General features: G+C 65.4%; 37 protein-coding genes. 17 read left to right on the top strand and 20 right to left on the bottom strand.

Going from position 1 to position 41,133, the window contains the following annotated elements; translation table 11 throughout:
- Window positions 1-383: 383 nt before the first annotated feature.
- From pdxJ to rpoE, 11 genes are all read right to left on the bottom strand, one after another.
- Complete coding sequence (gene pdxJ, locus E8F11_RS17990) at window positions 384-1,130, bottom strand: pyridoxine 5'-phosphate synthase (RefSeq protein WP_280290193.1); 747 nt, start codon at window positions 1,128-1,130, stop codon at window positions 384-386.
- Entirely contained in the window at window positions 1,123-1,821 is a 699-nt protein-coding gene (gene recO / locus E8F11_RS17995; RefSeq protein WP_280290194.1) for a DNA repair protein RecO, read from the bottom strand. Before recO ends, pdxJ begins: the two co-directional genes overlap by 8 nt.
- An 8-nt stretch (window positions 1,822-1,829) precedes the next feature.
- Window positions 1,830-2,732, bottom strand: coding sequence for a GTPase Era (era, locus tag E8F11_RS18000; RefSeq protein ID WP_280290195.1), 903 nt, complete (start codon window positions 2,730-2,732; stop codon window positions 1,830-1,832).
- Window positions 2,725-3,414 (bottom strand): ribonuclease III, encoded by a 690-nt coding sequence (rnc, locus tag E8F11_RS18005; protein WP_280290196.1) that lies wholly within the window; start codon window positions 3,412-3,414, stop codon window positions 2,725-2,727. The genes era and rnc overlap by 8 nt, the downstream gene beginning before the upstream one ends.
- Entirely contained in the window at window positions 3,411-3,788 is a 378-nt protein-coding gene (locus E8F11_RS18010; RefSeq protein ID WP_280290197.1) for a DUF4845 domain-containing protein, read from the bottom strand. The genes rnc and E8F11_RS18010 overlap by 4 nt, the downstream gene beginning before the upstream one ends.
- Window positions 3,789-3,902: 114 nt before the next feature.
- Window positions 3,903-4,757: a signal peptidase I gene (lepB, locus tag E8F11_RS18015; protein ID WP_280290198.1), complete on the bottom strand. Its 855-nt coding sequence runs from the start codon at window positions 4,755-4,757 to the stop codon at window positions 3,903-3,905.
- A 5-nt stretch (window positions 4,758-4,762) separates the two neighbouring features.
- Window positions 4,763-6,562 carry a translation elongation factor 4 gene (gene lepA, locus E8F11_RS18020; RefSeq protein WP_280290199.1) on the bottom strand — a complete coding sequence of 600 codons (1,800 nt, stop codon included), beginning with the start codon at window positions 6,560-6,562 and terminating at the stop codon, window positions 4,763-4,765.
- A gap of 151 nt (window positions 6,563-6,713) precedes the next feature.
- Window positions 6,714-8,138 (bottom strand): DegQ family serine endoprotease, encoded by a 1,425-nt coding sequence (locus E8F11_RS18025; protein WP_280290200.1) that lies wholly within the window; start codon window positions 8,136-8,138, stop codon window positions 6,714-6,716.
- Between the two features lie 192 nt (window positions 8,139-8,330).
- Window positions 8,331-9,281 carry a MucB/RseB C-terminal domain-containing protein gene (locus E8F11_RS18030; RefSeq protein WP_280290201.1) on the bottom strand — a complete coding sequence of 317 codons (951 nt, stop codon included), beginning with the start codon at window positions 9,279-9,281 and terminating at the stop codon, window positions 8,331-8,333.
- A gap of 8 nt (window positions 9,282-9,289) precedes the next feature.
- Entirely contained in the window at window positions 9,290-9,880 is a 591-nt protein-coding gene (locus E8F11_RS18035; protein WP_280290202.1) for an RseA family anti-sigma factor, read from the bottom strand.
- A gap of 31 nt (window positions 9,881-9,911) precedes the next feature.
- On the bottom strand, window positions 9,912-10,493 hold the full coding sequence (gene rpoE, locus E8F11_RS18040) for an RNA polymerase sigma factor RpoE (protein ID WP_003455239.1): 582 nt from the start codon (window positions 10,491-10,493) through the stop codon (window positions 9,912-9,914).
- Between the two features lie 384 nt (window positions 10,494-10,877).
- Between rpoE and nadB the strand changes: the two genes are divergently transcribed.
- Window positions 10,878-12,494 carry an L-aspartate oxidase gene (gene nadB / locus E8F11_RS18045; RefSeq protein WP_280290203.1) on the top strand — a complete coding sequence of 539 codons (1,617 nt, stop codon included), beginning with the start codon at window positions 10,878-10,880 and terminating at the stop codon, window positions 12,492-12,494.
- On the opposite strand, the gene E8F11_RS18050 is transcribed toward nadB, so the two are convergent.
- On the bottom strand, window positions 12,463-12,915 hold the full coding sequence (locus E8F11_RS18050) for a protein YgfX (RefSeq protein WP_280290204.1): 453 nt from the start codon (window positions 12,913-12,915) through the stop codon (window positions 12,463-12,465). The genes nadB and E8F11_RS18050 overlap by 32 nt on opposite strands.
- Window positions 12,899-13,153, bottom strand: coding sequence for a succinate dehydrogenase assembly factor 2 (locus E8F11_RS18055; RefSeq protein WP_280290205.1), 255 nt, complete (start codon window positions 13,151-13,153; stop codon window positions 12,899-12,901). The genes E8F11_RS18050 and E8F11_RS18055 overlap by 17 nt, the downstream gene beginning before the upstream one ends.
- A gap of 119 nt (window positions 13,154-13,272) precedes the next feature.
- Between E8F11_RS18055 and E8F11_RS18060 the strand changes: the two genes are divergently transcribed.
- The 3 genes from E8F11_RS18060 to E8F11_RS18070 all read left to right on the top strand — a co-directional run bounded on the left by E8F11_RS18060 (window position 13,273) and on the right by E8F11_RS18070 (window position 15,911).
- Window positions 13,273-14,220 carry a folate-binding protein gene (locus E8F11_RS18060; RefSeq protein ID WP_280290206.1) on the top strand — a complete coding sequence of 316 codons (948 nt, stop codon included), beginning with the start codon at window positions 13,273-13,275 and terminating at the stop codon, window positions 14,218-14,220.
- Between the two features lie 31 nt (window positions 14,221-14,251).
- The gene (locus E8F11_RS18065) at window positions 14,252-15,088 is read left to right on the top strand and encodes an HDOD domain-containing protein (protein WP_280290207.1); all 837 of its coding nucleotides are present in this window, start codon (window positions 14,252-14,254) and stop codon (window positions 15,086-15,088) included.
- 67 nt (window positions 15,089-15,155) lie between these two features.
- Window positions 15,156-15,911, top strand: coding sequence for a transporter substrate-binding domain-containing protein (locus E8F11_RS18070; protein WP_280290208.1), 756 nt, complete (start codon window positions 15,156-15,158; stop codon window positions 15,909-15,911).
- 137 nt (window positions 15,912-16,048) lie between these two features.
- Here the strand turns inward: E8F11_RS18070 and E8F11_RS18075 are convergent, their stop codons facing one another.
- Window positions 16,049-17,434 carry a sensor histidine kinase gene (locus tag E8F11_RS18075; protein WP_280290209.1) on the bottom strand — a complete coding sequence of 462 codons (1,386 nt, stop codon included), beginning with the start codon at window positions 17,432-17,434 and terminating at the stop codon, window positions 16,049-16,051.
- Window positions 17,427-18,098, bottom strand: coding sequence for a response regulator (locus tag E8F11_RS18080; protein WP_280290210.1), 672 nt, complete (start codon window positions 18,096-18,098; stop codon window positions 17,427-17,429). The genes E8F11_RS18075 and E8F11_RS18080 overlap by 8 nt, the downstream gene beginning before the upstream one ends.
- Before the next feature lie 201 nt (window positions 18,099-18,299).
- Here E8F11_RS18080 and E8F11_RS18085 point away from each other — a divergent pair, with 201 nt between their 5' ends.
- The 6 genes from E8F11_RS18085 (at window position 18,300) to E8F11_RS18110 (ending at window position 24,652) form a co-directional block, all read left to right on the top strand.
- Window positions 18,300-19,565, top strand: coding sequence for an OprD family porin (locus tag E8F11_RS18085; RefSeq protein ID WP_280290212.1), 1,266 nt, complete (start codon window positions 18,300-18,302; stop codon window positions 19,563-19,565).
- Between the two features lie 38 nt (window positions 19,566-19,603).
- A complete protein-coding gene (locus tag E8F11_RS18090) occupies window positions 19,604-20,578 on the top strand; it encodes a tripartite tricarboxylate transporter substrate binding protein (protein WP_280290213.1) in 975 nt (324 codons plus the stop codon).
- Window positions 20,579-20,674: 96 nt separating this feature from the next.
- Window positions 20,675-21,118, top strand: a complete 444-nt coding sequence (locus tag E8F11_RS18095) for a tripartite tricarboxylate transporter TctB family protein (RefSeq protein WP_280290214.1) — start codon at window positions 20,675-20,677, stop codon at window positions 21,116-21,118.
- A 1-nt stretch (window position 21,119) separates the two neighbouring features.
- Window positions 21,120-22,631 carry a tripartite tricarboxylate transporter permease gene (locus tag E8F11_RS18100; protein WP_280290215.1) on the top strand — a complete coding sequence of 504 codons (1,512 nt, stop codon included), beginning with the start codon at window positions 21,120-21,122 and terminating at the stop codon, window positions 22,629-22,631.
- Window positions 22,624-23,646 carry an AbrB family transcriptional regulator gene (locus E8F11_RS18105; RefSeq protein ID WP_280290216.1) on the top strand — a complete coding sequence of 341 codons (1,023 nt, stop codon included), beginning with the start codon at window positions 22,624-22,626 and terminating at the stop codon, window positions 23,644-23,646. The genes E8F11_RS18100 and E8F11_RS18105 overlap by 8 nt, the downstream gene beginning before the upstream one ends.
- Before the next feature lie 142 nt (window positions 23,647-23,788).
- Window positions 23,789-24,652 (top strand): DUF6279 family lipoprotein, encoded by an 864-nt coding sequence (locus E8F11_RS18110; RefSeq protein ID WP_280290218.1) that lies wholly within the window; start codon window positions 23,789-23,791, stop codon window positions 24,650-24,652.
- Window positions 24,653-24,664: 12 nt separating this feature from the next.
- On the opposite strand, the gene ung is transcribed toward E8F11_RS18110, so the two are convergent.
- On the bottom strand, window positions 24,665-25,360 hold the full coding sequence (gene ung, locus E8F11_RS18115; RefSeq protein ID WP_280290219.1) for a uracil-DNA glycosylase: 696 nt from the start codon (window positions 25,358-25,360) through the stop codon (window positions 24,665-24,667).
- Window positions 25,361-25,469: 109 nt separating this feature from the next.
- On the opposite strand from ung, the gene E8F11_RS18120 reads away from it, so the two are divergent.
- Window positions 25,470-26,312 (top strand): HDOD domain-containing protein, encoded by an 843-nt coding sequence (locus E8F11_RS18120; RefSeq protein ID WP_280290220.1) that lies wholly within the window; start codon window positions 25,470-25,472, stop codon window positions 26,310-26,312.
- Between the two features lie 144 nt (window positions 26,313-26,456).
- Here the strand turns inward: E8F11_RS18120 and E8F11_RS18125 are convergent, their stop codons facing one another.
- Window positions 26,457-27,338 (bottom strand): AraC family transcriptional regulator, encoded by an 882-nt coding sequence (locus tag E8F11_RS18125; protein WP_280290221.1) that lies wholly within the window; start codon window positions 27,336-27,338, stop codon window positions 26,457-26,459.
- 131 nt (window positions 27,339-27,469) lie between these two features.
- Between E8F11_RS18125 and E8F11_RS18130 the strand changes: the two genes are divergently transcribed.
- From E8F11_RS18130 to mmsB, 5 genes are all read left to right on the top strand, one after another.
- A complete protein-coding gene (locus tag E8F11_RS18130) occupies window positions 27,470-28,963 on the top strand; it encodes a CoA-acylating methylmalonate-semialdehyde dehydrogenase (RefSeq protein WP_280290222.1) in 1,494 nt (497 codons plus the stop codon).
- A 73-nt stretch (window positions 28,964-29,036) separates the two neighbouring features.
- Window positions 29,037-30,200 carry an isobutyryl-CoA dehydrogenase gene (locus E8F11_RS18135; RefSeq protein ID WP_280290223.1) on the top strand — a complete coding sequence of 388 codons (1,164 nt, stop codon included), beginning with the start codon at window positions 29,037-29,039 and terminating at the stop codon, window positions 30,198-30,200.
- 10 nt (window positions 30,201-30,210) lie between these two features.
- On the top strand, window positions 30,211-31,029 hold the full coding sequence (locus E8F11_RS18140; RefSeq protein ID WP_280290224.1) for an enoyl-CoA hydratase: 819 nt from the start codon (window positions 30,211-30,213) through the stop codon (window positions 31,027-31,029).
- Between the two features lie 23 nt (window positions 31,030-31,052).
- Window positions 31,053-32,156, top strand: a complete 1,104-nt coding sequence (locus E8F11_RS18145; protein WP_280290225.1) for an enoyl-CoA hydratase/isomerase family protein — start codon at window positions 31,053-31,055, stop codon at window positions 32,154-32,156.
- 43 nt (window positions 32,157-32,199) lie between these two features.
- Window positions 32,200-33,084, top strand: a complete 885-nt coding sequence (mmsB, locus tag E8F11_RS18150; RefSeq protein ID WP_280290226.1) for a 3-hydroxyisobutyrate dehydrogenase — start codon at window positions 32,200-32,202, stop codon at window positions 33,082-33,084.
- Window positions 33,085-33,294: 210 nt separating this feature from the next.
- On the opposite strand, the gene E8F11_RS18155 is transcribed toward mmsB, so the two are convergent.
- The 3 genes from E8F11_RS18155 to E8F11_RS18165 all read right to left on the bottom strand — a co-directional run bounded on the left by E8F11_RS18155 (window position 33,295) and on the right by E8F11_RS18165 (window position 38,264).
- Window positions 33,295-34,653, bottom strand: coding sequence for an HlyD family type I secretion periplasmic adaptor subunit (locus E8F11_RS18155; protein ID WP_280290227.1), 1,359 nt, complete (start codon window positions 34,651-34,653; stop codon window positions 33,295-33,297).
- Window positions 34,643-36,799: a type I secretion system permease/ATPase gene (locus tag E8F11_RS18160; protein WP_280290228.1), complete on the bottom strand. Its 2,157-nt coding sequence runs from the start codon at window positions 36,797-36,799 to the stop codon at window positions 34,643-34,645. The genes E8F11_RS18155 and E8F11_RS18160 overlap by 11 nt, the downstream gene beginning before the upstream one ends.
- A 112-nt stretch (window positions 36,800-36,911) precedes the next feature.
- Window positions 36,912-38,264 (bottom strand): TolC family outer membrane protein, encoded by a 1,353-nt coding sequence (locus E8F11_RS18165; RefSeq protein WP_280290229.1) that lies wholly within the window; start codon window positions 38,262-38,264, stop codon window positions 36,912-36,914.
- A gap of 351 nt (window positions 38,265-38,615) precedes the next feature.
- Here E8F11_RS18165 and E8F11_RS18170 point away from each other — a divergent pair.
- Window positions 38,616-41,133: retention module-containing protein (locus tag E8F11_RS18170; RefSeq protein WP_280290230.1), on the top strand; the 2,518-nt coding region annotated here is incomplete at its 3' end.

Raw genomic sequence — 41,133 nt, forward strand, 5'->3', positions numbered from 1 at the left:
GAGCGGCATGGATGCCGCGAGAGGCGTGTGGGGCCATGGATGGCCCCTCACGCCGTGCCCCCGGAGCAACGATGGAGCGAGGGGACCCCGGCGAAGCCGGGGCCGGATGCAGGGGCAAGTTTTTTGGTTCCTTTTCAACGATTGGAAAAGGGACTCGCCTGGGAAGGCGAAACCGGGACTCGCAGGCCACTCGATAAGCAACTCAGCTCAGGACGTTCTAGCAACACTGAATGCAGACATAGCCAATTCATTCGCGAATCAGACGCGATCTCCGACCGCACCCTACAAGGGACCAGGCGACGAAGAAATGCCTCCGCCCGCCTCAGCGAGAATCAGCTTCAGCCACCCCTCCCCGAGGGAGAGGGGTGGTTCGAGCGCAGGAATCAGCCCCGCGCAGCCGCCCCGATGATCAGCTGCTTCATCTCCACCACCGCCTGCTTGAAGCCGACGAAGAGCGCATGGGCCACCAGGGCGTGGCCGATGTTCAGCTCGTTGATGCCCGGAATCGCAGCCACCGGCTCGACGTTGTGGTAGTGCAGGCCGTGGCCGGCGTTGACGATCAGGCCCAGCTTGAGACCAAGGGCGACGCCATCCTGGATGCGCTGCAGCTCGCGGGCCGCTTCTTCCGGTGTATGGGCATCGGCGTAGCGGCCGGTGTGCAGTTCGATGGCCGGAGCGCCGACGCGATGGGACGCCTCGATTTGCGCGGCATCGGCATCGATGAACAGCGAAACTTCGCTGCCCACCTTGGCCAGGCGTTCCACGGCCGCCCTGATACGGGCTTCCTGGCCGGCAACGTCGAGGCCGCCTTCAGTGGTCAGTTCCTGGCGGGTTTCCGGTACCAGGCAGACGTGCGCCGGACGGATTTCCTCGGCGAACGCCATCATCTCCTCGGTAACGCCCATCTCGAAGTTCATCCGCGTCTGCAGCACGTCCTTGAGCAGGCGCACGTCGCGTTCCTGGATGTGCCGGCGGTCTTCGCGCAGATGCACGGTGATGCCGTCGGCGCCGGCCTCTTCGGCGTCCAGGGCTGCCTTGACCGGGTCAGGGTAGCGGGTGCCGCGGGCCTGGCGGAGGGTGGCGACGTGGTCGATGTTGACGCCGAGAAGTACGCGGTTGGCTTCAGTCACGGGGAGGTTCCTTGATCGTCATGAATAGCTCGCGGCTGACCAGAGGCCGGCCGCCCAGGTGAGGTGCCAGGGCCTGGCGCATCAGCCGCTTGGCCGCGCCGAGGGCGCCGGGGGCGTCCCAGTCGGCTTCAGCCAGGGCGAGGAGTTCGCGGCCCCGGAACAGGCCGGGCTGCAGTTGGCCCACCGGCTCCAGCCCGGCATCGGGCAGCAGCCGGTAGATGCCATCGGCGGCGATGGGCTGCCCGGCCAGGTCCGTATCCAGGGCGAAACCATAGCCCAGCTCATCCAGCAGGCGCCATTCGAAGGCGCGCAGCAGGGGCTCCAGCGGACGATGGGCGGCCAGGGCCTGGAGGGTCGCGGCATAGTGCTCGAAGAGCGCGGGCTGCGGGTCTTCGGCCGGCAGCAGGCGGACCAGCAGTTCGTTGAGGTAGAGGCCGCTGAACAGGGCGTCGCCGGCCAGCAGGTTGGGGATGCCGGCGCTGTCCAGGCGGCCGACGTTCTTCAGCTCGCCGCGGCCGCGGAACTCGGCCTCCAGCGGCAGGAACGGCCGCGCCAGGGTGCCGGCCTTGCCGCGGGCACCGCGCAGCACGGCGCGCAGGCGGCCTTCAGGGGTGAAGAAGTCGACCAGCGCGCTGCTTTCCCGATAGGCCCTGCTGTGCAGGACGAAGGCCGGTAGCGCCGCGCTGTGCATGGAGAGGCTCAGAGGTCGTTGTAGCCCAGGGAACGCAGGGCACGCTCGTCATCGGACCAGCCGCCCTTCACTTTCACCCAGAGGTTGAGCATGACTTTGGAGTCGAACAGCACTTCCATGTCCTTGCGCGCGTCCTGGCCGATACGTTTGATGCGCTCGCCGCTGTCGCCGATGATGATTTTCTTCTGACCGTCGCGTTCCACCAGGATCAGCGCGTGGATATGCAGGACACGGCCTTCCTGCTTGAACTCTTCGATCTCCACGGTGATCTGGTACGGCAGTTCCGCGCCCAGCTGGCGCATGATCTTCTCGCGCACCAGCTCGGCGGCGAGGAAGCGGCTGCTGCGGTCGGTGATCTGATCTTCCGGGAAGAAATGGTCGCCTTCCGGCAGGCGCTCAGCCACCAGGCGCTCCAGGGTGTCCAGGTTGTGGCCCTGGAGGGCGGAGATCGGCACCAGCTCGGCGTTCGGCAGTTGTTCCTGAAGCCAGGACAGGTGCGGGATCAGGTCGCCCTTCTCGTCCATGCGGTCGGTCTTGTTCACCGCGAGCAGCACCGGACCCTGCACGTACTGCACACGCTCCAGCACCAGCTGGTCTTCCTCGGTCCAGCGGTCGCGGTCGACCACGAAGACCACCACATCCACGTCCTTCAGGGCCGCCGAGGCGCTGCGGTTCATGTAGCGGTTCAGCGCCTTGTCGCTCTTCTTGTGCAGGCCGGGGGTGTCGACGTAGATCGCCTGGACATTGCCCTCGGTCTTGATGCCGAGCATGTTGTGGCGGGTGGTCTGCGGCTTGCGCGAGGTGATCGCCAGCTTTTGCCCGAGGATGTGGTTGAGCAGCGTGGACTTGCCCACGTTGGGGCGGCCGACGATGGCGACGTAGCCGCAGCGGGGGGTATCGAAATCAGTCATTACCGTTCTCCACGCCGAGGGCAACCAGGGCGGCGGCCGCGGCCACCTGTTCGGCGATACGGCGGCTGGCGCCCTGGCCCTGGGTCTTGTCATTCAGCAGGGTGACCTGGCACTCGACGAAGAACGTACGGCAGTGCGGTTCACCCTGGATATCCACCACTTCATAGCGTGGCAGTTCACAGGCCCGGGACTGCAGGAACTCCTGCAGCCGGGTCTTCGGATCCTTGTTGGTATCCACCAGGGTCAGGCCTTCGAGCTCGTTGGCCAACCAGGCGAGGACGCGCTCGCGGGCAGCGTCCATGCCGGAATCCAGGTAGATGGCGCCAATCAACGCTTCCAGCGCGTCGGCGAGTATCGACTCGCGGCGGAAACCGCCGCTCTTCAGCTCGCCCGAGCCCAGGCGCAGGTACTCGCCCAACTCGAAACCACGGGCCAACAGGGCCAGGGTCTCGCCCTTCACCAGCCGCGCGCGCAGCCGTGACAGCTGGCCCTCGCGGGCCTGGGGAAAGCGTTCGAACAGCGCCTCGCCGGCGACGAAGTTGAGGATGGCATCGCCGAGGAATTCGAGACGCTCGTTGTTACGCCCCGCGTAACTGCGGTGGGTCAGGGCCAGGGTCATCAGACCCTGGTCCTTGAAGGTATAGCCGAGCTTACGCTCGAGACGGCTGAGAGATACGCTCACTGGGCTCGCACACGGAATTCTTTGTCGAAGCGCACCACCAGATCGAGGTTCTCGACCAGGGGTTCGCGTTTTTCATACTGGAGGTGGGCCAGGAACTCGTTGTTTTCCAGGGTCACCTTCAGCGCCTTGTCCAGGTCCAGGTCGCGGATACCGTTGACCTGCATGCCCTTGCTGACATGGCTGTAGAAGTCGGGAATGGTCCTGATCTCCAGGGCCTTCTCGGTTTCCACCGAACTGATGATCTTCTCCAGGGAGAAGAAGTCGAGGTAATGCGGGATGACCTTGAAGGCGGTGCTGGCCAGGAAAGCCACTACGGCCAGGACCAGCAGCCAGCCCAGAACCGACATACCCTTCTGCTTACGCGCGAACGTCATGATCGACCTCAATGTCTGTATTTTTTGGAGGCCGAATGGCCCGCAAGCAAGACTATATGGCGTCTGCGGCGCTGTCATGAACAACGCCGCAAAACCACGATGGCAAGCGGGCTATCAGTGAATGAGGCCCACTCGGGAGAAGTTCGGCATGTTGCGCAGCTTCGGATCGGGCCAGCTCATCCAGACGGCGAAGGCCTTACCGACGATATTGCGGTCCGGAACCATGCCCAGCAGGCCCTTCGGAATACGGGGGTCGTTCCAGTAGCGGCTGTCGTTGGAGTTGTCCCGGTTGTCGCCCATCATGAAGTAGTGCCCTTGCGGCACCACCCACTCGCGGCCCGGCTCCATGCGGTAACGCTTCATTTCCTTGCGGATCAGGTGTTCGGCTGCGCCCAGTTTCTCTTCGTAGAGCATGGCGCTGCCCAGGGTGCCCGGCTCCTCGCCCAGCAGCTTCTCCGCCACCGGCTGGCCGTTGATGGTCAGGTGCTTGCCGCTGCTGTAGGCGATGCGGTCGCCCGGCAGGCCGATCACACGCTTGATGTAGTTGATGTTCGGGTCGCTGGGGTAGCGGAACACCATGACATCGCCGCGTTGTGGGTCACCCACCTCGATTACCTTGTTGTCCAGCACGGGCAGGCGAATGCCGTAGGCGAACTTGTTGACCAGGATGAAATCGCCGACTTCCAGCGTGGGCTTCATCGAGCCGGACGGGATCTGGAAGGGCTCGACCAGGAAGGAACGCAGCACCAGGACGATGGCAAGCACCGGGAAGAAGGACTTCCCGTACTCAATCAGCAGCGGTTCCTTGTTCAGCCGGTCGACTACCTCCGGATCGGGCTCGCCGACCTGCCCCTCGTAGGTGGCGATCGCGGAACGCCGGCGCGGGGCCAGCAGAACCAGGTCGACGAGGGCGAGCACGCCGCAAACTGCCACGGCGATAACCAACAACAGCGGGAAATTGATCGACATAGACCCTAGCTATCCACTTTGAGCACAGCGAGGAAGGCTTCCTGCGGGATTTCCACGCTGCCGACCTGCTTCATCCTTTTCTTACCGGCCTTCTGCTTCTCCAGCAGTTTTTTCTTACGGCTGACGTCGCCGCCGTAGCACTTGGCCAGAACGTTCTTCCTGAGCGCTTTCACGGTAGTACGTGCAACGATCTGTCCACCGATCGCCGCCTGAATCGCCACGTCGAACATCTGCCGCGGGATCAGTTCCTTCATTTTCTCGGTCAACGCACGGCCCTTGTAGTGGGCCTGGTCGCGATGCACGATCAGCGCCAGGGCGTCAACCTTCTCGCCGTTGATCAGTACGTCCAGCTTCACCAGATTAGCCGGTTCGAAGCGGTCGAAGCTGTAGTCCAGCGACGCATAGCCACGACTTACCGACTTCAGGCGGTCGAAGAAGTCCAGCACCACCTCGTTCATCGGCAGGTCGTAGCAAACCTGAACCTGGCTGCTGAGGAACTGCATGTCGCGCTGGACGCCGCGTTTCTCGATGCACAGGGTGATGACGTTGCCCAGGTGCTCCTGGGGAACCAGGATATTGGCGCGCACGATGGGCTCGCGCATCTCGTCGATGGACGAGAGGTCGGGCAGCTTGGACGGGTTGTCGACGTATATCGTCTCACCATTCTTCTGCACGATCTCGAAGACCACGGTCGGGGCGGTGGTGATCAGGTCCAGGTCGTACTCGCGCTCCAGGCGCTCCTGGATGATTTCCATGTGCAGCATGCCGAGGAAGCCGATACGGAAGCCGAAGCCCAAGGCCTCGGAGCTCTCCGGTTCATACTGCAGGGCGGCGTCGTTCAGGGTCAGCTTCTGCAGGGCTTCGCGGAAGTCCTCGAAGTCATCGGAGCTGACCGGGAACAGCCCGGCGTAAACCTGCGGCTTGATGCGCTGGAAGCCCGGCAGCACGTCGACGTCAGGGGTGTTGGACAGAGTCAGGGTATCGCCCACGGGGGCGCCGTGGATGTCCTTGATGCCGGCGATGATGAAACCCACTTCGCCGGCCTTGAGGTCGGCCATCTCGGTGTGCTTCGGGGTGAACACGCCGACGCTGTCCACCTGGTGCAGCTTGCCGGTGGATTTGACCAGGATCTTGTCGCCCTTCTTCACCCGGCCGTGCTTCACGCGCACCAGCGAGACCACGCCCAGGTAGTTGTCGAACCAGGAGTCGATGATCAGCGCCTGCAGCGGCGCCTCGATCTCGCCTTCCGGCGGCGGGATGACCTTGACCAGTTGCTCCAGCACGTCGATCACACCCATGCCGCTCTTGGCGCTGCAGGGTACGGCGTCGGTGGCGTCGATGCCGATGATGTGCTCGATTTCGTCCTTGACCCGCTCCGGCTCGGCCTGGGGCAAGTCCATCTTGTTCAGCACCGGCATGACTTCCAGGCCCTGCTCGATGGCGGTGTAGCAGTTGGCCACGGACTGGGCTTCCACGCCCTGGCCGGCGTCCACCACCAGCAGCGCGCCTTCGCAGGCCGCCAGGGAGCGGCTGACTTCGTAGGTGAAGTCCACGTGGCCGGGGGTGTCGATGAAGTTCAACTGGTAGGTCTTACCGTCCTGCGACTTGTAGTGCAGGGTGACGCTGTGGGCCTTGATGGTGATGCCACGCTCGCGCTCCAGGTCCATGGAGTCCAGTACCTGGGCCTCCATCTCGCGGTCGGACAGGCCACCGCACATCTGAATGAAGCGGTCTGCCAGCGTCGACTTGCCATGGTCGATGTGGGCGATGATGGAGAAATTGCGGATATGACTCAGGTCACTCACGGATCAACACTCAAGAAAGCCGCGAGCAGGCTTGCTCGCCGAAAAATAGCGGGGGAGTTTACCTGATCGGCAGTGGACCCGTCACGTCCATGCAGCGGACGGCGGAAATGAAAAAGGGCGGCACCTGGCCGCCCTTTTCCCTGGAACCGCTTTATTCGGCCAGCTTGAAGGTAATGAAGCTGGCGCGCCCCTGACGCAGTACGCGCATGGATACCGAACGATTCTTCGGCAGGTCCTTGGCGATCTGGGTGAAGGTCTTGGCGGAACTGATGGCCTGGTTGTTCAGGTGGGTGATCACGTCACCCGGGCGAAGGCCCATCATGGCAGCCGGACCTTCCAGCACGTCCTTGATCACCACGCCGCCCTGGATATCCAGGCCCTTTTTCTGCTCGTCGGTCAGCTCGACCACGCTCACGCCGAGGCGATTGCTGCTGCGCTCGACGCCTGCGGCACCGGCTGCGGCCATTTCCTCGCCTTCCTCAGGCAGCGCGCCGATGGCCATGGTGAGAGTCTTGCGGGTTCCGCCGCGCACCACGTCCAGATCGATCTTGCTGCCCGGCTTGAGCGCGCCCACCAGGTGCGGCAGGTCGGCGGAAAGGACGATCGGCTGGCCGTTCATGCTGAGAATGACGTCGCCTACCTGCAGGCCGCCCTTGGCCGCCGGGCCGCCTTCCAGGACCTGGGCCACCAGGGCGCCGGCCGGCTTGTCCAGACCGAAGGATTCGGCCAGGTCCTTGTTCACTTCCTGAATCACCACGCCCAGCCAGCCGCGGCTGACCTTGCCTTCGGCCTTGAGCTGATCGGCAACGCTCATGGCGACGTCGATCGGGATGGCGAAGGACAGGCCCATGAAGCCGCCGGAACGGGTGAAGATCTGCGAATTGATGCCGATCACCTCGCCGTCCAGGTTGAACAGCGGGCCGCCGGAGTTACCCGGGTTGATCGCCACGTCCGTCTGGATGAACGGTACATAGTTCTCGTTCGGCAGGCTGCGGCCCTTGGCGCTGACGATACCGGCCGTCACCGAATGGTCGAAGCCGAAGGGCGAACCGATGGCCAGCACCCAGCTACCCACCTTGAGTTCGTCGGACTTGCCGATCTTCACGATCGGCAGATCCTTGCCCTCGACCTTGAGCAGGGCGACGTCGGTGCGCGGATCGGCGCCGATCAGCTTGGCTTCGAGCTCGCTGCGGTCGGACAGGCGCACGATGATTTCATCGGCATCGGCCACCACGTGGTTGTTGGTCAGGACGTAGCCATCCTTGGAGATGATGAAGCCGGACCCGAGGGACTGGGCCTCGCGCTGGCGGCCGCCCTGGGGATTGCGCGGCACCGGCGGCATGTTGCGCTCGAAGAACTCGCGCAGCATGGGCGGCAGTCCTTCCAGGTCTGGCATCACCTGGGCACCGCCCGCACCACGCTGCGGCAGCTTCTGCCGGGTGCTGATATTGACCACCGCCGGGGACGCCTCTTCGACCAGGGGCGTGAAGTCCGGCAGATCGGCACGGGCCACAAGGGTTTGACCGAGCAGCAGCAAGGCTGCCACAGCGGTCATGCAGGATTTGAGGTTAAGCATCGACATACAGCTCCCGTCGCATAACGAGTGGTATGAACTCGCCGAGCCGCCCGGCCCGGCGAGCAAAACTGAAACACAAAAGCAAAAAGAGCCCGGAGCGTCAGCCCCAGGCTCGGTGGAACATCGTGAAAAAGACACGGCGGGAGCCTGGGCTCCCGCACCGGAAATCGCTTGAAGCTCCTGCAACGGGGATCATTGCGTCGCAGAAGCCTCCGCTGCGCGCATGGACAGAGCCACCCGTTCGGCGGTCCCCAGGGGAATCTCGCCGACCACGGTCACCATCACATCGCCATCTGCGGTGCTGACCCGCTTGGACACCATGACGGTGGGGCCCAGCTGGCTGCGCGCGTCTTCGACGACAGCGCCGTGCAGGGGCTCGAGGAATACGGAGAAACGCGCCAGGCCGTCGCTGTAGAGCAGGCTGGACACGGGGTCGGACGAAGCGGGACTGCGCCGCTCCAGTGCACTGGTCAGGCTGAAGCCCGGCGGCAGCCACTCGGAACGCCAGTGGGCCGGTTTGTCCTTCGGCGCTTCGCTGACGCGTACCGCCTTGCAGCTCTCGCCGGGCTGCAGCTTGCCGTCATCCAGGTCGCCGGCAGTGTCGATGCGGGTGAACTGGAAGCGCTCCAGCAACTGGCCCTTGTCGCTCAGCAGCAGCGACTTGAGCGGCAGGCCGGTGTCACGGTCCAGGTGTAGCTCGAAGCCATAGCGGTGCTGGTCGCGGGGGGTCAGGGTCAGCACCACGGCTGGCCGCCCCGCTACGCGGGACTCACCAGCCAGACGCAGGTCGTACCACTCGGCGAGCTGCTTGGCATCCAGGCGCCGGGCGGGCCAGACCTGGCCATCGGACATCTGGTCGGAAAGGGCGCCACTCACGCACTGGGTGCGGCCGTTGACACGCACCACCTCCTGCGCCGGACCATCGAGCTGCAACAGACGCTCGCGTACTTCGCCTCCCTGCTGGACCTGGTGCCAGACTTCGTGGGTGGAGAAGCTCCCATTTCGTTCGTAGACGAAAATTCCCTGGAAACTCTGGCGCTGCTCCGCGTCAGCGAGGCGCTGCAGCCAGTCCTGAGCGTCGGCGGCAAAGGCTGATTGGGTCAGCCAGCCGCCAAGCAAGATGAATACCGGTAGTGCGCGCATGTTCCTCCTCAGCGGCTCTCCAGACTGGCAGCGCGGGCATAGGGCAGTGCGCTGTCGCTACCGCTCATCGCGGCCTGTTGGGCATGTTGCCGCAGATAGGCCGGGAGGCGTTTTTCGTGCCAACCGGACGACGCCTGGGTCGGGCCGATCGGCTGCTGTGCCTGCTGGCCTTCTTCACTATAGCCGGCCAGGACAGCACCCTGCTGCGCCTGCGGCATCGTCATCGCCGGCTGTGTGGCTTGCTGCTGCGCCAGTTGCTGGGTACCCGCGACGTCGTCCTGATTGTACAGGCGCACACCGGCGAGCACGGCCACGGTCACCGAAGCGGCCACGGCCAGACGCCCAAGGGTACGCCACGGACCACGCACCACCTTGGCGGGCACGGATTCCTCGGCCAACGCAGCCGAAACGGCGGCGGCGATGTCGAGGCGCGGCTCCAGCAGCTCCTTGTGCATCACGGCGCGAGCGATCTGGTAACGCGACCAGGTAGCCCGCAATTCTTGATCTTCGCTGGCGGCGAGAACTCGACGCAGCTCCAGTTCGTCCGCCTCGTTATCCATCACCGCGGACAGCGATTCCTGCAAAGCTTCACGACTCATGGCGGTTCCCCTCTTGGCTGTCGCCGCTGTCTCAGGTTCCCTGCAACAAAGGTTGCAAGGCTTTATCGATGGCTTCCCGCGCCCTGAAGATGCGGGATCGCACAGTACCCACCGGACACTGCATCACACTCGCAATGTCTTCATAACTAAGACCATCGAACTCACGCAAAGTCAGCGCCGTGCGTAAATCTTCCGGCAGTTGCTGGATGCTCCGGTGCACCGTGGCCTCGATCTCGTCGCGTAGCAGGGCTCGCTCCGGCGACTCGATATCCTTGAGGGCGTGGTCGCCGTCATAAAACTCGGCGTCCTCAGCACTTACATCACTGTCCGGCGGACGTCTTCCACGTGCCACCAGATGGTTTTTCGCCGTATTGATGGCGATGCGGTACAGCCAGGTATAAAAGGCGCTGTCACCGCGGAAGTTGCCGAGTGCGCGGTAAGCCTTGATAAAGGCTTCCTGGGCTACATCCTGGGCTTCCTGGGCGTCGTGCACGAATCGCACGATCAGCCCGAGAATCTTGTGCTGGTACTTCAGCACCAGCAAATCGAAAGCCCGCTTGTCGCCCTGCTGCACCCGCTCGACCAGCTGCTGATCCTGTTCCTGGGTTAGCATGAACACTCCTCGTCGGTCTCGAAGGGGTGCTGCGCCAGCCAGTGGATCGGCCTGCCAAAATAGACTCGGGCGTTGCGCAAAAGTTCTCCCCTCCAAGCAAGCTTCCTGCAGATTGATCTTTTCTCATCTGCACGGAATGGCGCAGCATGGCCACGGGCCATGCTGCGCCGAATATAAGTCGCTTGATCTACAGGCATCCCGGTTGCACATTTCATGTGCATTCGTTGCGTCAATGTAAGCAAGCACCGTCTCTTCAAATGGGTGACCCTGAATGGAACCTGAAAGACTTAAAAAGTTCCCTGGCGCCACACATGGTCATAAGCGCGCTATTTTGCCGCCCACCCCGGCTATATACTAGCCGCCGCTTTTCTCGCGGGAACCGATATGAGCCAACATTTCCAGCAAGACGTATTGGTCATCGGCAGCGGCGCCGCCGGCCTGACCCTGGCCCTCACCCTGCCCTCGCACCTCAATATCGTGGTGCTGAGCAAGGCCGATCTCAGCAACGGTTCGACCTACTGGGCCCAAGGCGGCGTGGCCGCGGTGCTGGACGATACCGACACGGTCGATTCCCATGTCGAAGACACCCTGGTCGCCGGTGCCGGCCTGTGCCGCGAAGACGCCGTACGCTTCACCGTTGAGCATAGCCGCGCGTCCATCCAATGGCTGATCGACCAGGGCGTACCCTTCACCCGCGACGACGAGAACGCTCGCGAGGATGGCGGTTTCGAGTTCCATCTCACCCGCGAGGGCGGCCACAGCCACAGGCGCATCATCCATGCCGCCGACGCCACCGGCGCAGCCATCTTCAATACCCTGCTGGAACAGGCCAAGAAGCGGCCGAACATCCAGTTGCTGGAGCAACGCGTCGCCGTCGACCTGATCACCGAGCGCAAGCTCGGCCTGGAGGGCCAGCGCTGCCTGGGCGCCTATGTGCTCAACCGCAACAGCGGCGAAGTGGACACCTACCATGCGCGCTTCACCGTGCTCGCCTCCGGCGGCGCGGCCAAGGTCTACCTCTATACCAGCAATCCCGACAGCGCCTGCGGCGATGGCATTGCCATGGCCTGGCGCGCCGGCTGCCGGGTGGGCAACCTGGAGTTCAACCAGTTCCACCCGACCTGCCTCTATCATCCGCAGGCCAAGAGCTTCCTGATCACCGAAGCCGTTCGCGGCGAAGGCGGCCTGCTCAAGCTGCCCAACGGCGAGCGCTTCATGCAGCGCTTCCACCCGCGCGCCGAACTGGCCCCGCGGGATGTAGTGGCCCGCGCTATCGACCACGAGATGAAGCGCCTGGGCGTCGACTGCGTCTACCTCGACATCAGCCACAAGCCCGCCGAATTCGTGAAGAGCCACTTCCCCACCGTCTACGAGCGCTGCCTGGACTTCGGCATCGACATCACCCGCGAGCCGATACCGGTGGTCCCCGCGGCGCACTACACCTGCGGGGGCGTGGTGGTGGACCAGCATGGCCGTACCGACATTCCCGGCCTCTACGCCATTGGCGAAACCAGCTTCACCGGCCTGCACGGCGCCAACCGCATGGCCAGCAACTCCTTGCTGGAATGCTTCGTCTATGGCCGCTCGGCCGCGGAAGACATGGTCCGCCAACTGGACGAAGTGCCAATGCCGGCCGACCTGCCGACCTGGGACGCCAGCCAGGTGACCGATTCGGACGAGGACGTGATCATCGCCCACAACTGGGACGAGTTGCGGCGCTTCATGTGGGACTACGTCGGCATCGTCCGCACCAACAAGCGCCTGCAGCGCGCCCAGCACCGGGTGCGCCTGCTGCTCAGCGAGATCGACGAGTTCTACAGCAACTACAAGGTCAGCCGCGACCTGATCGAACTGCGCAACCTGGCACTGGTGGCAGAACTCATCATCCGCTCGGCCATGCAGCGCCGCGAAAGCCGCGGCCTGCACTACACACTGGACTACCCCGACCTGTTGCCGGAGGCCAAGGACACTATCCTGGCGCCGCCCACCTTCGGCGACTGAACCCCAGCCTCACCCGCAACCGGCGGTGCTGCTCGCGATCCAGGGCATCCGCCGGGATACACAGCCCCCGCCCCCACCACTGCCCCGGCAAGCGAAATCGCAGGATCACCGCGACCGGCAGCGCCATGCTGTCCGGCCGCAGCTGCACCGGCCGCCAGCCATCGGCGGCGCGCCAGAGCTGCCAGCCGTCCTCGTTCAGACGCAAACCGGTAAAGGCGCTGGGGGAATTCAGCAGGATCTGCCTGGGCAGGCACCAGGCGGCATGACCCAGACAGACCAGCACGCCGGCAATGCGCGCCCAGGGCGGCAGTTCGGCGAGCAGCAAGGCCAGGATGGCCAGGCACTGCAGGGTCAGGTAGAGGGCCAGCAGGCGCCGCGACGGGCGCCAGTGGCATTCGAAGGCGTTACTTGGGCTGGACACGATCCAGGATCATGCGAACCATGCGCAGCAGATCCGCATCCTCCGGCTCGCCACGCTGCATGAACCAGCCGAACAGGTCCTGGTCTTCGCACTCCAGCAGTTTGCGGTAGCGGGCCTGGTCTTCGGCGTCGAGGCTGGAGTAGACCTCCTTCACGAAGGGCACCAGGAGCACGTCCAGTTCGAGCATGCCGCGGCGGCTGTGCCAGAAGAGTCGATTGAGTTCAGTTGCGTCGGCCATCACAGCGCCTCCAGGGAAGAGGCGCGCATTATAACCACAGCCGCCTCCCCGGGCACCCGCTGACAAGCCACCGGCGGGACTCTATGATGGCGCCCCAGACTTTTTTCCAGCGATCCGCAATGGCCGACTCAGCATTCTTCTGTCCGCTCACCCATGAAGGCCTGCTCGCCGTCCGCGGCGTGGATGCCGCGAAGTTCCTCCAGGGCCAGCTGACCTGCAACCTCAGTTACCTGGACCAGGCCACCAGCAGCCTGGGCGCCCGCTGCACCCCCAAAGGGCGGATGATCTCCAGCTTTCGTATCCTGGCCGAAGGCGACGGCTTCCTCCTGGCGCTGTCCAGCGACCTGATCGACGCCCAGTTGGCCGACCTGAAAAAGTACGCCGTGTTCTCCAAGTCCAAATTGACCGACGAAAGCGCCGACTGGGCGCGCTTCGGCCTGAGCCGGGGCGATGGCGCCCTGCTCGCCCTGGGCCTGGATCTGCCGCAGACCGTCGACAGCGTCGCCCGCGAAGGTAACCTGATCGCCCTGCGCCTCTCCGATGGCCGTGCCGAACTCTGGGCACCCCAGGCCGAAGCTACCACGCTCCAGGCACGCCTCGCCGCGCAGTTGCCGCTGGCCGCGCTGGACGCCTGGCTGCTGGCCCAGGTCCGCGCCGGCATCGGCCAGGTCTTCGGCGCCACCCGTGAGCTGTTCATCCCGCAGATGATCAACCTCCAGGCCCTGGGCGGCGTCAGCTTCAAGAAGGGCTGCTACACCGGCCAGGAAATCGTCGCCCGCATGCAGTACCTGGGCAAACTCAAGCGCCGTCTCTACCGCCTGGCCCTGGCCGAAGGCGAGGTGCCCGAGGCCGGACTCGAACTCTTCTCCCCGGTACATCAGAGCTCGGTGGGCGAAGTGGTGCTGGCTGCCCCGGCAGATGGCGCTGGCGGTTGCGAGCTGCTCGCCGTCCTCCAGGAAGATGCTGTCACCGATGGCCGAATCCACCTGGGCGCCGCCGACGGCGCTGCCCTGAAGCTGCTCAGCCTGCCCTATACCCTGGACGCCGACCGCGAAATCCAACGCTAGCCCGCCCTTGCCGGCCCTGAAGAGAACTCCAATGAGCAAGCTTGCCGACAAAGTGCAACAGGAACTGATCCAGGCCATCGACAACGACGAACTGGTGCTGCCGACCCTGCCGGAGGTGGCGCTGCGCGTGCGCGAGACCGCCGAAGACCCGAACGCCAGCATCCAGGACCTGACCAAGGTAATCGGCAACGACGCGGCATTGACCGCTCGCATCATCAAGGTGGTGAACAGCCCGCTGCTGCGCACCAACAGGGAAATCACCGATCTGCAGATGGCCATCAGCCGCCTGGGCATCAACTACACCAGCAACCTGGCCACGGGCCTGGCCATGGAACAGATGTTCCAGGCCACCTCCGACGTGGTCGACCGCAAGATGCGCGAAGTGTGGAACAAGAGCACCGAAATCGCCGGCATCTGCCACGTACTCTGCCGCCACTACACCCGCCTGATGCCCGACCAGGCCACCCTGGCCGGCCTGGTGCACCAGATCGGCGTACTGCCCATCCTCACCTACGCCGAAGAACACAATGAGCTGTTGTCCGACTCCATCAGCCTCAACCACGTGATCGAGCGTATCCACCCCCTGGTCGGCGACCACATCCTGCGCGCCTGGGAGTTTCCGCAACCCATCGCCGCCGTACCCAGCCAGTACCTGGATTTCAGCCGCAACTCGGCCCGTCCCGACTACGTCGACATCGTCCAGGTCGCCACTCTGCAGAGCTACCTCGGCAGCGAGCACCCCTACACCCAGCTCGACTGGAGCCAGGTACCCGCCTTCGCCAAACTCGGCCTCGACCCGAATGTCGACATGCAGGCCGACGAAGACCTCTCCGCCGCGATGGACGCGGCCATGAGCATGCTCCAGTAATTACCACGCGCACTCCGCCTTCCAGCGCTAGACTCAGTCATCCCCCGATGTCGCTGGAAGGATCCGGATGCGCGCATTGCTGCTCACACTCTGCCTCCTCTGCTGCAGCCTGGCCGCTGCGGAGGAAGTGCGTCTGACCAACGGTGAATGGGCGCCTTACCTGGGCGCCAGCTTGCCGCACCAGGGCGTGGCCTCGCGCATTGTGGAAGAAGCCTTCGCCCTCGAAGGCGTAAAGGTTCGCTGGGAGTTCTATCCCTGGGCGCGCTCGCTGCACCTGGCCGAGCGCGGCGAGCGTGCCGGCACCGCCGTCTGGCTGCGCAGCCCCGAGCGAGACAAGCTTTTCCATGTCAGCGACCCGGTGATCGAGACCGCCTACTACCTGTTTCATCGCAAGGATCGCCCCTTCGACTGGAAGCAGGTTTCCGACCTCCAGCGCCTGCGTCTGGGCGGCGCCATCGGCTACGACTACGGGGCCGCCTTCCAGCAGGCCGAGCAGCAGCGAAGCCTGAAGGTGCAGCGTCTGAGCAACGAGGAGCAAGGCTTGCGCATGGTGCTGGCCGGCCGGCTGGACGCCTTCCCCATGGACAAGGTGGTGGCCTTCGCCCTGCTAAACGACCAGTTCAGCTCCGCCGAGCGCGCCCAGCTGAGCTTCCACCCCCTGCCCCTGCGCAGCGACAGCCTGCACCTGATGCTGTCCCGCGAGGTGCCCGGCAATGCCGCGCTGATCGCACGCTTCAACCAGGGCCTGGCCCTGCTGCGGGAAAGCGGCAAGGTTGCCCAGTACCTGATGGAAGTGCAGCAGCAGTTGAGCCTCGCACCCTGACCCGAGAGGCGCCTGTGGGAGCGATTTCAATCGCGATTGGGCAGCGAAGCTGACGCATGGGGACCAGCAGGGCGGACCTGCGGCCCGCTTTCGCGAATGAATTCGCTCCTGCAATGGCTTCGACCAGCCTGCATGAGTCACGCCGGCGGAAAGCTCACCCGCACCTTCAGTCCCCCGCCAACACCATCGTGCAGGCTGATTTCGGCCTGATGCGCCCGGCAGATTTCGCCGACTATCGCCAGCCCGAGCCCTGCGCCGCTGCCCTGGGCATTGCGCCGGTAGAAGCGCTGGAACACTTTGTCGCGCTCTTCCGGCGGAATGCCGCTGCCGTCGTCCTCCACCTCCAGCATCGCTGGTGCACTGACCCGCAGCACCACGTTGCCGCCACTCGGCGTGTGGGCCAGGGCGTTATCCACCAGGTTGCACAGCAGCTCATTGAGCAGCGTGGGCTCGCCCATTACCCAGGCCTGGTCCTCGGCCTCCAGGGCCAGGGCGACGCCGCGGGCATGGGCCAGGGGCGCCAGGGCCATGCCCAGTTCGCGGGCCAGTTGACCCAGCTCGATACGTTCGGCGCCGCCTTCGGCGATGGCCCGCGCACCGCTCTCGATGCGCGCCAGGGACAGCAGCTGGTTGGCCAGATGAGTCAGCCGGTCGGTGTTCTGCGCCGCTTCCACCAGAGTGGCGCGCCAGACCTCCGGGTCCCGTTCGCGCAACCCCAGGTCGACCCGCGCCTTGAGCGCCGCAAGCGGTGTGCGCAGCTCATGGGACGCGTCGGCGATGAAGTCCGCTTGGCGCTGAAACAGACCGCGCAGGCGTTCGGTGAACTGGTTCAGGGCATCCACCAGCGGCCGCAGCTCACGCTGCACCGCGACTTCCGGCAAGGGCCGCAGGTCGTCGACCTGACGCTCTTCCACCGCCAGGCGCAACTTGTTCAGCGGCCTGAGGGCAGCGCTGACCGCCAGCCAGACCAGCACCAGCGCCGCCACCACCAGCAGCACCAGGCGCCACAGGCTGTCCACCAGCAGTCCGCGGGCCAGGCGCTCGCGGGCGCTCTCGGTCTCGGCCACGCGAATCTCGGCGATGCCATTCAGGCCAGGCTCGCTCACCGGCTGCAGGAGGCTGACGACCCGAATGCCCACGCCCTGGTATTCGCCGTCATAGAAGCGCGCCAGGGCCGGGTAGTCGTCGGTGCGTCTGGTGCCTGGCGGCGGTGGCGGCAGGTTCTCGTAGCCCGATACCAGTTTTCCATCCGGGTCCAGCACCTGGTAGAAGATCCGCCCGGCGCTGTCGTAGGCGAAGATGTCCAGCGCCACGTAGGGCACGTCGGCCTTCAGACGCCCGTCGGCCTCGTAGAGGCCGTCGGCGATGGCCCTGGCCGAAGCCAGCAGGGTGCGGTCATAGGCGGTATCGGCGGCGCCACGGGCATTCCAGTATGAACTCAGACTGGCAATCAGCAGCAGCACGCCCAGCATCAGCGCCAGGCGCCGCAGCAGGCGCCCGCGCAGGCTGCCGGCTTCACGCATCCTGGCTCTCCAGCAGGTAGCCCAGACCGCGGAAGGTGACGATGCGCACCGCACTGCCTTCGAGCTTCTTGCGCAGGCGGTGGATGTAGATCTCGATGGCTTCCGGACTGGCCTCCTCGTCCAGACCGAACACCTGGGAGGCCAGCTGTTCCTTGCTCATCACCCTGCCCGGCCGGGCGATCAGCGCCTCCAGCACCGATTGCTCGCGGGAGGTCAGGCTGAGGATCTCATCGGCGAGGCTGAAGCGCCGGGTGCCCAGGTCGTAGACCAGGGCGCCGCAGCGCTGCTGCTGCTCGCCGCCAAGCACGCTGCGGCGGAGCAAGGCCTTGACCCTCGCCTCCAGCTCGGACAGCTCGAAGGGTTTGGCGAGGTAGTCATCGGCCCCGAGGTTGAGGCCGTGGACCCGGTCCTTCACCTCGCCACGGGCGGTGAGCATCAGCACCGGCAGGGTCTTGCCACGCCCGCGCAAGCGCGCCAGCACCTCGAAGCCGTCCATGCGCGGCAGGCCCACGTCCAGCACCGCGAGGGCGTAGTCCTCGCTGGCCAGGGCCAGGTCGGCGGTCACGCCGTCATGCAGCACGTCCACCGTCCAGCCCGCGCCCTTGAGCACCTGGGCGACGCTTTCGGCCAGTTGGGGATGGTCTTCGACCAGCAGGATTCGCACGACAAGGTCTCCGAAATGGCAGCGATCGGTCAGAAGTTTAACGGCCCATCGCCCACTGTGAACGCCGCGCCGGATTTCTTTCAGCCTGAAAGCCTGGCGAAAGCTTCGCTGCATAGCATCGCGACAGGGTGGCAAGGACCACCCGTAAAAAGCCGGCCCGTGGTTGCGCCGGCTTACAAGAACAACAATGGAGACCACCCGATGCACACTGCCGCACGGCGCGCATTGCCGCCTGTTCGCATCCTCAGCCTCGCCATCGCGGGCTGTACCCTGGCCCCCCAGGCCCACGCCGAGTTCATCAAGGACAGTTCGGCGACCCTCGAAGCCCGCAACATCTATCTGAACCGCGACTTCCACGACGGCAGCGGCCAGTCCAAGCGCGATGAATGGGCGCAAGGTTTCATCCTCAACCTGGAATCCGGCTACACCGAAGGCACCGTGGGTTTCGGCCTCGATGCCCTGGGCATGCTCGGCATCAAGCTGGACTCCGGTCGCGGCACCAGCGGCACCGACCTGCTGCCGGTGCAGGACGACGGCGGCACCCCGGACGAGTACAGCAAGCTGGGCCTGACCGCCAAGGTCAGGGCATCCAATAGCGAGCTGCGCCTCGGCACCCACATACCCGAACTGCCGGTGGTCAAGGCCAGCGACAGCCGCATCCTGCCCCAGGTATTCGAGGGCGGCCTGCTCAGCTCGAAGGAGATCAGCAACCTGACCTTCACCGGCGGGCGCCTCTCGGAGGTCAAGGACCGCGCCTCCACCAACTCCGAAGACCTGGCCATCAGCAACAAGAACAAGCGCTTCGCCGCGGCCGCCACGGGCGATCACTTCGACCTCGCCGGCGCCGACTACGCCTTCAGCAAGCACTACACCGGCCGCTACTACTTCGCCGAACTGGACGAGGTCTACCGCCAGCACTTCTTCGGCCTGCTGGCCAGCCAGCCGATGGGTGCCGGCACCCTGAGCGCCGACCTGCGCTACGCCGTCAGCGACGACAGCGGCCGCGCCGAAGCCGGCAAGGTGGACAACCGCGCCCTCAACGGCATGCTCAGCTACGGCCAGGGCAGCCACAAGGTCGGCCTCGGCTACCAGCGCATGAGCGGCGACACCGGCTACGCCTACATCGATGGCAGCGACCCCTTCCTGATCAACTTCGTGCAGATCAACGACTTCGCCAACGCCGACCAGCGTTCCTGGCAGGCGCGCTACGACCTGGACTTCGCCGCCATGGGCGTGCCGGGCCTGAGCTTCATGACCCGCTACGTCACCAGCGACAACGCCGAAGTGACCCGTAGCAGCGAGGAAGGCCGCGAGTGGGAGCGCGATGTCGAGTTCAAGTACGTGGTGCCCAGCGGCAGCCTGAAGAACCTCACCTTGCGCGCCCGCCACGCCGGATTCCGCTCCAACTTCGCCCGCGATGCGGACGAACTGCGCCTGATCGTCAGTTACGCACTGCCGATCTGGTGATGCCTGAACCACAATAAAACTCCACAGGAGAACCTTCGATGAAAACCGCCCTGTCCCGCATCGCCCTGATCACCTCCGGCCTGCTCTTGTCCACCCAGCTGCTGGCCGAACCCAAGCGTCCCGAGTGCATCGCCCCGGCCAAGCCCGGCGGCGGCTTCGACCTCACCTGCAAGCTGGCCCAGAGCGGCCTGAAGGATGGCGGCCTGCTCAAGGCGCCGATGCGCGTCACCTACATGCCGGGCGGTGTCGGTGCGGTGGCCTACAACGCCGTGGTGGCCCAGCGGCCGAAGGATGCCGGCACCATCACCGCCTTCTCCTCCGGTTCCCTGCTCAACCTGGCCCAGGGCAAGTTCGGCCGCTACGACGAGAACGCCGTGCGCTGGCTGGCCGGCATTGGCACCGACTACGGTGCCATCTCGGTACGCGCCGATTCCCCGTACAAGACCCTCGGCGACCTGGTCGAAGCGGTGAAGAAGGACCCGGCCGGCACCGTCTTCGGCGCCGGAGCCACCATCGGCGGCCAGGACTGGATGCAGACCGCGCTGATCGCCCGTGCCGCCGGCATCGACCCGCAGAAGCTGCGCTACGTGGCCTTCGAAGGCGGCGGCGAAACCCTCACCGCCATGCTCGGCGGCCATGTTCAGGTCACCAGCAGCGGCCTCGGCGAGATCACCCCACAGCTCGCCGCCGGCAAGATCCGCGTCCTCGCCGTACTCTCCGACCAGCGCCTGCCAGGAAAGCTGGCGGACATCCCCACAGCCAAGGAGCAGGGCTTCGACATCACCTGGCCGGTGATCCGCGGCTTCTACATGGGCCCGGAAGTCAGCGACGAGGATTTCGCCTGGTGGAAGCAGCAGTTCGACACCCTGCTGGCCAGCGAGGAGTTCGCCAAGCTGCGTGAACAGCGCGACCTGTTCCCCCTCAGCCTCACCGGCGACCAGTTGAAGGCCTACGTCTTCGACCAGGTGAAGCAGTACAAGCAACTCGCCGGCGAATTCGGCCTGGTGCAGTAAGCAGCCCTTGACGATCAGGTGAGGCGACCAATCCCCTCACCCCCGGCCCCTCTCCCCACGGGAGAGGGGCGATCAACAATTTCTAGGTAAACCGCCATGTACGTACGAATCTTCGCTGCGGTCTGGCTGCTCGTCTGCGCCCTGCTCGCCGTAGTCGCCTGGGGCTTCCAGGCGCCCTTCAGCTACGACCCGGTCGGCCCGCGCGCCTATCCCCTGCTGCTGCTGTTCCTGATGGCCACGGCCGCCATCTGGCTGCTTTACAAGCCGGGCGACGCCGAAGACCTGCCGATTTCCTGGTCCCTGGCGCGCAAGGTGGCGCTCTTCGTCATCGCCATGTTCGCCTACGCCCTGCTTTTCGAACCCCTGGGCTTCATCCTCAGCACCGCCCTGGCTGGGTTCGGCCTGGGTATCCTGTTCAACGGCCGCCTGCTGCCGAGCCTGGCCAGCGGCGTGCTGATGGGCGCCCTGCTCCACGGCCTGTTCGACTACCTGCTGGACGTCCCGCTGCCCCTGGGCCTGCTGGCCTTCCTGGAGAACTGAGATGGAAACCCTGAACTTCCTGGCCCAGGGCTTCGACGTCGCCCTGCGCCCGATCAACCTCCTGGTGGCGCTGTTCGGCGCCTTCATCGGCACCGTGGTCGGCCTGCTGCCGGGCCTGGGGCCGATCAACGGCGTGGCCATCCTGCTGCCGTTGGCCTTCGCCCTCGGCCTGCCGCCGGAAACCGCGCTGATCCTGCTGGCCGCCGTGTACCTCGGCTGCGAATACGGCGGGCGCATCTCGGCAATCCTGCTCAACGTGCCGGGCGACGCCGCCGCCATCATGACCACCCTCGACGGCTACCCGCTGGCGCGCCAGGGCAAGGCGGGCATCGCCCTGTCGCTGTCGGCCATGAGCTCCTTCATCGGCAGCACCATCGCCACCATTGGCGTGGTGCTGTTCGCGCCGATCCTGGCCAACTGGGCGGTGGCCTTCGGCCCGGCGGAATACTTCGTACTGATGGTCTTCGCCATAGCCTGCCTCGGCGGGATGGTCGGCGACAAACCGGTCAAGACCCTGCTCTCGGCGCTGATCGGCCTGGGTCTGGCCACGGTGGGCGTGGACGCCACCACCGGCGTCTACCGCTTCACCTTCGACAGCGTCGGGTTGTCCGACGGCATCCAGTTCGTGATCGTGGTCATCGGCCTGTTCAGCATCAGCGAGATGCTGCTGATGCTCGAACACACCGCCACCGGCCAGCAGGCGGTGAAGGCCAGCGGGCGCATGCTGTTCAACCTGAAGGAATTCACCTTCACCTGGTGGAGCAGCGTGCGCAGCTCACTGGCCGGCTTCGTCATCGGCGTGCTGCCGGGTGCCGGCGCCACCATCGCCAGCGCCATCACCTACATGAGCGAGAAGCGCATGGCCGGAAGCTCCGGCACCTTCGGCGAGGGCGACCTGCGCGGCGTGGCAGCCCCCGAGGCGGCCAACAACGCCTCGGCCTGCGGCTCGCTGATCCCGATGCTGACCCTCGGCGTCCCGGGTTCCGGCACCACCGCGGTGATGATCGGCGCCCTGAGCCTCTACAACATCACCCCCGGCCCGCTGCTGTTCGAACAGCAGCCGGACGTGGTCTGGGGCCTGATCGCCTCGCTGTTCATCGGCAACGTGATCCTGCTGGTGATGAACATCCCGCTGGTTGGCCTGTTCGCGCGCATGCTCAGCGTGCCCACCTGGATCCTGGTGCCGGCCGTGATCGTGATCAGCGTGGTGGGCGTGTACGCCGTGCACAGCACCACCTTCGACCTGGTCCTGATGGCCGCCCTCGGCGTCTTCGGCTACTTGCTGCGCAAGATGGACTTTCCGCTGTCGTCACTGATCCTCGGCTTCGTCCTCGGCGAGCTGATGGAGTCCAACCTGCGCCGCGCCCTGTCCATCACCAACGGCGACCTGGGTATCCTCTGGAGCAGCCCGATCACCATCGCCCTCTGGGTGCTCACGGCCGTGATGCTGGCCTTGCCGGGCATCCGCTGGATGCGCGCACGCCGGGACAAGGCGAAGCTGGCTCATGCCTAAGTGGCTGCTCACGCCGGTGGCGGGCGCCGCCGGCGGTTGGCTGGCCAGCCTGGTGGGCTGGCCGCTGCCCTGGATGGTCGGATCCTTGCTGGCGGTGATCGCCGTGCGTTGCATCGGCAACCTGCCGCTGGCGGAGGTGCCGGGTGGGCGCAAATGCGGCCAGTGGATAGTCGGCGTCGGCATTGGCCTGCACTTCACCCCCGCGGTGATCGAGCAGGTGCTGGCGCACGGCGGCATCGTCCTGGTCGGCGCCATCGCCACCACCCTCTCCAGCGTCATCGGCATCAGCCTGATGCTGCGCAGCGGCGAGGATCGCGCCACCGCGTTCTTCTCCAGCATGCCGGGCGGCGCCAGCGAGATGGTCAACCTCGGCCAGCGCAACGGGGCGGTAATCAGCCGTGTTGCTGCCGGCCAGAGCCTGCGCCTGCTGCTGGTCGTGCTCAGCGTACCGGCGCTGTTCCAATGGGTCCTCGGCGCGCCGCCCGCGTCGGCCCATGCCGTGCCCACGGATTGGGGCTGGCTGGCGGTCCTGCTGGCCGCTGGCGCCGCGCTGGCCTGGCTCATGCAGCGCTACCACCAACCCAACCCCTGGCTGATCGGCCCGCTGCTGGTCAGCGCCGCCCTGAGCACTGGCTTCGACCTGCAGATGGGATTGCCGCCAGGCGGTAGCCAGCTGGGCCAATGGTTGATTGGCAGCGCGCTGGGTTGCCATTTCGACCGCGCCTTCTTTCGCCACGCGCCCTCCTTCATCGCCCGCACCCTGCTCGCCACCTCCCTGGGCATGGCCTTCGCGGCCCTTGCGGCCGAGGCCCTGGGCTGGCTGGACGGCCTCGATCATCGGGCGTTGATGCTGGGCATGATGCCCGGCGGTATCGCCGAACTCTGCCTGACGGCCGAGGCCCTGCAACTCTCGGTACCGCTGGTGACGGCCTTGCAGGTACTGAGGCTGCTGCTGGTGCTGTTCCTTGCCGAGCCGGTATTCCGCCGCTGGCAGAAACAAGAGACCCACGCTTAGCCCGCTTTTTGCGGGCTCTTTTTTTGCGGTTCTGGCGTCAAAGCCTGTGAGCGAGCTCTTTCGCGAATCGACGCATCGCCCCTTGCTGGAACGCAACCGGGCCTATGCTCTCCCCTATCCCGATCGTCGCCAAGGCCTCCCCATGTCCGGACGCATCGCCCCCTTCGGCCTCCTGCTGCTGTTCGCTTGTGCCCTGCTGCTCACCGCCTGCAGCCGCCTCGACCTGGCCTACCGCAACCTCGACCTGATCATTCCCTGGTGGATCAGCAACTTCGTCAGCCTCGACGACCAGCAGAAAAACTGGCTGGAGCCTCGCCTGCAGAAGCACCTGGCCTGGCACTGCAGCACCCAGCTGCCGAGCTATGTCGCCTGGCTGGAGCAGTTCGACCAGATGAGTCGGCAAGCCAGGCTGACGCCGTCGGACGTGCTGGGGCAGATGACGCAGATCCGCGACGCCATGCAGGAGGTAGCGGTGCAAATCACCCCCACGGTGCTGGGCCTGGCGAAAAGCCTGACCCCGACGCAGATGGGCGAGCTCTATGTATCGATGGATGAACACAACGCCGAACTGCGCGCGGAGCACGCCGCACCGCCGCTGAAAGCCCAGGTGCAGGCACGGGCGCAGCGCATGCGGGAGCGGGTCGAGGATTGGATCGGCCCTTTGCGGCCGACCCAGCAGGCACGCATCGACACCTGGGCCAAGGCCCAGGGCGACTACAACCGGCTATGGGCGGCGAACCGCGAGAACTGGCAGAAGGAACTGCGCAATACGCTGTATGGCCGCCACACACAGGACTTCTCGCGGCGCCTGACGCTGCTGCTGCAGCAGCCCGAGGCCTCCTGGACTCCGGCCTATCGCAAGGCCTACCCAGCCGTGGAGCAAGCCCTGGCGAGCTTGCTGGCCGATCTGTTCAACAGCGCCGACGAACGCCAGCGCACCGTATTGCGCGAGCGTATCGGGGAACTGAGCACTGACCTCAAGGGACTGGAGTGCTATCCGGGCTGAATCCTCAGCCTCTCAGAGCGCCGGCAGGCTCCAGTTGATGGGCTCCAGCCCGTGCTGGGCGAGGAACTTGTTGCAACGGCTGAAATGACCATTGCCGAGGAAGCCCCGGTAGGCAGAGAGCGGCGACGGGTGCGCCGACTTCAGGATCAGGTGCTTGGTGGGGTCGATCAGCCGCTCCTTGCCCTGGGCATGGGAGCCCCAGAGCAGGAACACCAGACGTGGGCGCTGCTGGCTGACGACTTCGATCACCTTGTCGGTGAAATGGTGCCAACCGGCAGCGGCATGGGAGCCGGCACGGGCCTGCTCGACGGTGAGAGAGGTGTTGAGCAGCAATACACCCTGCTCCGCCCAGGACTGCAGGTAGCCGTGGGACGGGATCTCGATATTGAGGTCGCGCTTGAGCTCCTTGTAGATGTTCTGCAAGGACGGCGGCGCCGGTACCCCGGGCTGCACCGAGAAGCACAGGCCGTGGGCCTGGCCCGGCCCGTGGTAGGGGTCCTGGCCGATGATCACCACCTTCACCTGCTCCAGCGGCGTGGAGTTGAGGGCGTTGAAGATCAACGGCCCCGGCGGGAATATCACCTTGCCGGCGGCCTTCTCCTGGCGCAGGAAGTCCCCCAGGGACTTCATGTAGGGCTTCTCGAACTCGTCGCGCAGGGCTTCTTTCCAGCTCGCATCGAGCCTTATCCGATCATCGCTTTCAGTCATTGCTCATTCTGTTCCGTTGCAGGTGCCGGGGCGCTTCCCGTCCGATGGTCGGGCACCCTAAGAAATGCCCACTACCCTTGTCAATCAAGGACGACAGGAGCAAGCCTGCATGGAAAATCGCCACGACGCCGTGAAACTCGCGCTCTACGAGCGTTTTCTCAAGGACGCCAGCGCGCTGCCGCCGATGCCGGACAGTTCGCTGCAGCTGCGCCGGCTGCTGGCCGCCGAACGGCCCTCGGTCGAAAAGGTCAGCGCCTTGCTGGAACAATCCCCGGACTTGGTCGAACGCCTGATGCAGTTCGCCGCCCTGCCCCTGCTCGGCCATATCCGGCCGAGCACAGTGCTCGCGGAAGTGGTGCAACAGCTCGACGGCAAGCGACTGGCCAATCTGGTGCTGGCCTTCGAGCTGCGCCAGCTGTTCGACGGGCAGGAACCGAGCCTGCAGAAGGTCTTCAACAAGCGCTGGAGCCTCAGCCTGCGGCGCGCGGCGTTCAGCGCCGGCCTGGCCCAGCATCTGCCCCACCTGAAGGAGGAGGACGCCCTGCTGGCCGGTCTGGTGCAGGACGTCGGCAGCCTGCCGCTGCTGCAGGAGCTGCACCGCTGGCCGCAGGTCTCGCGCCTGGAATGCGATGTGCAGCGCCTCTGCGAACAACTCTCTGCCGAGCTGGGCGTATTGCTGCTGAGCGCCTGGAAGCTGCCCTCAGCCCTGGTGGACTGCGCCCGTCTGCGCCGCGACTGGTGCCGCCAGCACAAGGGACCGGCCGACCTGGCGGATGTGGTGCAGGTCGCCGGCCAGTTGCTGGAAGAACCCCGTGACGACAACCGCCTGGCCAGGCTGCCGGCCTATCAGCGGCTGGAACTGCCGACGCCGCAGGTACTGCGGGCGGAGCTGGCGGAAGTCGTGGCGCTCTGGTTGAAGTTGTTGGGCGGCAGGCCGCTGGAGGCGGATTGAACGACAGGGTCGAGGCAGTAGTCCTGCACCTGCTCGCCCGTAGGGTGCGCCATGCGCACCGCTTGCCCTGACTCAGCCTATGCGCCACGCCCGACAGCCGGTGCGCGCGGCGCACCCTACCGGGCCGGAATTCGCTTCCACACGTCAACCCTGGTGCAACGCCCTGTAGTGACTGGGCGCCATGCCCACCACCTTCCTGAACAGGCGCGAAAAGTAATAGACATCCTCGTACCCCAGTTGCTCGGCGATCTGCCGCACGCCCTGGTCCCCTTCGTCCAGTAGCCGGCAGGCGTGGGCCATCTTCAGCTGGATGAAGTCCTGGATCGGCGCATGGCCGGTCAGGGCGCGGTAGGTCTTGGCGAAGTGGAAGCGCGACAACTTGAACTGCGCCGCCAACTGGTCGAGGTTGAGGCTGTCGTGCAGGTGCGCCCGCATCACCGCCTGCACGGCGTCCACGTCCAGCACCCGGCCGGATTTGAGGTAACCGCGCACCGGCAGCACGGCCAGGGAGGTGAGCAGGGTCTGCAACTGATGAGCGGCATGGATGAAGTGCGGCAGGTTCAGCCCCTGCTTGCGCAACGCCAGCAGGGCATCGAAGTCCGCCAGGAGGCGTGGCTGCACGCCGATACGGCGCAGTGCCGACTGACCGAGGGGACGCAGGTATTCCGCCACCAACTCGCCCTCGAAGTGCACCCAGTAGATGCTCCAGGGCCGCTGCGCATCGGCGCCGTAGGCATGCAGGCGGCCCTTAGGCAATAGTAGAAGATCGCCACCACCCACCTCGAATCGTCCATCCTCGCCCTCCAGCCAGCCCTGCCCGGAACGGCAGTAGATCAGCAGGTTGTCCTCCGGCACCTGGCGCTGCATGCGGTGGCCCGAGGCCTCCGGGTAGTAGCCCAGGGCCAGGGGATAACAGGCTGAAGTCAGCGGATGGCGGGCCAGCAGGCGGCGCAGCCGCGGTGGCGTGGTGAAGCGCACGCCATTGGTCGGCAGGGGCCAGTTGGAGGTATCCACAGAGCGGCTCATGGGTGTTCTTGTAGTGGCCTGCAATACCAAGATCGTCCATCCCACAACCAAGATCGTCAATCCACATCTGGATCGGCGGCCGCTATAAGAGCAAGAAACAACCAGGTCCCGTCTTACGGGTGGAGGACCAGATGGCTCGGACAATTCCGCAACTGATCGACGGCGAGTGGCGCGAAAGCCGCGCCCGTGAGCTGATCGAGATCACCGACCCGGCGACTCAGGAAGTCCTGGCCCTGGCGCCCAAGGCCACCGCCGAAGAAATCGAGGCCGCCGTTGCCAGCGCCAAGGACGCCTTCCAGAGCTGGCGTGAAGTACCGGTGCCGGAACGCGCCCGGCTGATGCTGCGCTACCAGCAGCTGCTCAAGGAGCACCACGACGAGCTGGGCGAACTGCTCGCCAGCGACACCGGCAAGACCCTGGCCGATGCCAAGGGCGACGTCTGGCGTGGCATCGAGGTGGTCGAGCACGCGGCCAACGTGGCGAGCCTGATGATGGGCGAGACCATGGAAAACGTCGCCCGCGAGATCGACACCGCCAGCTGGGTCCAGCCGCTGGGCGTGTGCGTCGGCATCACCCCCTTCAACTTCCCGGCGATGATTCCGCTGTGGATGTTTCCGCTGGCCATCGCCTGCGGCAACACCTTCGTCCTCAAGCCTTCCGAGCAGGACCCGCTGACATCCAACCGCCTCGCCGAACTCTTCATCGAGGCCGGCGCACCCAAGGGCGTGCTGCAGGTGATCCATGGCGGCCGCGAACAGGTGGACGCCCTGCTCACCCATCCGGACGTGCGCGCCATCTCCTTCGTCGGCTCGGTGGCGGTGGGCCAGCACATCTACCGCACTGGCACCGCCCACCTGAAGCGGGTGCAGGCCTTCGCCGGGGCCAAGAACCACATGGTGGTTCTGCCCGACGCCCATAAGGACCAGGTGCTGAGCAACCTGGTGGGCGCCAGCTGCGGCGCCGCCGGCCAGCGTTGCATGGCCATCAGCGTCGCCATCTTCGTCGGCGAGGCGCGCCAGTGGATTCCCGAACTCGCCGCACAGATGGCCGAACTGCGCCCCGGCCACTGGAAGGACGCCCACTCGGCCTTTGGCCCGCTGATCAGCCAGCAGGCCCGGCAACGAGTGCTGCGGCTGATCGCCGAGGGCAAGGCGGAAGGCGCCGAATGCCTGCTGGACGGTTCCCAGTGCCAGGTGCCCGGCTACCCGAACGGCAACTGGCTGGGCCCGACCCTGTTCCGCGGCGTGACCGCGAAGATGGGCCTCTACCGCGAGGAAATCTTCGGCCCGGTCCTGGTATGCATGGAGGTGGACAGCCTGGAAGACGCCATCGCCCTCGTCAACGCCAACCCCTACGGCAACGGCACCAGCCTGTTCACGCGCTCCGGCGGCGCCGCACGGCACTTCCAGCACGCGGTGGAAGTCGGCCAGGTGGGGATCAACGTGCCCATCCCGGTGCCCCTGCCCTTCTTCTCCTTCACCGGCTGGAAGGGTTCCTTCTATGGCGACCTGCACGCCTACGGCAAGCAGGCGGTACGCTTCTATACCGAGACCAAGACGGTCACCACGCGCTGGTTCGACGACACGCCGGTCACCGGCCCCAACATGACCATCCACTTGAAATAGGGACAGGATGCAAATCGCTCCTGCAGTTCCGAATACGGGCCGAGCCCCGCCCTTGAGCAGCCGAGGCAGATAGATGGATTTCGACCTCACCGAAGAACAACGCCTGCTGGTGGACAGCGCCCGCGCCTTCGCCAGCCATGAGCTGGCGCCCCATGCAGCGGAATGGGACCGCGGCCACCACTTCCCGCTGGAAGTGATCCGCCGTGCCGCCGAGCAGGGCTACCTGGGCCTCTACATAGCCGAGGAAGACGGCGGGCTGGGGTTGTCCCGACTCAGCGCCGCGCTGATCTTCGAACAACTGGCGGCCGGCTGCGTGGCCACCACCGCCTACCTGACCATCCACAACATGGCCGCCTGGATGCTCGCCTCCTTCGGCGATGCCGAGCTCAAGGCACGCTGGCTGCCCGGCTTGCTGAACGGCGAACGGCTCGCCTCCTACTGCCTGACCGAACCGGACGCCGGCTCCGACGCCGCCCACCTGCGCACCCGCGCCCGCCGCGATGGCGAGGATTACGTGCTGGACGGCAGCAAGTGCTTCATTTCCGGCGCAGGCAGCACCGAGGTGCTGATCGTCATGGCGCGCACGGGAGCGGACGGCGCCAAGGGTATTTCCTGCTTCCTGGTGCCGGCCGATGCCGAGGGCGTCCGCTACGGGCGCAACGAGGACAAGATGGGCTGGCGCGCCCAGCCCACGCGCACCATCACCTTCGAGAGCGTGCGCATCCCCGTCGGCAACCGCATCGGCCCCGAAGGCCAGGGTTTCGTCTACGCGATGAAGGGACTGGACGGCGGCCGCCTGAACATCGCCAGTTGCTCCCTCGGCGCCGCCCAGGCGGCCCTGGAGCAGAGCCTGCGCTATGTGGAGGAGCGCAAGCAGTTCGGCAAGCCCCTGGCCGAGTTCCAGGCCCTGCAGTTCAAGCTCGCCGACATGCTCACCGCCCTCACCGCCAGCCGGCAGATGGTGCGCCTGGCCGCCCATCGCCTGGACCAGCGCCATGCCGAAGCCAGCCTCTATTGCGCCATGGCCAAGCGCTTCGCCACCGACCAGTGCTTCGAACTGTGCAACGAGGCATTGCAGCTGCACGGCGGCTACGGCTATCTGAACGACTATCCTCTGGAGCGCTGGGTGCGGGATACCCGGGTGCACCAGATTCTTGAAGGCACCAATGAAATCATGCGCGTCATCGTGGCGCGTCGTTTACTGGAACAGGGCGGCACGCTCGACCGCCTGCTGTAAGGAGATGCACATGACCACTGCCGTTGAACCCTACCAGCCCGGGATCTTCGACCTGACCCACAAACTCACGGTGGAAAAGCACGGGCATACCGCGCTGATCACCATCAACCACCCACCGGCCAACACCTGGGACCGCGAGTCGCTGATCGGCCTCAAGCAGCTGATCGAGCATCTCAACCACGACGACGAGATCTACGCCCTGGTGGTGACCGGCCAGGGGCCGAAGTTCTTCAGCGCCGGCGCCGATCTCAACCTGTTCGCCGATGGCGACAAAGCCCGCGCCCGCGAGATGGCGCGGCGCTTCGGCGAAGCCTTCGAGGCATTGCGGGACTTCCGTGGCGTGTCGATCGCCGCGATCAACGGCTACGCCATGGGCGGTGGCCTGGAATGCGCCCTGGCCTGCGACATCCGTATCGCCGAGCGCCAGGCCCTGATGGCCCTGCCCGAAGCCACCGTGGGCCTGCTGCCCTGCGCCGGCGGCACCCAGGCCCTGCCCTGGATGGTGGGCGAAGGCTGGGCCAAGCGCATGATTCTCTGTGGCGAACGGGTGGACGCCGAAACCGCCCTGCGCATCGGCCTGGTGGAGCAGGTGGTGGACAGCGGCGAGGCCCGCGGCACTGCCCTGCTGCTGGCGGCCAAGGTGGCACGGCAGAGCCCGGTGGCAGTGCGCACCATCAAGCCACTGATCCAGGGCGCCCGGGAGCGCGGACCGAACGGCTGGTTGCCGGAAGAGCGTGAGCGCTTCGTCGACCTGTTCGACGCTGACGACACCCGCGAGGGCGTCAACGCCTTCCTGGAAAAACGCGACCCGCACTGGCGCAACAAATGATCGAGAGCCCGACGAGAACGACCATGAATGTGAGTTTCGAAGAACGCAACGGCCTGCATGGCGCCCGCATCGGCATCGCCAGCCTGGATGCCGAAGCGAGCCTGAATGCCCTGTCCCTGCCGATGATCGAAGCCCTGGATGCGAAATTGCGCGCCTGGGCCAAGGACCCGGAGATCGTCTGCGTGCTGCTGCGCGGCAACGGGCCCAAGGCCTTCTGCGCCGGTGGCGACGTGCGCCGCCTGGTGGACGCCTGCCGCGAGCACCCGGGCGTGGTGCCGCCGCTGGCGGGCCGCTTCTTCGCCGACGAATACCGCCTCGACCACCGCATCCACACCTATCCCAAGCCACTGATCTGCTGGGCCCACGGCCATGTATTGGGCGGCGGCATGGGCCTGATGCAGGGCGCTGCGATCCGCATCGTCACGCCCTCCAGCCGCCTCGGCATGCCGGAAATCAACATCGGCCTCTACCCCGATGTCGGCGGCAGCTGGTTCCTCGCCCGCCTGCCGGGCAAGCTCGGCCTCTTCCTCGGCCTGGGCGCCAGCGCCATCAACGCCCATGACGCCCTGGACCTGAACCTGGCCGACCGCTTCCTCCTGGAAGACCAGCAGGACGCCCTGATCAATGGCCTGGTGCAGCTCAACTGGCAGGACAAGTCGCGGACCCAGCTCAACAGCCTGCTCAAGGCGCTGGAGCACGAAGCCCGCGGCCAGTTGCCGGAAGCCCAGTGGTTGCCGCGGCGCAAGCGCATCGACGAACTGCTGGACGTGGCCGACCTGCCTGCCGCCTGGAATGCCATCACCGCCTTGCAGCACGACAGCGATGTGCCCCTGGCTCGCGCCGCCAAGACCCTGGCCGCCGGCTGCCCGCTCACCGCCCACCTGGTCTGGGAGCAGATCCGCCGGGCGAAGCACCTGTCGCTGGCCGAAGTCTTCCGCATGGAATACGGCATGAGCCTGAATTGCTGCCGCCATCCGGAATTCCCCGAAGGCGTGCGTGCCCGGCTGATCGACAAGGACAACGCACCGCGCTGGCACTGGCCGGATGTGGCGGCGATTCCGCGGGCGGTGATCGACGCCCATTTCGAGCCGGTGTGGGAAGGCCGGCACCCGCTGGACGATCTCTGACAACCAGCCGGCAGCCGCGCGGCCCCGGCCAAGGAGAAGCACGATGAGCAAGATCGCCTTTATCGGACTCGGCCATATGGGCCTGCCCATGGCCCGCAACCTGCTCAAGGCGGGCCACACGCTCGCGATCTACGATCTGGTGCAGGCGGCCGTCGACGAGCTGGCCGCCGAAGGCGCCAGGCCGGCGCGGGATGCACGGGAGGCCGTCAGCGGTGCGCAGGTGGTGATCACCATGCTGCCCGCCAGCAAGCATGTGGAAGGCTTGCTGCTGGGCGAAGGCGGTCTGCTGCAGTCCATCGCTCCCGGCAGCCTGGTGCTGGAGTGTTCCACCATCGCCCCCGAGTCCGCGCGCAAGGTGCACGCGGCGGCCAAGGCACGCGGTATCGAGCTGCTGGACGCCCCGGTGTCTGGCGGCACCGCCGGCGCCGCGGCCGGCACCCTGACCTTCATGGTCGGCGGCGAGGCGGCGGCGCTGGAGACGGCGCGGCCGATATTCGAGGCCATGGGCAAGAACATCTTCCACGCCGGCCCCGATGGCGCCGGCCAGGTGGCCAAGGTGTGCAACAACCAACTGCTCGCGGTGCAGATGATCGGCACCGCCGAGTCCATGGCCCTCGGCGTGGCCAACGGCCTGGACCCGGCCATCCTCGCCGAGATCATGCGCCAGAGCTCGGGCGGCAACTGGGTGCTGGAGCGCTACAACCCCTGGCCCGGGGTGATGCCCAATGCGCCGGCGAGCAAGGAATACGAGGGAGGGTTCATGGCCGAGCTGATGGCCAAGGACCTGGGGCTCGCCCAGGAAACCGCGCAGAACAGCCTCAGCAGCACCCCCATGGGCGCCCTGGCGCTGCAGCTCTATCGCCTGCTGCTCAAGCAGGGTAAGGGCAAGAAGGATTTCTCGGTGGTGCAGAAGCTGTTTGCGGAGTGACGCTGAGTCCCCCGCACAATGCACGATCAGCCGCGCAATCCCCGGATTTCATCCGGGCTACGGCCTGAGTACCCCTGCAGGAGCCTGCTTTTCCTGTGGGGGCGAATTCATTCGCTTAGGGCTGCGCAGCGGCCCCAACACCACTGGGTGCGACAGGTCAGGCCTATGGCCTGATTCGCGAATGAATTCGCCCCCACAACATGCGCACGATCACCGCTCCCGAAGCGCCTCGGCCTTGGCGCGGATGATGGGTTTCAGCAGGTAGCTGAGGATGCTCTTCTTGCCGGTCATGATGTCGACCGAGGCGACCATCCCGGGAATGATCAACAGCGGATTCTCGTCGGTCCCCAGGTGGCTCTTCTGGGTACGCAGCTTGATCAGGTAGAAGCTGTTGCCTTCGTCGTCGGTGATGGTGTCGGCCCCGATCTGCTCCAGCTCTCCCGCCAGCCCGCCGTAGATGGTGTAGTCGTAGGCGGTGAACTTGACCATGGCGTGCTGCCCAGGATGCAGGAAGGCGATGTCCTGGGGCCTGATCCGCGCTTCCACCAGCAAGGTGTCGTCCAGCGGCACTATCTCCACCAGGTCGCTGCCCGGCTGGATCACCCCGCCAATGGTGTTGACCAGCAGTTGCTTGACGATGCCGCGCACGGGCGAAGTGACCAGGGTGCGCTTGACCCTGTCCTCCAGCGCCCTGCCGGTGGCATTGGCCTTGTTCAGGTCGGTACGCGCCTCGTTCAGCTGGGTCAGCGCCTCGCTGCGGAAGCGCGAGCGGGTCTCGGCGATCTTGCGTTCCACTTCCTTGATCGCCGACTCAGCTCGGGGAATGGCAAGGCCAGTGGCGTCCAGTTCGCCACGGTTCTCCACCTCGGCACGGCGCAGGCGCAGGACCTCCACCTTGGAAATGGCGCCCTGGGCCACCAGCGGCTCGGAGATGGCGATCTCCTGGCGCAGCAGCTGCAGGCTGTTGCGGTACTGGCCCTGCTTGGAGACGAACTCGCGCAGCTCCTGCTGCCGTTGCACCAGTTGTTCTTCGAGGCCGGCCACCTCGTCCTGCAGCTGCTGCTGGCGGCTGCGGTAGAGGGCTTCCTCGCTGGCCGCCTGCTCGGGCACGAGCGTGCGCACCTCTTCCGAGATATGCAGGGCGCGGTCCTCGACCTCGGCGCTCAGGCGCTCGACGCGCAGCAGCATGGCGGTGCGGTCGGCCTCGGTCTCACCGACGTTGGATTGGAAACGGGTCGGGTCCAGGCGCAGCAGAGGGTCGCCTATTTCCACCACCTGCCCCTCGCGGACGAACAGTTCCGAGACGATGCCGCCCTCGAGGTTCTGCACCTTCTGCAACTTGGATGAGGGAATGGCCTTGCCATCGCCACGGGTGACCTCGTCCACCTGAGCGAGGTGCGCCCAGACCAGCATGAACAGGGTAAAGCCGATGAGCGTCCAGATGGTCAGGCGCACCACGCGCGGCGCGTCCTCCACCAACGCCTTGTTGACTTCGGGCAGGGGCTGGTCCGACAGGGATTCGCTGCCCTTGAAATACTGGCGAAGCACGCCGAAACCCTTATGCGACACTGATCTGCCCCTTCTTCAGCGCTTCCATTACCGCGTCTTTCGGACCGTCGGCGATGACCCGGCCACGGTCGATGATCAGCAGCCGATCCACCAGCGAGAGCATGGAGGCACGGTGAGTGACCAGCAGCAGGGTCTTGTTGGCGATCATGGCGGTCAGGCGCTCCTTCAGGCGCTCTTCGCCGGGGTTGTCCATGGAGCTGGTGGGCTCGTCGAGCAGCAGGATGGGCGGGTCCAGCAGCAACGCGCGGGCCAGGGCAACGTTCTGCCGCTGACCGCCGGAAAGGTTCTGGCCGCGCTCGCCGACCTGCAATTCATAACCCTGCGGATGCAGACGGGCAAACTCGTGCACGCCGGAGAGTTCCGCCGCCTGCAGCACCAGTTCGTCCTCAACGTAGCGGGCGCCGGACACCAGGTTGTCGCGCAGGGTGCCGCTGAACAACTGGATGTCCTGGGGCACATAACCGATGTTGTGGCGCAGCTCGCTGACGTCCAGTTGGCGGATGTCGGTGCCGTCCACCAGCAGGCTGCCCGAGTCGGCCTGGTAGAGCCCGACGATCAGCCTGGCCAGGGAACTCTTGCCCGAGCCGCTGCGGCCAATGATGCCGATCTTCTCCCCCGGACGGATGATCAGGTTGACTTCGCTCAGGGCGGGGGTCTGCTGATGCGGATAGGTGAAGTTGACCTGGCGCAGCTCGAGGCTGCCCTGCAGCTTGGAACGGACCAGGGGCTGCTCGCCCTCCTGGCGCTCTTGCGGCAGATCCATCATCTGGTCCACCGAGTGCATGGTCAGGCGCGCCTGCTGGTAGCGGGTGAACAGGCCGGACAGTTGGGTCAGCGGGCCGAGGGCGCGACCGTTGAGCATGTAGCAGGCGATCAGGCCGCCCATGCTGAGATCTCCGGCCATGATCAGGTAGACGCCGGCCACGATCATCACCACGCCGGCCAGTTGCTGGATCATCAGGGTAATGTTCATCGCCAGGCTGGAAAGCATCCTCACCCGCAGTTCGAGGCGGCCCAGGGTGCCGATGGTCTGCTCCCAGAGGTATTGGCGGTCGCTCTCGGCGTTGTTGACCTTCACCGCATCGAGGCCGGAGAGGGTTTCGATCAGGCTCGACTGGCGTTCGGCGGCCAGCGCCATGGTGCGGTCCATGGTCTCCACCAGCGGCTTCTGCAACAGCCAGCTGATGCCCATGGCCAGGGGGAAGGCAAGCAGCGGCACCCAGACCAGGTGGCCGCCGAGCAGGCCGATCACCAGGAGGATCAGCAGAGTGAAGGGCAGGTCTATGACGCTGGTCAGGGTCAGCGAGGCGAGGAAGTCCCGCAGCGTCTGGAACTCATGGATGTTCTGGGCAAAGCTGCCGACCCGCATCGGGCGGTACTTCATCGCCATGCCGACGATCCGCTCGAACAGGGTGGCGGAGATGATCAGGTCGGTCTTCTTGCCGGCCAGGTCGAGGCACAGGCCGCGCATGGTCTTGAGCAACAGGTCGAAGAGGTAGGCGCCGGAAATGCCGATGGCCAGCACCCAGAGGGTGGCGACGGCCTGGTTGGGCACCACGCGGTCGTAGACGTTCATCACGAAGAGCGGCGCACCTAGGCCGATCAGGTTGATCAGCAGGCTGGCGGCGACCGCATCCATGTAGAGCCAGCGGGAGCGCTTGAGGGTGTCGCGGAACCAGGATTGGGTGCGCGGGATCAGGCTGCCCTGGTTGAGGTCGTACTTGTGCTGGGGCTGGGCGAAGAACACCTGGCCACTGTAGTCCTCCTCCAGCAGCTCGCGGGCGACCTTCACTTCGCCGCCATCGCTTTCGCTGAGCAGCAGGCGCGCACCACCGTCGGCGTCCCAGCCGAGGATCACCGCGCAGCGGCCTTCCTTCAGCAGCAGCAGCGCCGGCATGGCGATCTTCGGAATCTGCTCCAGGCGCCGCTGCAACAGGCGCCCTTGCAAGCCGGCCCGAGCCGCCGCGCGGGGGAGCAGCTCGACGGTCAGGCGTTGCCTGGGCAGCGGCAGGCCACTGGTGAGCATGGCCCGGTTGGCGGGTTTGCGGTGCAGCTCGCAGAGGGACAGCAGCGAGTCCAGCAAGGGGTCGTCATGCTGCCCGCGGGGATCGACGTTGACTTGTACGCGACTGACTTCTGGGTCCACGCCTGGATACTCTGCTCTGGGTTATTCGGGAGACAGTACCTAGGCCGGACCTCGCCAGCGCAGGTGGGACGGGAACAATCCCACCTCTGCCGTGCAGATCCGAGTCAGGTTCCTAGTTCATGCCGGGAAGGGTTGCCTGCGGCTTCAGTTCGGTCTGTACGACCGTTGCCATCGGTGCCACCACTCCCTGGCTCTTCAGCAACTCGCCTAGGGTTGCTTTGATCCGGTACTGAGTAAACAGCTCGGTGTAGCGCAAATCGACCAGGCGACGGGAAGCGGTGAAGAGCTCGTTCTCGCTGTCCAGCAGGTCGAGCAGGGTGCGCTCGCCGATGCTGAATTGCTTCTGGTAGGACTCGCGCACGCGGGTGCTGTAATCGACGTACTGCTGGGCGATCGGCACCTGCTCGCGGGCGTTGTTCAGCGCGTTCCAGGACAGTCCCAGGTCTTCGTTCAGGACCCGCATGGCGTTGTTGCGGATATCCAGCGCCTCGTTGATCTGGTAGGCCTTGGACTCCAGGTCAGCCTTGTTGCTGCCCCCGGCGAACAAGTTGTAACGCATGCGCAACATTGCCTGCCAGTCGTTGGAATGGCCGTTCTCGCCGTCCAGGTCATTGTCCGCTCCACGGGACAGTTCGGCGTCGAAGCGGGGATAGAAGAACGACTTGGCCGCCTCGTACTGCTTTTCTGCCGCGGCGACGTCGGATTCCGCGGAACGCAGGATCGGGCTATTGGCCTGGAGCGCCTGCCGGGCCGCCTCGAGAGAGTCCGGAAGCTGTCCCGGCAAGCCCGTCGGTTCGCTGAGGTCGGCCGGGTCCATGCCCACCACGCTGTAGTAGTTGGTGCGGGCGTCGCTGAGGTTGGTCTGCTCGGTGATCAGATTGTTGCGGGCCTGGGCCAGGCGCGCTTCGGCCTGGTCCTGGTCCGCCAGGCGCCCTACCCCACGCTCACTGCGCAGGCTGATCTGGTCGAAGATGCGCTCGTGGCTGCGCAGGTTCTCCTGGGCCAGGCGCACCATCTCCTCGCGGCGCAGCACGTCGATATAGACCTGGGCCACATCCAGCGCGGTGCGCTCGGAAGTGCCGAGCAAGGCATAGGCACGGGAATTCACGGTGGCCTGTTGGCGGCCAACCTCGTTCTTGGTCGCGAAACCGTCGAACACCATCTGCTGCAGGCGCAGTCTGGACTCGCCGCGGTTCAGGGTCTCCCAGTGGTCATCGCCTGTAGCGCGAGTCGTGGTGTTGTCGGTGCCTTCACGGCCGTATCCGCCCAATAGGTCCACGGAGGGGAGATAGCCGCCCTTGGCAGCCTGCAACTGTTTGTCGGCCGACAGGCGGCTGTTAACCCCGGCCTGGACTTCCGGGTGGACGTCCATGGCCCGTTGCATGGCCTCGGGGAGGGTCTGGGCTTGGGCTGGAAGGCTTGCGACCAGGGCGAACGGAAGAACCGATGAGAAACGCAAACGCATGTTCTTGGCATCCTTTTCATTGAATTGAAGGCCCGGAAACCTCGCCGGAAACCTGCCGAAAGCGCTTCTCGTTCACCTTCATACTTCGTGAACCAGGTCACACCGAAGGACCTGAAACGAGGAAGCAAATATCAAAGTGACAGCATTGGATTGATTGTTTAGGATGAGAGTCAATTGGTCAATACTTTGGCATAACCGCAATAGCCAAACGTAATAAGCCAACATTTTGGCGCCATCTTTGTGCCACGTACTTAAATAATAGAAGGGAATGTCAGTCCTGCGCTTGGCCGTCGACAACAACGACGCCAGCGACGGCAAGCCAACTGAAAGTCACTCCAGGAGAGTCGCCCCATGAGCAGTGTTATTGCGATCGTCAAAAGCATTGTTGGCCAGGTCTACGCCATGTCGCCGGAGGGGTTTCAACGCTTGATCGTGGAAGGCGATCGCCTCTTCAAGGGCGACCAGTTGCTGACCGGCAATGAAGGCATGGCGACCCTGGAACTGACCGACGGCCGCACCGTCGACCTGGGTCGCGACAGCCAATGGAGTGACACCGACGCCGTTGCCGCTGCAGATGCCCCGCCCGCCCAGCCGGCAACCCAGACTCCCGCCGACGGAGTAGCGCAGCTGCAGAAGGCGATCGAGGCTGGCGTCGACCCGACTAAGGAACTCGAAGCCACCGCGGCCGGCCCGGGTGCCGGTGGCGCGTCTGGCGGCGGTGGCGCGGGCGGCGGCCACAGCTTCGTCATGCTGGATGCCACCGCCGCGAACGTCGACCCCACCATCGGCTTTGCCACCGACGCCGCACCACTGACCACCGAAGCGCTGGACGAGGAAGAGGCGCTGCCGCTTGACGCCGCCCAGCCTCAGGACTCCCTGCCGAGCGAAACCGTTCCGGTGCCGGATGGTCCGAACAGCTCCCCGCAAGGCCAGGGCGCCAGCATAACCACCGACGAAGACACGCCGGTGCAGGGCCAGCTGAGTGCGAACGACCCGGATGGCGACACCCTCACCTACAGCCTGGACAGCGGACCGCGCAATGGCACCCTGGTGATCAACCCGGACGGCTCCTACACCTACACCCCGAATAGCAACTTCAACGGCAGCGACAGCTTCACCGCCATAGTCGATGACGGCAAAGGCGGCACTGACACCATCACCGTCAGCATCGGGGTGAACCCGGTGAACCATGCCCCCGCCGCTGCCAACGACGGCCCTGTTTCCGTCACCGAAGACACTCCGGCGAGCGGCAATGTGCTGAGCAACGACAGCGATGCCGATGGCGATGGCCTGACCGTCACCCAATTCACAGTGGGCGGCAGCACCTACCAGGCTGGTCAGACTGCCGTGATCAATGGCGTTGGCTCGCTGGTGATCAATGGCGATGGCGCCTACACCTTCACTCCGGCGCCGAACTACACCGGTGCCGTACCGACTGCCACCTACACCGTCAGCGATGGCAGCCTTACCGATTCCGGCGAGCTGAGCTTTGCTGATGTTTCCCCGGTCAACGATGCCCCCGCCGCCGCCAATGACGGCCCGGTCGCTGTCACCGAAGACACGCCGGCGAGCGGCAATGTGCTGGCCAATGACACGGATGCCGATGGCGATAGCCTCACCGTTACCCAATTCACCGTGGGCGCCAGCACCTACCAGGCCGGCCAGACTGCCGTGATCAATGGCGTCGGTTCGCTGGTGATCAATAGCGATGGTGCCTACACCTTCACTCCGGCGCCGAACTACACCGGTCCGGTGCCGAGCGCGATCTATACGGTCAGCGATGGCCAACTCACCGATACCGCGGAGCTGAACTTCGGCAACGTGGCTCCGCTCAACGATGCCCCCGAAACGGCAGCAGCGTCGGGCTCCGGCAATGAAGACGCAGCCATCATTCCGGTAGCGCTTAGCGGCTCGGATCTCGACGGCACGGTCGATCACTTCGTCATCAAATCCCTGCCGGCCAATGGCGCCCTGCTGCTGAATGGCGTGGCACTGGCCATCGGCGACAGCATCCCGGCCACTGGTAACGGCGCCAGCATCACCTTCGTGCCGAACACCAGCTGGAATGGTTCCACCACCTTCGAATACACCTCGGTGGATAACCAGGGCCTGCAAGACAGCAGCGCGGCCACCGGCACCATCACGGTCGCTTCGGTCAACGACGCGCCGGAAACTGCTGCAGCCTCGGGTTCCGGCAACGAAGACAACCTGATCAGCGTCAACCTGAGCGGCTCGGATAGTGACGGCGCGATCGATCACTTCGTGATCAAATCCCTGCCCACTGACGGCACCCTCATGCTCAATGGCGTGGCACTGGCCATCGGCGACAGCGTCCCGGCCACTGGCAATGGTGCATCCATCACTTTCGTGCCGAACGCCAACTGGAATGGCACTACCAGCTTCCAGTACGCCTCGGTGGATAACCAAGGCCTGGAGGACAGCTCTCCGGCCACAGGCACCATCACCGTCGCCTCGATCAACGATGCGCCGGAGACGGCTACGACTTCCGGCACTGGCAACGAAGACTCGGCCGGCATTCCGGTGGCCCTGAGCGGCAGCGATGTCGACGGCAGCGTCGACCACTTCGTCATCAAGTCCCTGCCGGCCAATGGCACGCTGCTGCTCAATGGTGTCGCGCTGGCCATCGGCGACAGCGTGCCGGCTACTGGCAATGGTGCCTCGATTACTTTCGTGCCCAATGCCAACTGGAACGGCTCCACCAGCTTCCAGTACGCCTCGGTGGATAATGCTGGCCTGGAAGACAGCACGCCCGCCACTGGCACCATCACCGTCGCGTCGGTCAACAATGCGCCGGAGACGGCTACGACTTCCGGCACTGGCAACGAAGACTCGGCCGGCATTCCGGTGG

The organism is Pseudomonas sp. BN417 (assembly GCF_029871205.1).
GTDB lineage: Bacteria > Pseudomonadota > Gammaproteobacteria > Pseudomonadales > Pseudomonadaceae > Metapseudomonas.

What these genes read in the sequence shown, in the direction of transcription:
- recO (WP_280290194.1), bottom strand. Translation starts at nt 1,821, where the DNA reads ATGCACAGCGCGGCGCTACCGGCCTTCGTCCTGCACAGCAGGGCCTAT.
- era (WP_280290195.1), bottom strand. Translation starts at nt 2,732, where the DNA reads ATGACTGATTTCGATACCCCCCGCTGCGGCTACGTCGCCATCGTCGGC.
- E8F11_RS18010 (WP_280290197.1), bottom strand. Translation starts at nt 3,788, where the DNA reads ATGACGTTCGCGCGTAAGCAGAAGGGTATGTCGGTTCTGGGCTGGCTG.
- lepB (WP_280290198.1), bottom strand. Translation starts at nt 4,757, where the DNA reads ATGTCGATCAATTTCCCGCTGTTGTTGGTTATCGCCGTGGCAGTTTGC.
- E8F11_RS18025 (WP_280290200.1), bottom strand. Translation starts at nt 8,138, where the DNA reads ATGCTTAACCTCAAATCCTGCATGACCGCTGTGGCAGCCTTGCTGCTG.
- E8F11_RS18030 (WP_280290201.1), bottom strand. Translation starts at nt 9,281, where the DNA reads ATGCGCGCACTACCGGTATTCATCTTGCTTGGCGGCTGGCTGACCCAA.
- E8F11_RS18035 (WP_280290202.1), bottom strand. Translation starts at nt 9,880, where the DNA reads ATGAGTCGTGAAGCTTTGCAGGAATCGCTGTCCGCGGTGATGGATAAC.
- rpoE (WP_003455239.1), bottom strand. Translation starts at nt 10,493, where the DNA reads ATGCTAACCCAGGAACAGGATCAGCAGCTGGTCGAGCGGGTGCAGCAG.
- nadB (WP_280290203.1), top strand. Translation starts at nt 10,878, where the DNA reads ATGAGCCAACATTTCCAGCAAGACGTATTGGTCATCGGCAGCGGCGCC.
- E8F11_RS18055 (WP_280290205.1), bottom strand. Translation starts at nt 13,153, where the DNA reads ATGGCCGACGCAACTGAACTCAATCGACTCTTCTGGCACAGCCGCCGC.
- E8F11_RS18060 (WP_280290206.1), top strand. Translation starts at nt 13,273, where the DNA reads ATGGCCGACTCAGCATTCTTCTGTCCGCTCACCCATGAAGGCCTGCTC.
- E8F11_RS18065 (WP_280290207.1), top strand. Translation starts at nt 14,252, where the DNA reads ATGAGCAAGCTTGCCGACAAAGTGCAACAGGAACTGATCCAGGCCATC.
- E8F11_RS18070 (WP_280290208.1), top strand. Translation starts at nt 15,156, where the DNA reads ATGCGCGCATTGCTGCTCACACTCTGCCTCCTCTGCTGCAGCCTGGCC.
- E8F11_RS18075 (WP_280290209.1), bottom strand. Translation starts at nt 17,434, where the DNA reads ATGCGTGAAGCCGGCAGCCTGCGCGGGCGCCTGCTGCGGCGCCTGGCG.
- E8F11_RS18085 (WP_280290212.1), top strand. Translation starts at nt 18,300, where the DNA reads ATGCACACTGCCGCACGGCGCGCATTGCCGCCTGTTCGCATCCTCAGC.
- E8F11_RS18090 (WP_280290213.1), top strand. Translation starts at nt 19,604, where the DNA reads ATGAAAACCGCCCTGTCCCGCATCGCCCTGATCACCTCCGGCCTGCTC.
- E8F11_RS18095 (WP_280290214.1), top strand. Translation starts at nt 20,675, where the DNA reads ATGTACGTACGAATCTTCGCTGCGGTCTGGCTGCTCGTCTGCGCCCTG.
- E8F11_RS18100 (WP_280290215.1), top strand. Translation starts at nt 21,120, where the DNA reads ATGGAAACCCTGAACTTCCTGGCCCAGGGCTTCGACGTCGCCCTGCGC.
- E8F11_RS18105 (WP_280290216.1), top strand. Translation starts at nt 22,624, where the DNA reads ATGCCTAAGTGGCTGCTCACGCCGGTGGCGGGCGCCGCCGGCGGTTGG.
- E8F11_RS18110 (WP_280290218.1), top strand. Translation starts at nt 23,789, where the DNA reads ATGTCCGGACGCATCGCCCCCTTCGGCCTCCTGCTGCTGTTCGCTTGT.
- ung (WP_280290219.1), bottom strand. Translation starts at nt 25,360, where the DNA reads ATGACTGAAAGCGATGATCGGATAAGGCTCGATGCGAGCTGGAAAGAA.
- E8F11_RS18120 (WP_280290220.1), top strand. Translation starts at nt 25,470, where the DNA reads ATGGAAAATCGCCACGACGCCGTGAAACTCGCGCTCTACGAGCGTTTT.
- E8F11_RS18125 (WP_280290221.1), bottom strand. Translation starts at nt 27,338, where the DNA reads ATGAGCCGCTCTGTGGATACCTCCAACTGGCCCCTGCCGACCAATGGC.
- E8F11_RS18130 (WP_280290222.1), top strand. Translation starts at nt 27,470, where the DNA reads ATGGCTCGGACAATTCCGCAACTGATCGACGGCGAGTGGCGCGAAAGC.
- E8F11_RS18135 (WP_280290223.1), top strand. Translation starts at nt 29,037, where the DNA reads ATGGATTTCGACCTCACCGAAGAACAACGCCTGCTGGTGGACAGCGCC.
- E8F11_RS18140 (WP_280290224.1), top strand. Translation starts at nt 30,211, where the DNA reads ATGACCACTGCCGTTGAACCCTACCAGCCCGGGATCTTCGACCTGACC.
- E8F11_RS18145 (WP_280290225.1), top strand. Translation starts at nt 31,053, where the DNA reads ATGAATGTGAGTTTCGAAGAACGCAACGGCCTGCATGGCGCCCGCATC.
- mmsB (WP_280290226.1), top strand. Translation starts at nt 32,200, where the DNA reads ATGAGCAAGATCGCCTTTATCGGACTCGGCCATATGGGCCTGCCCATG.
- E8F11_RS18165 (WP_280290229.1), bottom strand. Translation starts at nt 38,264, where the DNA reads ATGCGTTTGCGTTTCTCATCGGTTCTTCCGTTCGCCCTGGTCGCAAGC.